General features: G+C 68.2%; 50 protein-coding genes (1 of these 50 only partly in view). 23 read left to right on the forward strand and 27 right to left on the reverse strand.

Annotated features, from left to right (window positions below; genetic code table 11):
• Positions 1-222: 222 nt before the first annotated feature.
• Together ACFWQC_RS10475 and ACFWQC_RS10480 are read right to left on the reverse strand one after the other, a co-directional pair.
• The gene (locus ACFWQC_RS10475) at positions 223-1113 is read right to left on the reverse strand and encodes an NAD(P)-dependent oxidoreductase (protein WP_378676845.1); all 891 of its coding nucleotides are present in this window, start codon (positions 1111-1113) and stop codon (positions 223-225) included.
• Positions 1114-1126: 13 nt separating this feature from the next.
• Positions 1127-1615 (reverse strand): ArsI/CadI family heavy metal resistance metalloenzyme, encoded by a 489-nt coding sequence (locus ACFWQC_RS10480; RefSeq protein WP_378676848.1) that lies wholly within the window; start codon positions 1613-1615, stop codon positions 1127-1129.
• Between the two features lie 186 nt (positions 1616-1801).
• Between ACFWQC_RS10480 and ACFWQC_RS10485 the strand changes: the two genes are divergently transcribed.
• Together ACFWQC_RS10485 and ACFWQC_RS10490 are read left to right on the forward strand one after the other, a co-directional pair.
• Positions 1802-2170 (forward strand): pyridoxamine 5'-phosphate oxidase, encoded by a 369-nt coding sequence (locus ACFWQC_RS10485; protein ID WP_378676851.1) that lies wholly within the window; start codon positions 1802-1804, stop codon positions 2168-2170.
• 77 nt (positions 2171-2247) lie between these two features.
• On the forward strand, positions 2248-3156 hold the full coding sequence (locus tag ACFWQC_RS10490; RefSeq protein WP_378676854.1) for an NAD(P)H-binding protein: 909 nt from the start codon (positions 2248-2250) through the stop codon (positions 3154-3156).
• A 15-nt stretch (positions 3157-3171) separates the two neighbouring features.
• Here ACFWQC_RS10490 and ACFWQC_RS10495 read toward each other — a convergent pair whose 3' ends face one another.
• Positions 3172-3882 carry a CPBP family intramembrane glutamic endopeptidase gene (locus ACFWQC_RS10495; RefSeq protein WP_378676856.1) on the reverse strand — a complete coding sequence of 237 codons (711 nt, stop codon included), beginning with the start codon at positions 3880-3882 and terminating at the stop codon, positions 3172-3174.
• 95 nt (positions 3883-3977) lie between these two features.
• Positions 3978-4955, reverse strand: a complete 978-nt coding sequence (locus tag ACFWQC_RS10500) for a cyclase family protein (RefSeq protein WP_378676858.1) — start codon at positions 4953-4955, stop codon at positions 3978-3980.
• A gap of 95 nt (positions 4956-5050) precedes the next feature.
• On the opposite strand from ACFWQC_RS10500, the gene ACFWQC_RS10505 reads away from it, so the two are divergent.
• Positions 5051-5698 carry a class I SAM-dependent methyltransferase gene (locus ACFWQC_RS10505; RefSeq protein WP_378676861.1) on the forward strand — a complete coding sequence of 216 codons (648 nt, stop codon included), beginning with the start codon at positions 5051-5053 and terminating at the stop codon, positions 5696-5698.
• Positions 5699-5774: 76 nt separating this feature from the next.
• Positions 5775-6215 (forward strand): iron chaperone, encoded by a 441-nt coding sequence (locus tag ACFWQC_RS10510; protein ID WP_378676864.1) that lies wholly within the window; start codon positions 5775-5777, stop codon positions 6213-6215.
• Here the strand turns inward: ACFWQC_RS10510 and ACFWQC_RS10515 are convergent.
• Together ACFWQC_RS10515 and ACFWQC_RS10520 are read right to left on the reverse strand one after the other, a co-directional pair.
• Complete coding sequence (locus tag ACFWQC_RS10515; RefSeq protein WP_378676866.1) at positions 6212-6559, reverse strand: hypothetical protein; 348 nt, start codon at positions 6557-6559, stop codon at positions 6212-6214. The genes ACFWQC_RS10510 and ACFWQC_RS10515 overlap by 4 nt on opposite strands.
• A gap of 39 nt (positions 6560-6598) precedes the next feature.
• A complete protein-coding gene (locus tag ACFWQC_RS10520) occupies positions 6599-7087 on the reverse strand; it encodes a DUF1992 domain-containing protein (protein WP_378677255.1) in 489 nt (162 codons plus the stop codon).
• An 87-nt stretch (positions 7088-7174) separates the two neighbouring features.
• Here ACFWQC_RS10520 and ACFWQC_RS10525 point away from each other — a divergent pair, with 87 nt between their 5' ends.
• The 3 genes from ACFWQC_RS10525 (at position 7175) to ACFWQC_RS10535 (ending at position 9786) form a co-directional block, all read left to right on the forward strand.
• Entirely contained in the window at positions 7175-7777 is a 603-nt protein-coding gene (locus tag ACFWQC_RS10525) for a TetR/AcrR family transcriptional regulator (RefSeq protein ID WP_378676869.1), read from the forward strand.
• Positions 7778-8134: 357 nt separating this feature from the next.
• A complete protein-coding gene (locus ACFWQC_RS10530) occupies positions 8135-9313 on the forward strand; it encodes a GNAT family N-acetyltransferase (RefSeq protein ID WP_378676871.1) in 1179 nt (392 codons plus the stop codon).
• A complete protein-coding gene (locus ACFWQC_RS10535; protein ID WP_378676873.1) occupies positions 9286-9786 on the forward strand; it encodes an ASCH domain-containing protein in 501 nt (166 codons plus the stop codon). Before ACFWQC_RS10530 ends, ACFWQC_RS10535 begins: the two co-directional genes overlap by 28 nt.
• 271 nt (positions 9787-10057) lie before the next feature.
• Here the strand turns inward: ACFWQC_RS10535 and dnaB are convergent, their stop codons facing one another.
• Positions 10058-12622, reverse strand: coding sequence for a replicative DNA helicase (gene dnaB, locus ACFWQC_RS10540; RefSeq protein WP_378676876.1), 2565 nt, complete (start codon positions 12620-12622; stop codon positions 10058-10060).
• Positions 12623-13092: 470 nt separating this feature from the next.
• Here dnaB and ACFWQC_RS10545 point away from each other — a divergent pair, with 470 nt between their 5' ends.
• Both ACFWQC_RS10545 and ACFWQC_RS10550 read left to right on the forward strand, forming a co-directional pair.
• The gene (locus ACFWQC_RS10545) at positions 13093-14448 is read left to right on the forward strand and encodes an MATE family efflux transporter (protein WP_378676878.1); all 1356 of its coding nucleotides are present in this window, start codon (positions 13093-13095) and stop codon (positions 14446-14448) included.
• A gap of 69 nt (positions 14449-14517) precedes the next feature.
• A complete protein-coding gene (locus ACFWQC_RS10550) occupies positions 14518-15093 on the forward strand; it encodes a DinB family protein (protein WP_378676881.1) in 576 nt (191 codons plus the stop codon).
• Positions 15094-15144: 51 nt separating this feature from the next.
• Here ACFWQC_RS10550 and rplI read toward each other — a convergent pair whose 3' ends face one another.
• From rplI to ACFWQC_RS10585, 7 genes are all read right to left on the reverse strand, one after another.
• Positions 15145-15597 (reverse strand): 50S ribosomal protein L9, encoded by a 453-nt coding sequence (gene rplI, locus ACFWQC_RS10555; RefSeq protein WP_378676884.1) that lies wholly within the window; start codon positions 15595-15597, stop codon positions 15145-15147.
• A gap of 11 nt (positions 15598-15608) precedes the next feature.
• Positions 15609-15845: a 30S ribosomal protein S18 gene (gene rpsR, locus ACFWQC_RS10560; protein ID WP_008355445.1), complete on the reverse strand. Its 237-nt coding sequence runs from the start codon at positions 15843-15845 to the stop codon at positions 15609-15611.
• A 97-nt stretch (positions 15846-15942) separates the two neighbouring features.
• Complete coding sequence (locus ACFWQC_RS10565) at positions 15943-16542, reverse strand: single-stranded DNA-binding protein (RefSeq protein WP_378676889.1); 600 nt, start codon at positions 16540-16542, stop codon at positions 15943-15945.
• 125 nt (positions 16543-16667) lie between these two features.
• The gene (rpsF, locus tag ACFWQC_RS10570) at positions 16668-16955 is read right to left on the reverse strand and encodes a 30S ribosomal protein S6 (RefSeq protein WP_179660396.1); all 288 of its coding nucleotides are present in this window, start codon (positions 16953-16955) and stop codon (positions 16668-16670) included.
• Between the two features lie 103 nt (positions 16956-17058).
• On the reverse strand, positions 17059-20232 hold the full coding sequence (locus ACFWQC_RS10575) for a heavy metal translocating P-type ATPase (RefSeq protein WP_378676893.1): 3174 nt from the start codon (positions 20230-20232) through the stop codon (positions 17059-17061).
• A 5-nt stretch (positions 20233-20237) separates the two neighbouring features.
• Positions 20238-20441, reverse strand: a complete 204-nt coding sequence (locus ACFWQC_RS10580) for a heavy-metal-associated domain-containing protein (protein WP_378676896.1) — start codon at positions 20439-20441, stop codon at positions 20238-20240.
• Between the two features lie 33 nt (positions 20442-20474).
• Positions 20475-20795, reverse strand: coding sequence for a metal-sensitive transcriptional regulator (locus ACFWQC_RS10585; RefSeq protein WP_045550265.1), 321 nt, complete (start codon positions 20793-20795; stop codon positions 20475-20477).
• A gap of 71 nt (positions 20796-20866) precedes the next feature.
• On the opposite strand from ACFWQC_RS10585, the gene ACFWQC_RS10590 reads away from it, so the two are divergent.
• The 3 genes from ACFWQC_RS10590 (at position 20867) to ACFWQC_RS10600 (ending at position 25063) form a co-directional block, all read left to right on the forward strand.
• Entirely contained in the window at positions 20867-21661 is a 795-nt protein-coding gene (locus tag ACFWQC_RS10590; protein ID WP_378676899.1) for a deoxyribonuclease IV, read from the forward strand.
• Positions 21662-21864: 203 nt separating this feature from the next.
• Complete coding sequence (locus tag ACFWQC_RS10595) at positions 21865-23922, forward strand: acyltransferase family protein (RefSeq protein WP_378676902.1); 2058 nt, start codon at positions 21865-21867, stop codon at positions 23920-23922.
• 520 nt (positions 23923-24442) lie between these two features.
• A complete protein-coding gene (locus ACFWQC_RS10600) occupies positions 24443-25063 on the forward strand; it encodes a DUF5317 family protein (protein WP_378676905.1) in 621 nt (206 codons plus the stop codon).
• 217 nt (positions 25064-25280) lie between these two features.
• Here ACFWQC_RS10600 and ACFWQC_RS10605 read toward each other — a convergent pair whose 3' ends face one another.
• From ACFWQC_RS10605 to ACFWQC_RS10620, 4 genes are read right to left on the reverse strand one after another with little or no spacing between them, the layout of a single operon-like run.
• Complete coding sequence (locus ACFWQC_RS10605; RefSeq protein ID WP_378676907.1) at positions 25281-27713, reverse strand: CHAT domain-containing protein; 2433 nt, start codon at positions 27711-27713, stop codon at positions 25281-25283.
• The gene (locus tag ACFWQC_RS10610; protein WP_378676910.1) at positions 27710-29206 is read right to left on the reverse strand and encodes a S8 family serine peptidase; all 1497 of its coding nucleotides are present in this window, start codon (positions 29204-29206) and stop codon (positions 27710-27712) included. The genes ACFWQC_RS10605 and ACFWQC_RS10610 overlap by 4 nt, the downstream gene beginning before the upstream one ends.
• Before the next feature lie 13 nt (positions 29207-29219).
• Positions 29220-29729, reverse strand: coding sequence for a hypothetical protein (locus ACFWQC_RS10615; RefSeq protein ID WP_378676912.1), 510 nt, complete (start codon positions 29727-29729; stop codon positions 29220-29222).
• Entirely contained in the window at positions 29729-30328 is a 600-nt protein-coding gene (locus tag ACFWQC_RS10620; RefSeq protein WP_378676914.1) for an RNA polymerase sigma factor, read from the reverse strand. Before ACFWQC_RS10620 ends, ACFWQC_RS10615 begins: the two co-directional genes overlap by 1 nt.
• A gap of 256 nt (positions 30329-30584) precedes the next feature.
• Here ACFWQC_RS10620 and ACFWQC_RS10625 point away from each other — a divergent pair, with 256 nt between their 5' ends.
• Together ACFWQC_RS10625 and ACFWQC_RS10630 are read left to right on the forward strand one after the other, a co-directional pair.
• Entirely contained in the window at positions 30585-31748 is a 1164-nt protein-coding gene (locus ACFWQC_RS10625; RefSeq protein ID WP_378676916.1) for a lipid II:glycine glycyltransferase FemX, read from the forward strand.
• Complete coding sequence (locus ACFWQC_RS10630; RefSeq protein ID WP_378676919.1) at positions 31748-32800, forward strand: alanine racemase; 1053 nt, start codon at positions 31748-31750, stop codon at positions 32798-32800. The genes ACFWQC_RS10625 and ACFWQC_RS10630 overlap by 1 nt, the downstream gene beginning before the upstream one ends.
• Here the strand turns inward: ACFWQC_RS10630 and ACFWQC_RS10635 are convergent.
• Both ACFWQC_RS10635 and ACFWQC_RS10640 read right to left on the reverse strand, forming a co-directional pair.
• Positions 32758-34194 (reverse strand): glycosyltransferase family 87 protein, encoded by a 1437-nt coding sequence (locus ACFWQC_RS10635; RefSeq protein WP_378676922.1) that lies wholly within the window; start codon positions 34192-34194, stop codon positions 32758-32760. The two genes, ACFWQC_RS10630 and ACFWQC_RS10635, sit on opposite strands and share 43 nt — an antisense overlap.
• Complete coding sequence (locus ACFWQC_RS10640) at positions 34191-36698, reverse strand: transglycosylase domain-containing protein (RefSeq protein ID WP_378676924.1); 2508 nt, start codon at positions 36696-36698, stop codon at positions 34191-34193. The genes ACFWQC_RS10635 and ACFWQC_RS10640 overlap by 4 nt, the downstream gene beginning before the upstream one ends.
• A 638-nt stretch (positions 36699-37336) precedes the next feature.
• Between ACFWQC_RS10640 and ACFWQC_RS10645 the strand changes: the two genes are divergently transcribed.
• Positions 37337-37987 carry a PadR family transcriptional regulator gene (locus tag ACFWQC_RS10645; RefSeq protein WP_350665392.1) on the forward strand — a complete coding sequence of 217 codons (651 nt, stop codon included), beginning with the start codon at positions 37337-37339 and terminating at the stop codon, positions 37985-37987.
• Between the two features lie 46 nt (positions 37988-38033).
• The gene (locus ACFWQC_RS10650; protein WP_355020398.1) at positions 38034-39116 is read left to right on the forward strand and encodes an inositol-3-phosphate synthase; all 1083 of its coding nucleotides are present in this window, start codon (positions 38034-38036) and stop codon (positions 39114-39116) included.
• 51 nt (positions 39117-39167) lie between these two features.
• Here the strand turns inward: ACFWQC_RS10650 and ACFWQC_RS10655 are convergent, their stop codons facing one another.
• From ACFWQC_RS10655 to ACFWQC_RS10665, 3 genes are read right to left on the reverse strand one after another with little or no spacing between them, the layout of a single operon-like run.
• Complete coding sequence (locus tag ACFWQC_RS10655) at positions 39168-40391, reverse strand: ABC transporter permease (protein ID WP_378676927.1); 1224 nt, start codon at positions 40389-40391, stop codon at positions 39168-39170.
• A complete protein-coding gene (locus ACFWQC_RS10660; protein WP_378676930.1) occupies positions 40388-41095 on the reverse strand; it encodes an ABC transporter ATP-binding protein in 708 nt (235 codons plus the stop codon). Before ACFWQC_RS10660 ends, ACFWQC_RS10655 begins: the two co-directional genes overlap by 4 nt.
• Positions 41092-42201 carry an efflux RND transporter periplasmic adaptor subunit gene (locus tag ACFWQC_RS10665; protein WP_378676933.1) on the reverse strand — a complete coding sequence of 370 codons (1110 nt, stop codon included), beginning with the start codon at positions 42199-42201 and terminating at the stop codon, positions 41092-41094. Before ACFWQC_RS10665 ends, ACFWQC_RS10660 begins: the two co-directional genes overlap by 4 nt.
• Positions 42202-42353: 152 nt before the next feature.
• Between ACFWQC_RS10665 and ACFWQC_RS10670 the strand changes: the two genes are divergently transcribed.
• The gene (locus ACFWQC_RS10670) at positions 42354-43628 is read left to right on the forward strand and encodes a hypothetical protein (protein WP_378676935.1); all 1275 of its coding nucleotides are present in this window, start codon (positions 42354-42356) and stop codon (positions 43626-43628) included.
• A gap of 103 nt (positions 43629-43731) precedes the next feature.
• Here ACFWQC_RS10670 and ACFWQC_RS10675 read toward each other — a convergent pair whose 3' ends face one another.
• The 3 genes from ACFWQC_RS10675 to ACFWQC_RS10685 all read right to left on the reverse strand — a co-directional run bounded on the left by ACFWQC_RS10675 (position 43732) and on the right by ACFWQC_RS10685 (position 48901).
• Positions 43732-44187, reverse strand: coding sequence for an SRPBCC family protein (locus ACFWQC_RS10675; RefSeq protein ID WP_378676938.1), 456 nt, complete (start codon positions 44185-44187; stop codon positions 43732-43734).
• A gap of 62 nt (positions 44188-44249) precedes the next feature.
• Positions 44250-47318 carry a calcium-binding protein gene (locus ACFWQC_RS10680; RefSeq protein WP_378676941.1) on the reverse strand — a complete coding sequence of 1023 codons (3069 nt, stop codon included), beginning with the start codon at positions 47316-47318 and terminating at the stop codon, positions 44250-44252.
• Positions 47319-47434: 116 nt separating this feature from the next.
• Entirely contained in the window at positions 47435-48901 is a 1467-nt protein-coding gene (locus ACFWQC_RS10685; RefSeq protein ID WP_378676943.1) for a CCA tRNA nucleotidyltransferase, read from the reverse strand.
• A gap of 50 nt (positions 48902-48951) precedes the next feature.
• Between ACFWQC_RS10685 and ACFWQC_RS10690 the strand changes: the two genes are divergently transcribed.
• The 5 genes from ACFWQC_RS10690 (at position 48952) to trxA (ending at position 56247) form a co-directional block, all read left to right on the forward strand.
• Positions 48952-51144 carry a DUF6049 family protein gene (locus ACFWQC_RS10690; protein ID WP_378676946.1) on the forward strand — a complete coding sequence of 731 codons (2193 nt, stop codon included), beginning with the start codon at positions 48952-48954 and terminating at the stop codon, positions 51142-51144.
• The gene (gene murJ, locus ACFWQC_RS10695; protein ID WP_378676949.1) at positions 51141-52778 is read left to right on the forward strand and encodes a murein biosynthesis integral membrane protein MurJ; all 1638 of its coding nucleotides are present in this window, start codon (positions 51141-51143) and stop codon (positions 52776-52778) included. Before ACFWQC_RS10690 ends, murJ begins: the two co-directional genes overlap by 4 nt.
• 56 nt (positions 52779-52834) lie before the next feature.
• Entirely contained in the window at positions 52835-54580 is a 1746-nt protein-coding gene (locus ACFWQC_RS10700) for a hypothetical protein (RefSeq protein WP_378676951.1), read from the forward strand.
• A gap of 185 nt (positions 54581-54765) precedes the next feature.
• The gene (trxB, locus tag ACFWQC_RS10705) at positions 54766-55743 is read left to right on the forward strand and encodes a thioredoxin-disulfide reductase (RefSeq protein WP_378676954.1); all 978 of its coding nucleotides are present in this window, start codon (positions 54766-54768) and stop codon (positions 55741-55743) included.
• Positions 55744-55917: 174 nt separating this feature from the next.
• Positions 55918-56247, forward strand: a complete 330-nt coding sequence (gene trxA, locus ACFWQC_RS10710; protein WP_091044069.1) for a thioredoxin — start codon at positions 55918-55920, stop codon at positions 56245-56247.
• A 142-nt stretch (positions 56248-56389) separates the two neighbouring features.
• Here trxA and ACFWQC_RS10715 read toward each other — a convergent pair whose 3' ends face one another.
• A complete protein-coding gene (locus ACFWQC_RS10715; protein WP_378676957.1) occupies positions 56390-57046 on the reverse strand; it encodes a GNAT family N-acetyltransferase in 657 nt (218 codons plus the stop codon).
• Positions 57047-57113: 67 nt separating this feature from the next.
• On the opposite strand from ACFWQC_RS10715, the gene ACFWQC_RS10720 reads away from it, so the two are divergent.
• Positions 57114-57355: the beginning of a PLP-dependent aminotransferase family protein gene (locus ACFWQC_RS10720; RefSeq protein ID WP_378676960.1), read on the forward strand. Its footprint extends 1075 nt past the window's final position; only the first 242 of its 1317 coding nucleotides appear in the window; it begins with the start codon at positions 57114-57116; its stop codon lies off the right edge, out of view.

Below are 57355 nucleotides of genomic sequence, written 5' to 3' on the forward strand. Positions count from 1 at the left end.
CCGTAGACCTCCTCCATCTTGCGCAGGCCCTTGGCGCGCTGCTCGGGAGGGGCGGCGCGCGGGCCGGGGCCCGCCCGCCGCGGCGCGGGCGGGGCCGCGCCCGCGCGGCGCCCGCCCCCGGGCGGCCCGCCGCCCCCCCCCCCCCCCCGGTGCGGGGGGGGGGCGCCACCCCGTACCCGCTGGGGGGGCCCGGGCCACCCGGGCCGGGGGCCCGACGAGCGGTCATCCCTGATCAGCCAGGAGCAGGTCGACCAGCGCGGTATAGCCCTGGTCGGCCAGCCCGGCCGCGATCGCCCGATCGCCGAGCGCCTTGAACCCCGCAGGTACGGAGGTGTCGACGCCGGCGCCGACGGTCTCCTCGAGAAGGTGCTCCATCGCAGCGACGTGGGTCGCCATCGTCGAGTCGTCACCGGGATGCTTGCCGGCGTCGATCTGTGCGGCGTACGCATCGAGCCAGCCGGCCGTGGTCGCGATCCCGCCTCGCGCGATCGGCAGGAAGTCCTCGGCCCGTACGCCGGCACGCTTCAGCACCGCGGCACCGTGCAGGAACCCGTTGAGGACCGACCACATGATCGCGAGGTTCGCGACGTCGTGGATGGCAGCGAGCCCCGGGTCGACGCCGAGGTGGCCGGCGCGACCGGCCAAGGTCCCCAGCTCCGGCCGACGGGCCTCGTACGCCTCCCGCGAGCCGCTGAACAAGATCGCCGTGTCCGTTCCGCCGATCTCGGCCGGTGCGGCAAGGATCGCTCCGTCGAGGTAGCGAGCACCCTGCTTCTCGACCCAGGCCGACAGGCTCCGGGCGTCCGCCGATGACCCGGAGGTGAGGTTGACGACGTCCTGGCCGGCGAGCAGGTCCTCGATCGGCGCCAGCACGCCGCGTACGGCCTCGTAGTCGGAGACGCAGATCAGGATCAGGTCTGCCGAGGAGACGGCGTCGGCCGCCTCCGCTGCGGACCAGGCGCCGGCCTCGACCAGGTCGTCGGCACGGCCCGGGGTCCGGTTCCAGATCGCTACGCGCCTGCCTGCGGCCAGCAGCGACCGCGCCAGCGCGGTGCCCATCGCGCCGAGCCCGAGCACGGTGACGTCGGCCTGAGTTCCATGGTGATGGTTCATCACAGCTCCTGGATCAGCAGCAGCCCGCGGCCACCGGCGCAGGTGCGGCATCTGATGCGGGCCCGACCTCGGCGGCGGTGCCGCAGCAGGTCGCCTCGCCGGACTTCTCGCCGGCTTCGGCCGCGTTGAAGGTCTCGCTGTCGGCCAGCACCGTGTAGACCTCCCAGCGCTCACCGTTCGGGGCGTTCTCGACCCAGAACTTGTCCTGCTTGGCGTAGCAACAGGTGGTGGCACGCTCGTCGACCGAGGCGAACCCGGCAGCTTGGAGCCGGACCTGCTCCGCGTCGACCGCGGTGGTGTCCTCGACCTCGACGCCGAGGTGGTTGATGGTGCCGCCCTGGCCGGCGTTCTCGACGAGGACCAGCTTGAGCGGCGGCTCGGCGACCGCGAAGTTCGCGTAGCCGGGCTTGGTCTTGGCCGGTTCGACACCGAACAGGGTCGAGTAGAACGCGATCGACTCCTCCAGATCGTCGACGTTGAGCGCGAGCTGAATGCGTGACATGGCTCCTCCTGGGGCTATATATCGACGACTATCGATGTATGACTCTCCACCTCATATCGATAGATGTCAATATCTAATTGGGTGGCAACGACTGCAGGGCGAACCGGCCCGGGCGAGGAACGCGAAGAGGCCGGGCACCGGCGAGGACCTCGACCTCCCGCCACGCCCCGGCCTAGGGTGACCGGCATGAGCATCCCGGTCGCCCTGCCCGATCTCGCCGTGACCCTCGAGCGGTTCGGCAGCGGGTTCCTGCTGACCACCGCGGGCGAGCGGATCAAGGTCGTGGTCGTGGACCCGGTCGTCGACGGCTCGACCCTGCGGATCTCCGATCCCGGCGGCGGCACCCGGGCCAACCTCGCCACCAACCCGGTGCTCACGCTGACGTACGCGCCGCTCACACCGCGCGACCATGCGCTGATCGTCGACGGCACCGGCCGCGTGGAGGGGTCCGATGTCGTCGTGACGCCTACCGGCGCGGTGCTGCACCGACCGGCATCGCACGCGTCCGGGCCGGTCTCCGAGGACGGCTGCGGGCAGGACTGCCGTCCGGTCTGAGGCAGGTGAGGGACGCGGCGAAGGGCGCCGTCCGCGCGTCGCGCCGCGAGGCATGACGGCGTCCGTAGGCTCGACCCATGGAGACCTCGACCACCGTGCTCGTCACCGGCGCGACCGGGTTCATCGGTCGGCGCCTGGTCGCGGAGCTGACCGCACGCGACCTCACCGTACGCGCGATGACCCGGCGCCCGGGCGATTACGACGGTCCCGGCGAACCGGTGGGTGCAGACGTCGACGATCCCACCACATTGCCGGCCGCGCTCGACGGGGTCGATGTGGCGGTCTATCTGGTGCACTCCCTCGACCACGACGACTTCGAGGAGCGCGACGCCCGGGCCGCCAAGTCCTTCGGGGCCGCCGCCGCCCGGGCCGGGGTGCGCCAGATCGTCTATCTCGGCGGGCTCGGCGACGACGGCGACCTGTCGCCCCACCTGCGCTCCCGACGCGAGGTCGAGGCCCTGCTCGGCGAGGCCGGCGTCCCGGTCACGGTGCTGCGAGCCGCGATCGTCGTCGGCCGCGGCGGCGTCTCCTGGGAGCTGACCCGGCAGCTGGTCAAGAACCTCCCCGCCATGGTGGTGCCGAGGTGGACGGCCACCCGGACGCAGCCCGTCGCCGTCGACGACGTGATCCGTTATCTCGCCGGCGTCATCGACAACCAGGACGCGATCGGCGAGATCTTCGAGATCGGCGGCCCCGAGGCGATGACGTACGTCGACATGCTGACCGTCGCCTCCGAGGTGGCCAACGGCCGAACGATCCCGGTCGTCCCGGTGCCGGTGCTGACGCCCAGGTTGTCGTCGTACTGGCTGGCGCTGGTGACCAACGTCGACGTGACCACCGGGCGCAACCTGATCGACTCGATGACCACGGAGGTGGTCGTGCGCGACCGGCGCATCCTCGATGTCGTGCCCGGCGAACCGCTCCCCTATCGAGAGGCCGTACGTCGCGCCCTGGCCGAGCGGCTGGCCGACGAGAACGCGCTCTGAGCCACCGCCGGCGGCTCAGCCGAAGAGCAGAGGCAGCGCGAGCAGCATCGACAGCGACCACGCGCAGTGGGTGAGGATCGGCGCGAGGACGCCGCCCGACGCGCGCCGCTCGAGCCCGACCACGACCCCGAGCAGGATCGCCGCGAAGGCCAGCATCACGTTGCCGGTCGCGAGCGTCGCGATCACGTAGGCCACCGACGTCCATGCGACCGGATGACGAGGTAGGGCGGCGTAGACCGCGCCGCGGAAGAACAGCTCCTCCGCCACCCCGTTGACGGCCGTCACCACGACCAGGATCGGGAGCGAGCCTTGGTCGGCGAAATCGAGCACCGAGCGCACCTGCCGGTCCAGCCACGGGATCTCGCGCACGACGAGACCGCCGATCACGAAGACCCCGGCCAGACCGAGGCCGAGCAGGATCGGCGGCAGCACCGGGCGTACGAGCCGCCGTCGGCCCTCCTCGTCCTGGCGGCGCCAGGCACCGATCCGTCCCAGATGCAGCGGCCCGGACGCGAAGGCGCCGACGGCCCAGACTCCGGCCAGGGCGAAGGTCGCCGGATAGAACCAGACGCTGCCCGGCTCGATGCGGAGCGATACGCCGAGCACCAACGCACCGAGCACCACGAATCCGACCGTGACCGCCTGGCGGCGCCGCAAGCCGGCGTCGCTCTGACGGTGATCGCGCGGCACGACGTCCCACAAGGACCTGCGCATCCAGCTGCGCACGGCACTCCCCTCGCTCCGGTGCTGCGTTCGCGTCCAACGTACGTGGCCGGCAAGCCAACCACACCGGACCGGGTCGGCCCGCGACCGAAGTGTCGTCAGATGATCGCGACGGCGTTCGCCGGTGAACCGGTCGCACCGGTGACGTTGAGCGGTTTGATATTGAGGAAGGCGTCCCACCGCTGCAGCTCGTCCATCCGACGTGCCAGAGGCCCGAGCCGCCAGAGTTCGCCGAGCGGCATACCGAGCTTGGCCAGGAACTCCTGGTGCATCATGCCGCGGTCGTTCGGCGCCGACTGGACGAAGGGCGAGCCGGGCACGGGCGGCAGGCACTCGACCGCGAACGTGTCCGCCGCGAGCAGGGCGAGACCGGAGTCCCAGGCCCAGTCGAGGACCTCCTCGCTCTGCTCGATGCCGGTGGCGCGGCCGAGGGCCTGCTGAGCCAGCTTCTGCTCGGCGGTGAGCTCGAGGAACCACTCGCACCACCCGGTGTGGAGCATCACGATGTCACCGGCACGCAGCTCGATCGCCTGCGCGGTGAGAGCCTGGTCGATGTAGTCGTACGGGATCGGCTGGCCGGCCTCGTGGTCGAGAGTCTCGTCGCGCCGGGCGAGGAGGCCTGCGATGTCCACCAGGACTCCCCTGCTGACGATGGGGCGGTCGGCCCAGACCTGGATGCCGATCTCCTCGGTCCCCGGGATGATCAGCTCGTCGGCGGTCTCGCCGTAGAAACCGACGTCGTCGGCCCGCCTGTGACGCAGCCCGTCGACCTGGGTCGAGGACTGGAGGTAGTAGCCGTCGAGATAGTCGGCGCGGTGAGCCGGGCCGTTGCCGTAGATGACGTGCTCGGCCGGCTTCTCGGTCCTGGACATCCCGGGCATGAACGCGTTGATCGGGTAGTCCAGCCCGAAGGTCTCGCCCAGCTGGACGAGACCGGCCGCGGCCACGACGCTCTGCTCGTCCGCGAACGACGGCGTACCGCGCCACGGGTCCGCGAAGAGCTCCCAGGAAGTGCCCCGCAGCGATCCGGGCCGGTCGTGGAGCTCGGCCCTGCTCGGGCGGTCATGCGTGGTCATGGTCGTGTCCGTTCGTCTCAGACCGGCTGGCTGCCGTGCCCCCACGCGGCTCGCCTCAGTATCTCGCGCTTCGCCGTGTCCTAGAGTCACTTTCGATGCCCGACAACTGGCTGAACGAGACCCGCGAGTCGTACGACACCGATGCCGCCGGCTATGCCGAGAAGGTACGCGGCCTGCTGGACGGTCGTCCTTACCTGCGCGCGGGTCTGGCGGTGTTCGCCGAGGCCGTGCGCGAGGGCGGGGGCGGGCCCGTCGCCGATGTCGGCTGCGGCCCGGGCTATGTCACCCGGCATCTGCACGACCTCGGCGTCGACGCGTTCGGGATCGACCTCTCCCCCGAGATGATCGCCATCGCCCGGCAGGACCATCCCGGTCTCGGGTTCGAGGTCGGGTCGATGACCGATCTGCCGCTGGCGGACCGGTCTCTCGGCGGCGTACTCGCCTTCTGGTCGGTCATCCACATCCCCGACGCGGCGGTGCCCGGAGTGTTCGAGGAGTTCCAGCGGGTGCTGCGGCCCGGCGGTTCGGTGCTGGTCGGGTTCCACGTCGGCGACGAGACTCAGCGTTCGACCACCGGCTACACCGGGCGCGCGATCAGCGTCGACAGCCACCGGCGTACGCCCGAGCAGATCTCCCAGTGGCTGCGCGAGGCCGGGTTCAGCATCGAGGCCGAGCTCCTCATGCGGCCCGACGACGATGTCCCGGGCGCGATCGTCTTCGCCCGGAAACCTCGCCCCGACTGATCAGGAACGAAGAAGCGTACGGAGCCTCGGCCTCCTTAGGCTCGTCTCAACGGACCCGATAGGAAGGAAAAGACCGATGGCGAAGAGCACCACGTTCACCGAGGAAGAGAAGGCCGCCATGAAGGAGGCCGCCGCCGAGCGTCGGACGGCCGCCAAGCGTGGGACCGGCAGCAAGAAGGCCGCGGCCGACCTCGCAGACTGCCTCGAGAAGATCGAGGCCATGGACGACAACGACCGCGCGATCGGCGAGACGCTCCACCGGATCGTCACCACGCACGCGGCTGACCTCGCCCCGAAGACCTGGTACGGCATGCCCGCCTATGCCAACTCCGACGGCAAGGTCGTGGTCTTCTACAAGTGCGCCGGGAAGTTCAAGATGCGCTACGCCGAGGTCGGCTTCCAGGAGTGGGCGAACCTCGACGACGGCGACATCTGGCCGACCGTCTTCGCCGTGACCTCGATGACGCCGGCCGTCGAGGAGAAGCTCACCGAGCTGGTGAAGCGGGCGGTCCGCTAGCCGGCGTGATGCTCGCGGTAGCGCTGGTAGAGCCGCTCCAGGAACCCGTCGAGCTCGGCGGCCATCTCCTCGTCCAACGTGGGAAAGGAGAAGGTCGCCTTGCCCGTACGCCGCTTGCGGAACGCCTCCGATGAGCCCTCGAGCGCTTCCGGCCAGGTGTCGACGGCGATCGCGTAGAGGCTCACCTTCTGCGCGCTCCGCTTGACCGCGGCGAAGTAGTCATGGGCACCCGAACCCGGCCAGCGCAGCGACGGCATCCCGTAGATCGTCGCGTCCTCGAGCTCGTTGCGATAACGGGCGAGGAGCGCCCAGATCCGGTCTTCGACGGCATCGAGGTCGGCCATTGAGCGAGCGTACCGAACGCGTGATGCTCCCCGAGGCGCTCAGCGGCGACGGAAGAGCCGGAACCGACGGCTTCGCCGATCATCCCTGGCTGCCGGTTCGCGAGGTCTCCTCTCTCGCGCCGCGCGGCGGGCGGCCCATTCGGCCACCGTGGTGTCGGGGTCGCGTGGCATCGTGATCAGCGGCGGCCCCGCCGGGGGTTCATATCGGGCGCGGATCACTTGTGCGTTGAAGTCGTCGATCTCGCGACGTACGGCCTTCTCGTCTGCCACCTGATCCAGGCGCCCGTCCAGTGCGGCGTCATCCTTGCGGAGCTGGATCGACGGCGGCAGCAGCGCAACGTGCTGTCGCTCGATGAGGCTCCTGATCCACCACTCCGGATCGTGCTGGTCCGGTAGGTCGATCGGCTCACCACTGCCGGGCAGGTCGTCGAAGTCGCCGCGCGCGATCGCCTTGCGGACCTGGAAGTCGGCGAGCAGAGCGACCGCGACGGCGTCGTCGATCGCGAAGGCGTACGGGTCGTGGTGCATCACCTTTGGTCACCTCCACTCCATCGACTGCGGATATAAGTCACCTGTATTATGTCACGCGTATTGAAACGACGAAGGGGACAAGCGATGCCGAAGCAGGTCGACCACCGCGAGCGACGAGAGGCGATCGCGCATGCGCTGTGGCGGGTGGTCGAACAACAGGGCTGGCCCCGAGCGACCATGCGCGAGGTCGCCCGCGAAGCGGATGTCTCTCTCGGGCAGCTTCAGCACTACTTCTCGTCCCGGACCGCGATGCTGACCTTCGCGATGGAGTTCGCCGCCGAACAGACCTCAGACCGGGTCGCGCGCGGCCTGACCGGTCTCGACCAGCCGCCACACCCCCAGGACGTGCTCCGGGTGGTGCTCACCGAGATGCTGCCGCTGCACCCCGATAGGCGCGCCACCAGCCGGATGAACGCCGCGTACGTCCTCGAAGCACTGCACGACCCCGAACTGCGCGAGGTGGCCGGCGTCGGCCTGCGCGAGGGTCGCGACATGGTCGAGCGTCTCGTCCGAGAGGCGATGGCTGACGGACACATCTCCGCCGACCGCAACCTTGCGATCGAGACGGACCTCATCCTCTCGCTGACCGGATTCGCGCCGCTGCTGGAGCTCGGCGTGGTCACACCCCAGGCCGCAATCGCGGCCATCGACCAGCACCTGGACAGGCTCTTCTCGCCCGCATCATGATGACCGGCCGGGGATCCACAGCCGATGCCGTTGAGGCAGGGAAGATCGACCTCGCACCTGCAGAGCAGTTTGACGAGATCGGTCAATCACTGACTCCTCGTCAGGTCGGTCAGCGTCGAGCGGATCACGCAGGCGCCCACCCACCCAAGACCCGACGCTGCCGCTGGCGGTCGAGACAGAAGCCCTCCGATGAGCCCTCGAAGTAACAGGCGAGGAGCGCCCAGATCCGCTCTTCAACGACATCGAGTTTTGGTATCGACGCAATGTAGGGTCGCACCGCCCAGTATCAAGGCTGAGCAGGCAGCGCGGATTGGCCCAACCACACCTGGGTCGAACGATGAAGTCGATCAACTTCTCTTGGCTTCCGTTCTCGGAGATGCCATTGAGTACCTAGTCACCGAAGACGCCGGGATACATAGACGCGCCGGCTTATTGGGAGTATCGGACCGAGTTCTGACCCTGGCCGACGCAACCGCCATGCTCGCGAACCTCCATGCAGCGGCGCCGACTCCTCCGCCATCAGTTAAAACAGTCAAGACCCACGAACTAAGCCTTGACGACCCGATTTTCGACGGACTCAAGGATGATTACGCAGGATTCGAATCCTGGTTCAAGAGAGCCGCAAGAACGCAGCGGGACGCACTGCTTATCGACGGGGGTGGACGGCACGCAGCGATCGCGATCATCAAGAAGGAGCCAGGAGGTGAGTTTGGCCTTCCGGGACCGCAGTTGAAGATATGCACCTTTAAAGTCGCTGCGGAGTACAGTGGACAGAAGTATGGCGAGCTCCTACTGAAGGCATTGTTTGATCGGTCGCGAAGTGAAAGATCAGTTGGCCTGTACGTAACGGTCTTGGATAAGCAATCGCAATTGATTGCTCTACTCAGGGACTTCGGCTTCGAGCCGCTCAACGAAGTGAGGACTGAGATCGGCGAGATGGTCTTTGCAAAGCCGCACAACGTGCCCCCGGTCCCAGGCTTGTCTGCTCTCGCATCACACATTCGCTACGGTACGCCGTGTGTCACGTTGGACGGAACTCAACCATTTGTTGTACCCATCGAGCCCCGTTGGCATCGGGTGCTGTTCCCAGACGCCGAGCCTCCAGACGACGGCCTTTTCCCCGCCACCCTCGGCTTGTCGACCAAGCCATTCGGGAACGCACTGCGGAAGGCCTATCTATGCAACGCGCCGACGCGCCTCCTGCGGCCAGGGGACCCTTTGCTGTTCTATCGGAGCAGAGACGAGAAGGCGGTGTACGTGGTAGGAGTCTGCGAGGACACGCTCGTCAGCAGGAACCCGGACGAGGTGGTAGCGGCAGTCGGCCGGCGGACTGTCTACTCCCTTGACGAGATCCGAGCGCTGACGCGTCTGGGCGAGGTACTGGTTGTGATGTTCCGCCAGGACAGGGTCTTTCGCGACGACCCGCTGACTATCGGCGAGTTGCAGGCTGGCAGAGTCCTCAGATCATGGCCTCAGTCAATCACCCGAACCCGGAAGGAGGGGGCCTCATGGCTGGCGCAGCGATTGGCCGTGTAGCGCTCTTCTCGATCCATCCTACGTACGCCGAGGCGATCCTCGACGGCAGCAAGCAGGTCGAGTTCCGTCGGCAGGCACTGCGTAGCGACGTCAGTCACGTCATCATCTACGCCACGTCACCCCGGAAGCGGATTGTTGGCGTCTTTGAGGTCGACGGTGTCGACGCGGTTTCACCACGCCAGGCTTGGGCGCAATACCGAACAGTTGGCGGCATCGACAAGGCGTCGTTCGACCGCTACTACGAAGGGGCGGCGCGGGCGTACGTCATCCGAGTCCGTACAGCGCACGCAACCGCCCGTCCCTTCGCCCTCGCGGAGATCGATGACGAACTGCGCCCGCCGCAGTCCTACCAATATCTACGCGGCGCCCAATTAGAGCAGGCTCATCGATTGCTAACGGCTGATCAATCGCGCCCAGGAATGCAGTGGCGTCTTGCCGCTGCTGGTCAGCAGGTGCTCGCAGGCACCCAATAATGGGCCACGCGGGGCGTCAGAAGTTCCTCCCGCCCCAAGTCAGGTGCCCTTGGCTGGACCGTGGATCGGCTCCGTCGAGACGGTAACTGGAACGGACGTCGGCGCAGCCCCTGAGTTGTGGCGATCGTCGATTGCAGCCTTGGTTGCGAGTTGGCTAAGGATCCAACGACAAGATGAATAAGGAGCTCGTCGAGCGAGCGCAGGTCCCGCGGCATCCTTCGGAGTCTTTGGCAATCAGATCACCGCATACTTGCAGCAACGACCGTGAACGTCAGTGGGCCATGTCGACGAAGCGGCTGTAGTGGCCCTGGAAGGCGACGACGAGGTCGCGGGTGGGGCCGTTACGGTGCTTGGCGATGATCACGTCGGCCTCGCCGGGGCGGGTCGACTCCTTCTCGTAGACGTCGTCGCGGTGGAGGAGGACGACCATGTCGGCGTCCTGCTCCAGCGAGCCTGACTCACGGAGGTCGGAGACGGCCGGGCGCTTGTCGGCGCGCTGCTCGGAACCACGGTTGAGCTGGGACAGCGCGATGATCGGGACCTCGAGCTCCTTGGCCAGCAGCTTGATCTGGCGGGAGAACTCGGAGACCTCGAGCTGACGGGACTCGACCTTCTTGCCGGAGCTCATCAGCTGGAGGTAGTCGATGACGATGAGCCGGAGATCGTGGCGTTGCTTGAGCCTTCTGGCCTTGCTCCGGATCTCCATCATCGTCATGTTCGGGCTGTCGTCGATGAACATCGGCGCGCTGGAGACCTCGCCCATCTTGCGGGCCAGCTTGTTCCAGTCGTCGTCGGACATGTTGCCGTTGCGGATGTGGTTGAGCGGCACCTTGGCCTCTGCCGAGAGGAGACGCATGGTGATCTCGGAGCGGCTCATCTCCAGGCTGAAGAAGACGCTGGTCAGGTTGTTGTGGATCGAGGCTGCCCGACAGAAGTCGAGAGCCAACGTCGAATTGTGGGTCGGGATCATCGAGCGACCGGCCAGGTAGAGGTGCTCGTCGTTGTCGACCTGCACGCAACGTACGGGGACGCTTTCGATCTTGCGCACCGACTTGATGTAGCGACGCCCGATCCGCGAAGTCGTCTCGGGGCGCTCCTCCTTGTGAAGGATCTGCTTGCGGGGCAGACGGAAGACGTCATCGACGGTCGAGAAGTTGAGGATGTAGCACGTCGAAGAAGCCTCGGAACGCCCCTTGACCTGCTTGGTCGTACGCCCGCACTTGTAGCCGAGACTGACGACGAGCTCGTAGACGTCATCCGCCAACCGCTTGCTGGTGACCGCGAACTGACAGGACCCAACGCCCTTGACGACGGTGCCGTCCGTATCCATCAGGCCGGCCAGAAGCTCGCGCCGCTGGGACTCGGAAGCACGGAGATAATCGACCGGGATGTGCTTGTTGTTGAGCACATCGATCTTGCGGAGAAGCGCCGTGAAAGTGCCATGATCGTCGTGGCACGCGACGCATCTCGAACGATGAGGGGTGGCAGGTGCGCCGCACGACAGACACGCACCGCCGTGGTGACTGGGATCATCGGGCGTCTTGATGCTGTAGAGCATCGCGCCGCGGTGCTCGACGTGCATGCCGCAGCCCTCGATGAACATCGGGATCTCGTCCGTCTCGCACGTGATACGCGCACCCGCGCTGTGACCATCACCGAGCCATGCGCCGAGGACGTAGGGCGGGATCGCGAGGTCAGCGACACCCGCGTTGAGCGATGACGCGTTGAGGACGGCGTGGTTGGCCCGTTCGTCGGCACCGACCGTCAACGTACGCTCGATCTGCTCGGTGGTGACGACCTCGGCGAAGATCCGCTGGTTGCGTGCTCGGTTGTAGTGGTTGTCGGCGGCCCACTTGGACTTGCGCGCTGCCCGGGTCTCGGTCAGCCACTGGTGCTCCGCGTCAGCAACAATGGACGACCCATCGGAAAAGGTGACCTCGTAGCACGGCCGCCCCTCCATGACCTCGGTCGCCGCGACAACTCGCGTTGGGTGGCCGTCGGCTGCGTACAAGAAGTCTCCAACCTGCACCTCGCCCATCGTCGTCCACCCGTAAGGCGTCGCAAGCGGGGTGTCGAGCGCGAGTGCCTTGCCCATAGCCGGACGAGCCGCGACGATGATCATCTGCCCGCCGTGGAAGCCGTTGGTGAGCTCGTCGAAGTCGGCGAATCCGGTGGGGACGCCGTAGAGGCCGGCCTCGCGGTTGGAGATCGCCTCGATCTCGTCGAGGACGCCGTCCATGATGTCGGCGAGCGGGGAGTAGTCCTCACCGGAGCGCTTGTCGGTGAGCTTGAAGACCTCGGCCTGGGCCTCGTCGACGATGTTGTCGACCTCGCCCTCGCCGGCGTAGCCGATCTGCACGATCTTGGTGCCGGCCTCGACCAGGCGGCGCAGGACCGACTTCTCGCGGACGATCTCGCCGTAGTAACCGGCGTTGGCGGCGATCGGGACGTTGGAGGCGAGCGTGTGCAGGTAAGGGGCGCCACCGATGCGCTCCAGCTCAGCCTTGCGGCGCAGCTCGTCGGCGACGGTGACCATGTCGGCGGGCTCGCCGCGACCGTAGAGGTCGATGATCGCGTCGTAGATGGTCTCGTGCGTGGGGCGGTAGAAATCGGTGCCGCGCAGCGTCTCGGAGACGTCGGCGATGGCGTCCTTCGAGATCAGCATCGAACCGAGGACGGCCTGCTCGGCGGCCATGTCCTGCGGTGGCGTGCGGTCGTTGACCGCGCGCGGGGCGTTGCCCGGTTCGTACGCCGCGGGGCCGTCGCCCCACTCCTCGAACGGCGGCTCCGGGAAGTCGCCCGGACCGCCCATCGAGCCGGTCTCAGTGACGCTCATTCCCTTGCCCCTCCGTGGTCTGCGGTTCGTCGCGGCGTGATCTCGGTCGATTCGGTCCCACGCTAGAGGTGGGCACCGACAGTTCTGCTTGCGCAGTCCTGGGCCGACCCTCGACGACACCTCAAGTCTCTGCGACCTTACGTCGCATCCCACATCGGCGACAGCAGGTTATCCACAGGCCCTGGGGATAACCGGGGGATAGCGGTGGACGACACCCTGGTCAATGTGAACAGCCTGGGGAACTGCCTGTGCATAACTAGGGTCACCCGATTGGTAAAGCACCTCTGACCTGGGACTTTGTTGTCCATAGGTTGTGGACGAAAGAAAGTCGGCAGCCCATCGGGATTCATCGCCGAGATCGTCGTACCCCCTTGGGCGTTTTGTCGACATAGCGCCGCAACGACGTTTTCCACAGGTTTTCCACCTGCCCTGAACAACGCCCCGCGCCGACGGTGTTTAACCTTGAGACCGTGACGAGCCGGGCGGATGCGAAGAGCTACTCGAAGACCGACCGCCGAGGTCTCGACAAGGAGATCTGGCGGCTCGCGATCCCCGCCTTTCTGGCCCTCGTCGCCGAGCCGCTCTTCCTGCTGGCGGACTCCGCGATCGTCGGCCACCTCGGCACCCGCGAGCTCGCCGGCCTCGGTGTCGCGGGCGTCGTGCTCCAGACGATCGTCGGGCTCTGCGTCTTCCTCGCGTACGGCACCACAGCATCGGTCGCCCGCCGCATCGGCGCCGGCGACACCGCCGGTGCGCTCCGGCAGGGCATCGACGGGATCTGGCTCGCAGTCATCATCGGGGTCGTCGTCACGATCCCGGTGATGGTCCTGGCCGAGCCGCTCAGCCGGGCGGTCGGAGCGGGCGACGAGGTGGTCGGCCCGGCGACCACCTACCTCCGGATCGCCGTCCTCGGCGTGACACCGCTGTTGATGATGCTCGCGGCCACCGGCGTGCTCCGTGGGCTGCAGGACACCAAGACCCCGCTGGTCGCGGCGGTCGTGGCCAACGTACTCAACATCGTGCTCAACCTCGCCCTCGTCTACGGCGCCGGGCTCGGCATCGCCGGTTCGGCGATCGGCTCGGTGATCGCGCAGGTCCTGGCGGCCGGGATGCTGACGTACGTCGTGGTGCGGGCCGCCCGCGGCCAAGGCGTGCCGCTGCGCCCGGATGCGCCCGGGATCCGGGCCTCCGCGCGGGCCGGGGTGGCCCTCGTGGTCCGAACGCTGACGCTGCGCATGGCGCTGCTGGTCACGACGTACGCCGTCACCCACCTCGCCGTCGGCGACCAGGCCGTCGCCCTGGCGACCCACCAGATCGCCTTCACGCTGTGGACGTTCCTGGCGTTCGTGCTCGATGCGATCGCGATCGCCGCACAGGCGCTGACCGGGCGGTCGCTGGGGGCCGGCGACACCCGGGAGACCCGGGCCATCACGGCCCGGATGGTGTGGTGGGGCGTTGTGATCGGGGTCGCGGCCGGCGTACTCCTGGCTGCTCTCTCCCCGTTCCTCGGCGCCCTCTTCACCCAAGACCAGGCGGTGCGGGAACTGTTGGTGCCGGTGGTGATCGTGGCGGCGATCGCGCAGCCGATCGCGGGCGTCGTCTTCGTGCTCGACGGGGTGCTCATCGGTGCCGGCGACGGGCGGTATCTGGCCTGGGGTGGGGTCTGGACCCTCGTCGCCTATGTCCCGCTCGTCGCGCTGGCGGTCGCCCTCGGCGGTGGGCTGGCGTGGGTGTGGATCACCTTCGCGGTCGGCTTCATGGGCGCCCGCTTCGTGGTGCTGACGCTCCGTGCACGCAGCGACCGCTGGCTGGTCACCGGCGCCTGAGCCCGGTCTCCAGGCATCGGTCCCGCATACTCACTTGTGCCCAGCCCGGGCGCACGCCATGGTCATCCCATGGCGACCGACCCGAAGACCACCTTGAAGAAGTACATCGACGCCCGCCGCGAGGCGCTGATCTCCAAGGTCGAGGGCCTCTCGGAGCGGGAGGCGCGGCTGCCGCGTACACCGACGGGCACCAGTCTTCTCGGCATCATCAAGCATGTCACCGGGGTCGAGGCCGTCTATCTCGGGGCGACGTTCGGGCGTCCGTACCCGCATCCCGAGGAGCTGATCTCGGACGAGCAGTTCGACGTCGACCCGCAAGCGGACTGGTACGCCACCGAGGACGAGACGATCGAGGGCATCATCGACCTCTACCGCCGGGTCATCGCCCACGGTGACGAGACGATCGAGGCACTGTCTCTGGACGCCATCGGGCATGTGCCGCACTGGGGCAACGAGGAAGTCACCCTGCACCAGATGCTGGTGCACCTCTTCGCCGATCTCGCCGGTCACGGCGGACAGGCCGACATCCTTCGCGAAGAGGCCGACGGCGCCGTCGGCTGGCGCAAGTCGGGCGACAACATCCCGTCGGAGTACGACTGGCCGGCGTACGTCGCCAAGCTGACCGACATCGCGAACAAATTCTGAAACGAACAGGCCCGCCTCCCGGAGGAGGCGGGCCTGTGTGGAATCCCTAGATCAAGCGGGGACCACGTTGAGGGCCAGCTTGGCGGACACCTCGTCGTGGAGCTTGACGGAGACCTCGTGAGCACCGAGCGCCTTGATCGGGTTGCCCAGCGCGATGGTGCGCTTGTCGATCGACTCGCCGGTGGTCTCCGAGACCGCGGAGGCGATGTCGGCGGCGGTGACGGCGCCGTAGAGGCGGCCGTCCTTGCCGGAGCGGACCTTCACGTTGACCGTGTTGGCCTCGAGCTTGCCCTTGATCTCGGCGGCGTGAGCCTCGTCGCGCACGGAGCGAGCCGAGCGCGCAGCCTTGATCGAGTCGGCCTGCGACTCGGCGCCGCGGCTCCAACGGATGGCGTCGCCACGCGGGATCAGGTAGTTGCGGGCGTAGCCGTCCTTGACCTCGACGACGTCACCGGCGGAACCCAGCCCGGTGACCTCCTGCTGAAGGATGATCTTGGTAGCCATGTCGATCCTCCTCAGCGACCGGTGGAGGTGTAGGGCAGCAGAGCAACCTCGCGCGCGTTCTTGACGGCGATGGCCACGTCGCGCTGGTGCTGGACGCAGTTGCCGGTCACGCGACGGGCGCGGATCTTGCCGCGGTCGGAGATGAACTTACGGAGGAGGGTGGCGTCCTTGTAGTCGACACCGGTCGCCTTCTCCTTGCAGAACTGGCAAACCTTCTTCTTAGGCTTGCGAATCACTGCCTTGGCCATTGTGGTGCTTCCTTTCTAGAAGCCCGGCCCCAGCCGCGGAGCGGCATATGGGTTGAGTACCGGAATGGTTGAGGGATTCGGAATGTGGATCTGTTGATCAGAAGGGAGGCTCGTCGTTGCCCACGCCCGGGGCCGCCCACGGGTCGTTGGCCGGCGCGCCGCCGCCCGCGTTGGCGGGCTGCTGCGGAGCCGGCGAGGCCCACGGGTCGTTGCCACCGGCCGGAGCCTGCTGGCCACCGCCCTGGGGGCCGCCGTAGCCGCCACCCTGGTTGTAGCCACCGCCGCCGCCTTGGTTGTAACCGCCGCCGCCACCACCCTGGCCGCCGGACTGGCGGCTGGCCTTGGTGACCTTGGCGGTCGCGTAGCGGAGCGAGGGACCGATCTCGTCGCACTCGAGCTCGAAGACAGTGCGCTTCTCGCCCTCACGCGTCTCGTAGGACCTCGACTTCAGGCGACCCTGAGCGACGACACGCATGCCGCGCTGCAGGGACTCGGCGACGTTCTCAGCAGCCTGGCGCCAGATCGAGCAGCGCAGGAAGAGGGTCTCCCCGTCCTCCCACGCGTTGGTCTGGCGGTTGAAGCTGCTGGGCGTCGAAGCAATCGTGAAGTTGGCAACGGCTGCACCGGACGGCGTGAAGCGAAGCTCCGGGTCGTCGGTGAGGTTGCCGATCACGGTGATGACGGTGTCGCCTGCCATGAGATCTCCCTTGAGTCTGATCTGGGTGTCGGTATCGGTTCAGGAGTTCCAAATAAATTTCGAACTGGCCGTATGGGTCCAAACATAGGACCCGGCACCGACAATTACCGACGGTGACATCCGCGTCACTTGGACGGACGGATGACCTTCGTACGCAGGATCTGCTCGTTGAGGCCAAACTGGCGGTCGAGCTCCAGAACGGTCTTGGGCTCGGCGGTCAGGTTGACGACGGCGTAGATGCCCTCGGCGTTCTTGTTGACCTCATAGGCCAGACGACGGCGTCCCCAGACGTCAACGTTCTCGACGGTGCCACCATCAGTGGTGACGACCTTCAGGAACTTGTCAAGGGTCGGGGCGACGGTGCGCTCATCGAGGCTGGGCTCGAGGATCACCATTACTTCATAGGCGCGCATAGCGTTCTCCACCTCCTACGGACTCGGCGGCCATGGTCTCTCCATGGCAGGAGGGCTGATGCGATGTCCCATCTCCATCTGTGGAGAGGGACGAGTCAGGGTATCAACCAGCGGTTTCCGTGGCCGAATCCACGGCCTCGACCGTGAACGGCACCGTGATCACCTCGCCGTCACCGAGCCGGAACTGGGCCCAGAGGCGGTAGAGACCGGCCTTCGGTACGTCCAGGTGCAGCCCGAGCTCGGGCCCGAAAGTCGCACCGGGAACCGCCAGCTCGGCACCTTCGGCGTGACCGTGAACGAACGTCCCGCCGTCCGCGCTCATCACCACGACGTGACCGGCAGCGCCGAGATACGGTTGTAGATCGTCGACAATCTTTCCGGTGCTGTCCTCGAACCGGCTGTACTCGAACCTAAAGTGCAGGTCGCTCTCCTGGTCGGCGACCGGCGTGCCCTCAAGCGTGACGGTGAGATTGCCGACAGTCGACGATCTCGGGCTCGCCTCCAGCGGGACGGCCGGGGGCTGCGTACCTTCGACGGTGAGCTGCTGCCGGTCGAGCACGTCGGCCATGTCGGCCCGGCGGCGGAACTCGGTGTCGACGCGGTAGGTGCCGCCGGCGGGGAAGGTCACGTCGGTCTCGAGCTCGCCCGGACGACCGGTCGGCTCGGCGTGGAGGTGGCGGAACCAGGAGAGGTCCTGGCTGGTCACGATGACGTGCATCCAGGCCTGGTGGGTGCGGCCGAGATCGGTCACCGGGTCACCGGTCGCGGCGTCCGTGACAAGGAACCGGAGCCCGCCCTCCCGCCGCGTGATCGCCACGTCGATGCCCGACTCGGCGGAGGCGACGGGGGCGATGTCGACCTCGTGCATCTCAGTCATCGACGGCCGCATCGGGCTCATCCCCTGCGCCCACTCCAGGATGCCGTTCATCCCGCGCTGCGCCGGCTCCGTGCGCGACAGGTACGTCAGGCCGGCCCCGATCGAGATCGCGATCACAGCGGTGACCAGGAGATATCCGCCGTCGCGGGCCTTGGTGAGGAAGCCGCGACCGGCGTACGCCTCTGGCGTCTCCGGCCGGCGGAAGCCGCGCAGGCGCAGCGCGTTGGTGACGACGCTGACCGAGCTCATCGCCATCGCGGCACCAGCGAGGACCGGGTCGAGAAGGGCGAGCGCGGCGACGGGGATGAGGAGCACGTTGTAGGCGAACGCCCAGAACAGGCCCTGCTTGATCGTCGCGACGGTGCGGCGGGAGAGCGCCAGCGCGGTGACCACACCGCGGAGATCGCCGCCGACCAGGGTGATGTCAGAGGCGGCCAGGGCGACGTCGGTGCCCGTGCCGATCGCGATCCCGACGTCGGCCTGGGCCAGCGCCGGGGCGTCGTTGATGCCGTCGCCGACCATCGCGACGACCTTGCCCTCGTCCTGGAGCTGCTGGATCCGGGCGAGCTTCTGCTCGGGCAGCAGGCCGCCGGCGGCGTGGCGTACGCCGACCTCGTCGGCCACCCTCGCCACCGTCGCGTCCGCGTCGCCGCTGAGGATGTGCACCTCGACGCCCGAGTCCTCGAGCAGGCGCACCGTCTCCCTGGCCTCGTCGCGGATCTGGTCCGCGACCCGGATCGACCCGGCGTACGCACCGTCGACCGCGATCAGGACGGAGCCGTTGTCGGTGGCGTCGACGCCCTCCTCGGCCAGCATCGCCGCGTTGCCGACGACGACCCGGCGGCCGTCGACGTACGCACTGATCCCGCGGCCCGGGTGGGCCTCGAACGCCGAGACCTCCACGTCCACGGCGTCGGCTGACGCCTCGGCACGCGCTCGGAGCGCGGTGGCAAGAGGATGGTCGCTGCCGGTCTCGGCTGCGGCGGCGATCCGGACCAGCTCGTCACGAGTCCAGTCCGGAGCCGGGGTGATGTCGGAGACCTCGGGCTTGCCGTGGGTGATCGTGCCGGTCTTGTCGAAGACGATGGCGGTGACGGAGCGGGCACGCTCCAAGGTCTCGCCCGAGCCGACCAGTACGCCGAGCTCGGCCGCGCGGCCGGCGCCGACCATGACGGCGGCGGGCGTGGCCAGGCCCAGGGCGCACGGGCAGGCGATGATGAGGACCGCGATGGCCGCGGTGACGGCGCTGGTCAGGCGCTCGGCGTCGGGGCCGAGGACCAGCCAGCCGATGAAGGTCAGCGCTGCGACGACTAGGACGGCGGGCACGAACACCGCCGAGACCCGGTCGGCCAGGCGCTGCAGCTTGGTGCCGGAGCCCTGGGCCGACTCGACCATCGTGATGATCTGCGCCAGCGTGGTCTCGGAGCCGACCGCTGTCGCCTCGAACTCGAACGAGCCGGTCTGGTTGATCGTCGCGCCGATGACGATGTCGCCCTCGGCCTTCCGCACCGGGTCGCTCTCACCGGTGAGCATGGACTCGTCGACGTAGGACGCCCCGGCGACGATGCGGCCATCGACCGGGATCTTCTCCCCGGTGCGTACGCGGATCCGGTCGTTGACCTGCAGGTTCGCAACCGGGACCGTGGCGTCGCGACCGTTTCGCACGACCGTGGCCGTCTCGGGCATGAGGCCGACGAGGGCCTTGACCGCATCTGCCGTTCGCGACTTGGCTCGGGCCTCGAGCCAGCGCCCCATCAGCACCAGCGCGACGATGACCAGGGCGGTCTCGAAGTAGAGGTGAAGCGGCAGGCCCCACGCCTCGGCCTGCCCCATCCACAGGGTCACGAAGGCGCTGTAGGCGAAGGCGATGCCGGTGCCGAGCGTGACCAGGGTGTTCATGTCGACCGACCCGTGGCGTGCGCCTCGGACCGCCGCGACGTAGATGTCCCGGCCCGCCCACCACTGCGTGACCGCGGCGACCACGAGCACGATCGACATGACCGGCTCCATGGCGTCGACGGGAAGCGGGACGTACATCAACGCCATCAGGCCGAGCCCCACCGCCAGAGCCGTGACCCACCGCCGCTTGAGCTGGACGAGCTCTGTCTCGCGGCGTACGTCCCGATCGTCCTCTGCCTGAGGCGCCTGCGGATTGTCGACAGTCGACGATCGCAAGACGGCCTGGTAGCCCGCCTTCTCGATGGCGGCGCTGATCTCGGCGAGGTCGGTGCGGGTGGGATCGAAGTGCACGAGGGCGGACTCGGTGGCGAGGTTGACGTTGGCGTCCTCGACACCCTCGACGCGGCTGATGGCCTTGGTGACACGGCGCACGCAGCTCGCGCAGGTCATGCCCTCGATCTCGAGCTGCTGCTCGGTCGGGTTCGCGGCGGTGGGGGTCATCATGATCAGGCCAGCGAGTAGCCGGCCTCCTCGACGGCCGTCCGAATGGCGTCGTCCGAGATCGGCTCAGCGGCGGTGACGGTGACGTTGCCCGAGGCGAGATCGACGTCGACGTTGCTCACGCCGGCGATCTCGGTGACCTCTTCGGTGACGGAGGAGGCGCAGTGTCCGCAGGTCATACCGACGACAGTGAAGTTCTGGGTGCTCATGAGAATCTCTCTGGGTTGTTGGATTGTTGACAATCAGGACCGGACGAGGCGAGCGATGGCGGCAGAGGCCTCGGCGAGCTTCTCGTCGGCCTCGGCGCCACCGTTCTGGACCGCACCGGCGACGCAGTGACCGAGGTGCTCGTCGAGCAGTCCGAGAGCGACCGCCTGGAGCGCCTTGGTCGAGGCGGAGACCTGGGTGAGGATGTCGATGCAGTAGGCCTCGTCCTCGACCATCCGCTGCAACCCGCGCACCTGACCTTCGATGCGCTTGAGGCGCTTGAGATAGGCCTCCTTGTTCTTGTTGTGGAGGTATCCGTGATCCGCGTGGCCTTCGTGCCCGGTGTGCTCGTCCATGCGGCTACCATACCCCCGTATGGTATAAAGTCAAGCCGAAGGATGTCGGTGCAGCGTCCTAGACTGGGCCCATGGTTGTTGCGATCGGTGCCCACGTAGACCAGACCGACCCCGTCGCCGAGGCGACCGCGCGCGGCGCGAGCCTGGTGCAGTTCTTCCTGGGCGATCCCCAGTCCTACAAGGGCCCGGTGGTGACGTACGCCGACGGCGCGGCAGCGCTCAAGGCCCGCGCCGAGGAGCAGGGTGTCGATCTCTACGTCCACGCGCCCTACATCATCAATGTCGCCACAACGAACAACCGGATCCGGATCCCGAGCCGCAAGCTCCTCCAGCAGCACATGGACACCGCGGCAGAGGTCGGCGCCAAGGGCCTGATCGTCCACGGCGGTCACGTCAACAAGGACGACGACCCGGCGAAGGGCTTCGACAACTGGCGCAAGGCGATCGAGGCGACCGACATCAAGGTCCCGCTCCTGATCGAGAACACCGCCGGCGGAGACAACGCGATGGCGCGCTACCTCGACCGGATCGCCGGCGTCTGGGAAGCCATCTCCACCGCCGAAGGCGCAGAGAACGTCGGCTTCTGCCTCGACACCTGCCACGCCCACGCCGGCGGCAACCCGCTCGAGACAGTGGTCGAGGACGTCCGCAAGATCACCGGCCGCATCGACCTGGTCCACTGCAACGACTCCCGCGACGAGTTCGACTCCGGCGCCGACCGCCACGCCAACTTCGGCGCCGGCCGCATCGACCCCGACCTGCTCGCCGGCGTGGTCCGCGACGCCGGCGCGCCGGTGATCTGCGAGACCCCGGGCGGCGCCGCAGAGCACGCGAGCGACTTCGCCTGGCTCCGCGACCGTCTCTGACCGATTCTCACCGAATCTTCACTTCTGTCAGCCGAGTCTTGAGTTCTGGCGGACGAATCCGCACGTTGGCCCGCCAGAACCGAAGATTCGTTCGCCACAACTGCGGTTTCCCTCGTCAAAGGTGAAGATTCGGCTGAGAATTGGACCGCCCAGCGGGACCGTCGGCTATGACCCAACAGGGCCATTGACATATCGTCCTCCGAATGAGTTCGAACTGGCGCGCCGATGTTCAGGGTCTCCGTGCCGTCGCTGTCGGTCTGGTGATCGCAGGACACGCGGGGCTCTCAGGGTTCGAGGGAGGGTTCGTCGGAGTCGACGTCTTCTTCGTCCTGTCCGGGTTCCTGATCACCACTCTGCTGCTGCGTGAGACCGACCGCAGCGGCACGGTCAGTATCAGCCAGTTCTACGCCCGCCGCGCCCGCCGGATCCTGCCGGCGGCGACCGCGACGATGGTGGTCGTACTCACCTACAGCGCGATCGTCCTGCCTCAGACCCGCACTGACCAGATCGCGGGCGACGCCGGCTGGGCGGCGGTCTTCCTTGCCAACGTGCACTTCGCCAAGGAGGCCGTCGACTACTTCAACAACGCCGCGCCCTCCCCGTTCCAGCACTATTGGTCGCTCTCGGTCGAGGAGCAGTTCTACGTCGTCTGGCCGCTGCTGGTGCTCGCCGTCGCCCTCTGGATCCCGAAGCACCACCGCCGTCGCGCGATCACCGCGCTCGCCGCGCTCGTTGCCGTGGTCAGCCTCGCCTGGTCGCTGCACGCCACCGCCGCAGACCCGACGACGGCCTACTTCTCCACCCCCGCCCGGGCGTTCGAGCTCGCCGCGGGCGCGCTGCTCGCCTGCCTCGCGGGCCGTCTGCAGGTCGCGACGAGCTCGACGCGGAATGGTCGTCTCGCCGCGGCAGCCCTCGGCATCGCCGGCGTCGGCACCCTCGTCTACGCCACCGCCAACTTCAGCGAGGCGACCCACTTCCCGGGCTGGCACGCCCTGGTCCCGGTCCTCGCCACGGTCGCGCTCCTGGTCGCCGGGCCCGCCACCCCGACCGGCTGGCTGCTCTCGAAGCAGCCGCTGCGCTACCTGGGTGACATCTCGTTCAGCCTCTACCTGTGGCACTGGCCGATCCTGATCCTCGCCCCCGAGGCGATCCCCGGCGGCGGCGTACGCCAGCTGCTGATCATGCTGGCGCTGATCCTGGCCGCCTCCGCGGCGAGCTACCACTGGATCGAGATGCCCTTCCAGCGCCACAAGGTCCCTCATCTCACCAAGGGCCGCCGCGCGCTCGCCCTCTGGCCAGCCGCCGCTGCCCTCGCCCTCGTCGCGGGCACGAGCTCGCAGGCGTACGCCGGCTATCAGGTCGACGTCGCCAAGGCCAACGCCGAGGAGTGGTTCCAGGAGAACCCCGACGTCCTCGAGACCGACGACAAGCCGGTGACCGGCGTACTGAAGACCACCGTCGAGGCCGCCGAGGAGGGTGCTCCGCTGCCGCCCGAGGTCGAGTTCGACGCCACCGACTCGTGGGCCGAGCGCGGCGGCTACTGCTACGCGGGCTACGGCGAGACCAAGCTCGACGGCGACTGCGTCTACGGCGACGGCAAGGCCGACCGCACCGTGGCCGTCGTCGGCGACTCCCACATCGGGATGTGGCTGCCGGCCCTCGACACCCTCGCCGAGCGCCAGCACGTGAAGCTGATCCCGTTCGTGAAGCTCGGTTGCGCCGCGTACGGCGTGAAGCAGAAGTCCTCGAAGATGACCGTCGAGGAGTGCGAGGACTTCCGGGAGTGGACCAACGAGCAGATCACCGAGCTCAATCCGGACACGATCGTCGTCGGCGCCCGCGGCATGCTCGACATGGAGGAGCGCGACGGCGTCTCGACCGAGGAGCAGTGGCGTGAGGGCGTACGCGACGGTGTCGACGACTTCGAGAAGATCACTCCCGACGTACGCGTCTTCGCCGATGTCCCCTCCGTCGACAACGACCCCGGCGAGTGCCTCTCCGACGCCCGCAACCTCCTGGAGGACTGCGTCGTGAAGGCCGACGGCACCGAGGTCGACTCCAACGAGGTGACCCAGGAAGCGCTCGCGGACACCGAGGCGGCGTACGTCGACATCGTCGACCTCGTCTGCACCGAGCGCTGCCCGCTCGTCGTCGGCGACGTCGTCACCTACTACGACGACTCCCACATCACCGCGACCTGGGTCGACCGGGTCACCCCAGCCCTCGGGAAGCGCCTCGGTCGTCTCGACCGTTCCGCCTAGAACCGGCCACCGGTGGTCGAGCCTGTCGAGACCCGCTCCCCAACCATCCCGTTCCGCCTAGAACCAGCCACCCGGTGGTCGAGCCTGTCGAGACCCGCCGCTCAACCAAGCTGTTCCGCCTAGAACACATTCCAGTTCTGCACCCGCTCAACCATTGCCGTGGCGGTGCCGGAGCGGGAGAATCGAAGGTCGCCGGGCGGGGCAGTCAATCCCCTCACCGCCCCGCCCGGCCCACGTCCCAGCCGCCCGGCGCCGGTTGGGCATCCCCCTAGTGCCCAACCCGCGCTGCGGCCCCGAAACCGCCTGCCTCCCCCAAGGCGGCGGCGCCAGCGTCCGAACCGAATTCCCCCGAATCTCGGTCCGGACAGTCCCAAGGAGTACGCAGCAGACCTGCTGATACAAGGTCTTCGAGAATTTCTTCCCGCCGTGCTCAGGCCGCCCGTCAGCACCACCGGGCAGCCCAACGCGAGTTGCCTCGTTCCCCTCCCGGGTGCTGCGCGACGCCACTAGCCTGCTACGCATGCCCGGCCCAGGAATGCTCACGCTGATGGTGCTGCCAGCAGTCATCGGCCTCATCATCGTCGCCCGCCCGAACGTCGCGACCTCTCTGACGAGCCTGCGCGGGAAGTGGCTGATCGTTCTTGTCGCTGCGCTGGAGTTCATGCACGTGGAGGGGTTGTGGCCAGGTTGGGTCGAAGCGAACGCCGAACGGCGGGCATATTCGGTCCTCGTCGTGGTCATAGCAATCGCGTTCTGCTGGCTGAATCGCTCGCTCTGGTCTCATCGCTCTGGCCGGTGGGCCTTGTCTCTCATTCCGCTCGGGACCGTGTCGAACTCAGTGCCGATCGCTGTCCTGGGAGCGATGCCGTACAGCGTCTCGGGTGCACGCGCGGCCGGTTACTCTAGCGCTGAGTTGGCGACCGACGCGTCGGGCTACATCCGACTCGACGACGTTTCGCAACTCTGGATCCCACTCGCCGACCTCATCCCTGTCCCCGTGCTGATGAAGGTCCTCAGCATCGGCGACCTGCTCCTCTTTCCCGGTCTAGCGCTCCTGATTGTCGCCTGCTTCCAGCCGAGCGCGTCGGACCGTTCTGTCAGCGATGCCCGGACGAACGGCTCCGCCCAGCCGTCGGCGTGATTGCGCCGACTTCGCCTCTACCCCACGAGAGGAGGAGCAGATGAGCACGAATGAGCTCAAGGCACGCGCCTACCTGGCGGCGACCACCACCGTCACCACGGCGCTGGCGATCTACGCTTTCGCCGCGCCACACAACAAGCCCAATTAGGGCATCGGAGCGGGTGGGCGGGAGTTCAATAGGTCCTCGCCCACCCGACACCGAGGCTCGTAGGCTGACCTACGAAAAGCAGACGAAGGGGGCCGGCGGAGCGTCCGTGGTCGCGGCGGGGAGGGACTCGGCGAGGGCCTCGGCGGGGGCCAAGCCCTTCGCGAGGGCACCGTGGAGACTGCTGAACACCTCATACGCGGCATCGTCGGCCACCACCGCGGGTGAGGCGATTACGGCGCGGGCGCCGGCGTGGAGCCAGGCTCCAACGAGACCGATCAACTCCTCGCCCCAGCGGATGGTGGATCGTCCGACCTCGCAGGCAGAGAGGAGCACGACGTCGGGGACGGCGGAGAGGCCGTCGATGTCGTAGCCGTACCAGGTCCCGTCGGCGAGCTCGAGCCCGGAGAAGAGCGGGTTGTCGGCGGAGTGGTGGCCGTGCGCGGCGAGATGGAGTACGTCGACCTCTGCCGCCAACGCGGAAACGGCGGTCGCGGTGGCTTCGCTACCGGTGAGCGTGCGCACGTCGGACCAGGCGGTGGCGCTCTTGGCCACTTCGTCGGCAGCCCGCATGACGCGCGGCCCGGCGACGAACCCGGCGGACACCGTACGCAGCGGGGTGTCGGCGCGGCTCAGCCAGGCGGTAGCGCTCTGGGCGACCGTCACCGGTCGGCCGCTGAAGCCGGACAGCAGGGTCCAAGGCACCGCAGCCAGGACGGCCGAGGGAGTCAGGACGACCGGCCGGTCGCCGATCCGCTCGAGGATCGGAGTGACGAGCAGGTCGGAGAGCTGCTGGAGCCGGGCGGCCAGGTCGCCACGTACGGCAACGCCGAGCGGGCCCGGAAGATCGGTCGCGGCGACGTCGAGATCCGGCAGCAGACCACCCAGGAGTGTTCCGAGCGCGGCCTGGTCACCGAGGTCGACCCGAGTGGCGACGTCGTCGGTCGCGACGACGGCGACAAGGCGGCCGGCAGCGACGACATAGGCGACGAGCGCATGCCCACCGATGCGTTCATGCAGGTCAGGGAGGGATATTGGGTCCGAGACCTGGCCGGACCCCTTGACCCGCCAGGCACGCTGTCGGATCTGCTCACGCAGCTCGGCCTCACGCTCCGGGGTCACGTCGCCGCGGAGCTCCGCCAGGTCGGCGGCGAGTTGGGGATCGGACGGTGGCCGCACCGGCTGAACCCGCGAGGCCAGCATCCGGGAACGCTCCGACCACTCGAAGAGCACATCGGCCTCGCCTGACTCGACGGCCAGTTCCAGGCCACGCCTGGCCAGTGTGCGGCCGTGTCCGGAGACATTGGTCTGCAGGTCCAGGCTGCCGAAGGAACTCTGCCACAGGTGGAAGTCGTCGAGTCCCGACCTGAGCTCGCGAAGGCCAGCGCCGGCTCGGCCGGCGGCCACCGCCAACTCGGCTCGAAGCTCACGCTCCAGCAGGCGGATGTCGATGGGCGCTTCGGGCGGAACTGGACCGATGACCCTGCCGCTCGCTGGCCTCGTCGGCAGACCGGCGTTCTCCGCCGACCGGATGCGCGCCAACCGAGCCTGCATGCGCACCCGAAGAGCCGGCCAGCTCAGGCCCTGCTCCTCGAGCGGACCTGCCAGCGCCTCGCCCTCCTCGCTCGGATCTTGGCCTGCCGTGACGGCCGCCTCGAACGCCACCGCCCGAGCCCGCAGCGCCAGCCCTGTCGCCCGCGCCTCCTCGAACCAGCCCAGCGCCGAGCGCGCCACCCGCTCCGCCTCCGCCGGATCAGTTGCAAGCAGATGCGACGCCAGCGCCAGTTCTGCCTCCCCCTGCCGTTGGCGCTGCTTCTTGGAACCGTATGCCTCGGCAGCCTGCCGTAGCATCTCCCCGCCCTGCCGCGTCAGGCCAGCCGCCATCAGCACCTCGGCCCGATCGGCGTCGCACACCGCCTTGATCAACGGGCCAGCGAATGCCTGAACCTCGTATGACGATTCCATCAGGGCAAGAGCCCCGACCAAGTCGCCAGACAGAAACAACGCATACGCCCGGTTGTGGTCGGCTTGCGCGGCCGCAACGGGCTCGCCCGAAGATCGGTACTGCGCTGCTGCAGCCTCGAAGTCTTGGGCCGCATTCACGGTGTCGTGACGATCGAGGTGAACCGTACCTCGATTGAGGTAAGCCTTGGCCAGGTCGAGGGGGAGACCGTCCAGCGATGAAATGGCTGCGCCGAACGTCTCCAACGCCTCGGCGGCGCGACCGGCGCGGCGCAGGAGCAGCGCACGTTGCGCGAGAAGCACGCCTCGGGTGGAGCCCTCTACGCCGAACTCCAGAGCTCGATCGTTCTTGTCCAGCGCTACGTTCAAGTTGGAGTCGTCGGCTTCGAGATATGCCAACGATGACTCGATCCGGGCGAGGACCGCAGGGGCAGTCGCGAGGCTCAGGGCTCGCCCCAACAGCGCCCTCGCGCTGTCGAGATCGCCTGACCTGAGCGCCGCGACTCCCTGCTTGTGCAGTTCGTCCGGACCGTCGTTAGTCATTGCTTGAGCGTAGTGAGCACTTCGATGGCAGCCCAGGCGCGATCGACGTCCTGCGAGACATCCCCGGGATCGCCGTTGTCGAAGAGGTGCTGGGCAATTCGTCCAGCGAGCAACGGTGCCGCAAACGATGTCCCGCTCCAAGTGCCGAATCCGCCACCGAAGTCGTCAGGATCCAACGTCTCCCGCTTTCGGCCAGCGAATTCAGAGGCGACTCTAGCTTGGTAACCCCCGTCGAAACCGGTGGGGAACGTGCTCACGACGCCAGCGCCGATCTCATACGCACGGACCCAAGGCCCGGCGTTGCTGAAGATCGCGTCCGTTCCATTTGGGTTCAGGGCTCCTACGGAGACGATCGGCAACGCCTTATCCGACGCCGAACAAGGGCCCTCGCCCTCGCTCCAGGGCGCAAACGCTGCCGGAAAATTCGGCCGTGCTGTCGAGTCGTTGCCAGCCGAGCAAACGACAAGCGTCCCGTTCGCCGCGAGATCGGCAAGAATCTCGTGAAGCATCGGATCGAAGAGCGCGTCCTCCGGGGTCTCGTGGTAGTAACCGATCGACAGGCTGAGCACGTCGATCCGTCGCCCGCGCGGATCCCCTTGGCGATAGAGATGCACCAGATCGGCAATCTGAGCGAGGGCCGTCACCCAGTCGTATTCAGCAACGGGGCCGTCTGGCGGAACGATCCGCCACGAATAGATGTCGGCGTTGGGACATGCCTGATGGACCAGTCCTGCGATGAAGGTGCCATGACCCGCCATGGGATCGATCAGGCCGTCCAGTGCACCCACCTGGTCGCCGTCGATCTCAGAGTCCGGAACACTTGACGGCCATCCGATCCGATGGTCGCCGAGGCGTACGTCCCGATCGACGAAGTCGAGCCACGGATGCTGCCCGCATCCCGTGTCGAGGACTGCCACCACCGGGCGTGTTCGGTCTTCGATGTCACCGTCCTCCTGCCGGGCAGGGGCCGACCCGACGTACGCCACCGGTTGACGTCCTCCCGTACCCAACGGGTCGTACCCGGAGTTCGGGTGGGGGTCATTGTGCGGGTGCGGGTCGTTATGAGGATGCGGGTCGTTATGAGGATGCGGGTCGTTGTGAGGCACCGGCACAAGAACGTGCTCCAGGCTCACGCCTCGTGCACCGTCGGCACCCTCTGCGCGAAGAAACTGGAGAAGCGTCCAGGCGTCCGGAGCCGCCACCGCCTTGCCCGGCATCACACCTAGGCTGACCCGCCGGACACCGAATCGGAGGTCAACGGCGTGTGCAGGCTCGGGCTCGGCTTCGACACGCCAATGCAAAGACCGGGCAATGCTCTTGATCCGTCGGAACGTGTCATCGAAGTCCACCGACTTGGAGATCAGGAGTGTCGTCGAGGAGTAGATCGTGGTGCCTGCCGTGACACCGTCCACGGCTACGGCATTGGTCGGGTCGAGTATTCGGGCGTCGGATCCGAACGACACCGACAGTCGGGGCTCACTCTTGGGGTGCACTGTTACTCCTGGATCAGATCTCGAACGTGGGGGTCAGGAAGGCGGCGGAGCCGTCGGCGGGCTCGAAGCGGAGCCTGATGAGGCCGGCGGGCAACGAGGTGAGCTCGAAGCGACCCGAGGCTCCGAGGGTGACGGCGACGATCGGCGTACGGACTTCGTCGGCGCGGATGGCGCGGACGGTCATGGGTGAGCCGGGGACGACCCAGCCGTCGAGGCGGGCGGTGGTGTCGGTGTCGGAGGCGACGCGTACGAGCACGTCGACGCCGGACTGCGCGAAGCGCAGGGTGTAGGCAGAGCGGGCGGAGGCAGGGGCGGCGGAGCGTACTCCGGCCGTCTCGGCACCCGAGGACTCCACCAGGAGCATCAGCTCCAGGTCGAGCCCGAGCCCGGACTCCTCGGCGGCGCCGGCGGCGGCCGCCTGCATCCGGGAGATCAGGCCACCAGGGACCGGATCACCGGCAACATAAGCCTGTCGAACCAGACCCAACAGCTCTTCGCGAGTGGGCTCCTCCGAGCGACCCATCACGACACCCCCTCGTTCTTGAGTGCATCCCGCAGCTTCCCGAGACAGCGGCCGCGGGTGGGGCCGATGCTGCCGATGGGCATCTGGAGCTCTTCGGCCAGGCCGGCGTAGTCGGGCCGGTCGGAGAAGGCGACCACGCGCAGCAGCCGCCGGCACCGCTCCGGCAACGACTCCACGGCCGCCCAGATGAGGGAGTTGCGGTCGCCCTCGACGACCAGCGACTCCGCGGAGCGCTGCGTCGGGACGCGAGACTCGAGCGCCTCGTCCTCCACGGGTACGTCACGCCCGGACCGCTTCGCGACCCGCCAGGCCTCGCGGCGCGTGGTCAGAGTGAGCCAGGCACCGACGGCCGCGGTGTCGAGGATCGAGGAGTGCTTGCGTACGAAGGTGAGCCAGGTGTTCTGGACGACGTCCTCGGCCTGCTCCTGAGTGAGCCGATAGGAGCGCGCGACCTGCCACAGGACCGGGGTCATCGTCGCGACCAGCTCGTCGAGGGCGGCGGAGTCGCCGCTGAGCCAACGGTCGAAGTCGGCCGTGGCCCGGGACCATACGGTCACGGGTGCGTCGGCATGACCGATCCCCCGTGGTACCCGTGTCACAGTCCCCTCCTCGACCGGCGGCCTCCGGATCGGCGGCGCGCCGTTGGGGGGCCAGACGACGCGCGGGCGCGCCATCGTGGTGGTCATAGTTGCTGTCACGACTATAAGGAGGCCCAGGCCCCAGCCGTGATACATCTGGTCGCAGACAATAGCGGCTCAGCGGCCCTGACTCACTAGGGAGCGGCGCGATTGCCCCCGATTGTCCCCACATTGGGGCGGATTCGACCCTACCGCCGGAACGGGTAGCCTTCTGCGGGTGAGTCTCACCGTGCGCCCCATCACCGCTGCGGAGCATCTCGCCTTCATCGAGAAGCAACCCAGCGTGAGCTTCCTCCAGACCCCCTCGTGGGCCCAGGTCAAGACCGAGTGGCGCTCGGAGTCGATCGGATGGTTCGACAGCCTGCAGGGCGGCGCCCTGGTCGGTGCCGCGCTGGTGCTGCACCGGCCGGTCCCGAAGCTGGAGCGGTTCACCCTCGCCTATCTGCCGGAAGGCCCGAGCATCGACTGGTCGGGCGATCTCGCTCCGTGGCTCGAGCCGCTGGCGACGTACCTGAAGAAGAACCACGCCTTCGGCATCCGGATCGGCCCGCCGGTCACGACGGCGACCTGGAGCGCGGCGCAGGTCAAGGACGGCATCGCCGACGACACCGTCCAGCGGCTCAACCAGCTCACCCCGACCCACCGCGACGCTACCGGCGCCCGCGTGGTCAGCCAGCTGCGCGCCGCCGGCTGGAAGCTGCAGAGCCCCGAGGACGGTTTCGGCGCGGGGCAGCCGCAATACAACTTCGTCATCCCGCTGGCCCACGAGGACGGCACCCCGAAGACCGAGGACGAGGTCCTCAAGGGGATGAACCAGCTCTGGCGCCGCAACATCAAGAAGGCTGCCAAGATGGGCGTCGAGGTGACCGTCGCCACCCCCGTCAGCCCGGCGGACGGCGACTTCGAGGGTGACCTGAGCGCCTTCCACGATCTCTATGTCCACACCGCGGCCCGCGACCACTTCACGCCCCGGCAGCGCAGCTACTTCAGCACCATGTTCTGGGCGATGTCGAACGAGGACCCGGAGCGGATCAAGCTCTTCCTGGCGCGGCACGAGGGCGATCTGGTCGCGGCCACGATCATGGTCCGCGTCGGGCAGTACGCCTGGTACTCCTACGGCGCCTCCTCGACCGAGAAGCGAGACGTACGTGGCTCCAACGCCCTCCAGTGGGCGATGATCCAGGACGCCATGGCCGCCGGCGCGACCACCTACGACCTGCGCGGCATCACTCCGACGCTCTCCACCGACGACTCCCACGTGGGGCTGATCCAGTTCAAGGTCGGCACCGGTGGCCAGGCGGTGGAGTACGCCGGCGAGTGGGACCTGCCGCTGAACAAGCCGATCTACACGGCCTTCGATGTCTACATGAAGAGGCGCTAATGCCGCTGAAACTGACCGTTGACGCCGATCGCTGGCGCAAGCACGTCCAGACCTTCGCCGAGGCGACGCCCGGCCTGGTCCCGGTGGCGAAGGGCAACGGCTACGGCCTCACCCTGCGCAAGCTCGCCCACCAGACCGAGTGGCTCACCGGCCTCGGCACCGGCGTCGACACGCTCGCGGTCGGCACCTACAACGAGGTGTGGGAGGTCGCGACCCGGTTCAGCGGATCGATCTACGTGCTGACCCCGTGGCGGCCCTACTCGCCCGAGATCAACCCGGAGATCGCCGACCGGGTCATCCACACGATCAGCCGCCCCGAGGACCTGCCGCTGCTGCTGGAGCGCCAGCCCGGCGCGCGGGTCATCCTCGAGCTGGTCACCTCGATGCGGCGCCACGGGATGACGCCGAGCGACCTGTGGCCGACCGCCGCAGGCGCCCGCGAGCACGCCCGCTTCGAGGGCATCACCATGCACTTCGGCCTCGACGGCGGCTCGCTGGCCGAGGTACGCGCCCAGATGGACGCCGTCGTCGGCGCCGAGGCGAAGACGGTGTGGGTCTCCCACCTGAGCGCCAACGAGCTCGCCCAACTGCGCGCGGCCTACGGCGACATCACCTTCCGGCCCCGCGTCGGCACCGCGCTGTGGCTCGGTGACCGCGGCGCGCTCACCGTGACCGCGACCGTCGAGGACGTGCACCCGCTCGAGCGGGGATACTCCTACGGCTACCGCGGCCGCACCGCGCTGCGCGCCGGTCACCTGGTCGTCGCCTCCGGCGGCACCGCCCACGGGATCGGCCTCGAGGCGCCGCTGGGCGACACCCACCTGCGTTCCCGGGCCCTCGCGGTCGCCCGCGGTGGGCTCGACGCCATGGGGCAGTCGCGCTCGCCGTACACGCTCGACGGCAAGGCGCTCTGGTTCGCCGAGCCGCCGCACATGCAGGAGTCGATGCTCATGCTTCCCTCGGGCGCGCGTGTGCCCGAGGTCGGCGAGGAGCTCGAGGTGCGGGTGCGCTACACCGCGACCTCGTTCGACGAGATCGTCCTGGACTCCTGAGTCTCTGCGCGGGCCTCGGTCCACCGGACCGGGTCGCGCCACGGCTCGTAGATCTCCCGGACCACGACCGCGATCAGATAGACCTCGGCGGCGACCCGGGCGATGATCGCGAACCAGTAGACCGGCTGGTCACCGCCGCTGCTGGCCAGCAGGTCGGCGAGATACCACCAGACCGCGACGAAGTAGAAGAGCTCACCGGCCTGCCAGATGAGCTGGTCACGCCAGCGCGGCACGGCGAGGACGGCCAGCGGCAGCAGCCACAGGACGTACTGCGGTGAATACACCTTGTTGACCAGGAGAAACCCGGCGACGATCAGGAAGCCGAGCTGCGCCAGCCGCGGTGTCTCATGGGCGGTCAGGCCGATGATGAGTACGCCGCTGCACCAGGCGATGAAGAAGCCCCAGGAGACGAGGTTGACCGTCTGTGCCGAGATCGTCGCGTCGGTGGCCTGCTGGACCACGAGCCACAGCGAGCCGAGGTCGGGGCCGCGCTCGGAGTTGAAGCTCCAGAAGACCTTCCACTCCTCGAGGCCGGTGGCCATCGCGGGGAGATTGGCGAGCACCCAGGCGAGGACCGTCGCCAGCGAGGCGACCGCCAGGTCGTAGTAGCGCCGGTGCCGGATGCAGATCACCACGAGCCCGCCGAGCAGGAAGAGTGGGTAGAGCTTGGTCGCGCAGCCGAGCCCGATCAGGATGCCGGTCAGCAGCGGCCGATCGCGAGACCACGCCCACAGCGCGCCGGCGACGAAGACGACAGCCAGCATGTCCCAGTTGATGATCCCGGTCGCCGCCAGCACCGGGGCGAGCGCGAAGGCGGCCGCGTCCCAGGGCCGTCGGCGGTGCGTACGCGCCAGGAACCAGGCGGAGAGCAGCGCCGCGACCGCGAAGCCGATCACGTTGACGATGATGAAGACCCGGATCTCGTGGTGCATGCCGGGCAGACCCCAGAAGCTCGAGGTCTCCACGAGATGGCGCTCGTCCTCGTCCGGGGTGTCGGTCAGCCAGTCGGTGACGTGGGACGTAGCCCAGGCGTAGTAGGAGATGCCGACCGGATACTCCATCACCTGCTGGTAGCGCGCCCGGACCTCGGGATCGGAGGAGTAGGGCCACTCGTGTTCGGCCAGACCCCGGTCGACGTAGAGATAGGGCAGGTCGGAGTAGCAGAAGTGGGTGTAGCGGGTGTCGCCGTTGGTCCAGGTGGCGTTGTAGCAGGTCTGCTTGGAGACCATCCCGATCGCGAAGGTGAGCGCGGTCAGGAGCAGCACCAGGCCGACCGCGCTGAACCAGCGCCGTCGGCCGTGCGCGAGCCCGCCGAGAGGACCGCCCACCGCGGTGGAGGCGGTCCTGACGACCGGATCCTCCGCCGCCGGGGCGGTCACTGGACCATCACTCACTGAGTAGCGCCCTCCGCGGTGCCTGTGTCGTTGTTGCCTCCGCCATTATTGCCATCGGCAGGCGGCGAGGACGACTCACAGTCGCCGAACCAGTCGCAAGCGGTCTCGGTGACCTCCGGATCGGTCGACTCCGACTCGTCGGGGGTCGTGCCCTCGCCCGGATCACCGTCGGTGGCGCCGTCCGAGGGACTCTGAGTCTCCTCCGGCTCCTCGATCGGGATGCAGAGACCCTTGCGCTCGTCCTTCTTGGAGCAGTCCTCAGAAGGCGTCGGAGTCGGCGTCGGGGTGACGATAAGTGACGGGTCGTGACCGTCTTCCGGGGCCTCGCCGTCCATCCAGGCGGGCTCGGGGAACTCCTCGAGATCCATGTCATCGGTCAGTTCGCCCATGATGGCTGCCCAAGTCTCGGCCGGGTAGCTCGCGCCGTAGTAGGAGTCGAGCCAACCGTCCAACCGGCCGTTGCCGGTGCCTCGGACGTACATCACAGCGGTGGCGAGCTGTGGCGTGTAGCCGGCGAACCATGCCGAGGAGACGTACGACTCGTCGCCAGACCCCATGGTCGCAGTGCCGGTCTTACCGGCAGCCGGCTGGGCGATGACACCCGCCGACCTGCCGGTGCCGTCCTTGACCACCTGCTGGAGAGCGTAGGACGTGTCGTCGGCGGCATCCTCTGACATCGCCCGCTCCTCGCCGTCACGCTGGTTCCACTCGTACTTTACGTTGCCCTCCGCGTCGACGACCTTCGAGACGATGTGCACCGTGTTGCGCACGCCTCCGTTGGCGATGGTCGCGAAAGAGTTGGCCATGTTGATCGGGCTGACCTGCGCCTTACCGAGAGTGACGAGGTAGTCGGTCGGATCCATGTCGGGTGAGTACGCCGGCATCGAGCGGTAATCGGCAGGTGCGTCCTTCGCCGATTGCTCCATCGGCGGGATGCCCGCCTTGACGGCCTGCTCCCACACATCGCGGTGGTTGTTGGGCAGGGCCTGCGACATCTCGACAAAGGAGGTGTTGATCGACTCCTCCATGGCCTTGATCCCGGTCACGTGCTTACCGTAGGAGTGACCGGTCGGGTCGGCGTCGGACTGACCAGAGTTTCGGACGACCAGGTCGGTCCCGGGAATCTCCATCCCGCCCTCGCCGGTCCAGGTGTCCTTCAACGAGTAGCCCGCGTCGAGCGCGGCCGCCATGGTGAACGGCTTCATCGTCGAGCCCGCCATGCCACCGTTCGCCGCCCAGTTGATCTGGGACTGAAGGTAGTCCTGGCCACCGTAGAAGCCCTTCAAGGCTCCGGTCTTCACATCAACGGTTGCAGCTCCGACGTGAAGGGCGTTCTTCTCGTTCTTCTCGTTGTACGCCTTCTTGTCCTCCGGACGTACGTCGGTGACAGCATCCTCCGCCGTCTTCATCGCTTTCGCGCTGAGCGTGGTGGTGACCTTCAGCCCCTTGCTGTCGATCTCCTCCTCGGTGAAGAGGGGCTCGCCGTTCTCGTTCTTGAGGGACTTCAGCTCGTTCTTCACCAGGGTGAGCGCGTGACCCTTCTGGCCACCCAGGCGGCTGTCGGCCTTCGGCTTGGGGAACTTGGGCAGTGCCGCCTTCGACTTCTCGAGGGTGGCTTCGTCGTAGTCGCTGAGCGCCTTGCCCTGGCTCTTGAGCTCGCCCATGCCCTTGAGGACGTACTGGTAGCGGCCGAGCAGCTCGGTGCCACCGGCGTCCGCGCCGGCCTTCTCGGGGTCGAACCCGTTCGGGTTGTTGAGGATCGCGGTGAGGGCCGCGGCCTCCTTGATGTCGAGGTCCTGGGCGGACTTGCGGAAGTAGGTCTTCGCCGCGGCCTGGACGCCGTAGGCGCCGCGGCCGAAGTAGACGGTGTTGAGGTAGCCGGTGAGGATCTCGTCCTTCGACTTCTGCCGGCTGATCTTCAGCGAGATGACCGCTTCCTTCACCTTGCGGGAGTAGGTGCGCTCCTGGCTGAGGTAGAGGTTCTTCACGTACTGCTGGGTGATCGTCGAGGCGCCGCCCTGGCTGCCGGTGGTGGCGTTGGAGAAGAGCGTGCGCGCGATGCCCTTGAGGTCGATGCCGTTGTTCTCGTAGAAGCTGCGGTCCTCGGCTGCCACGGCCGCGTCCTTCACGAGCGCCGGCATCTCGTCCACGCTCAGCGCGTCACGGTTCTGGTCGCCCGCCTGGAAGCGGCCGACCTCCTTCTTGCCACCGGCGTAGTAGACGAAGCTCGACTCGGCCTGGAACGCCGCGTTGGCGCTGGGGATCGAGATCATGTTGTAGGAGATGATCACCGCGGCGCTCCCGATCAGCGCCAGGACCAGGGCGCAGATGCCCGCGATCTTGCCGATCCGGACCGCCAGCGCCTTCTTGTCCAGCTCGCCGTCGCCATGATCACCCACGCCGAAGGCGGACTTGGGGTCACGCCCCATGCCACCACCGGAGCCACCGCTGATGCCACCACCGCGGCGTTCGGGACGCGCGGGCCGTTGGCCGAGACGGTCCACCGGCGGGTCACCGGGACGGCGGGGCCCCGGGTAGGGCGGCCGCTGACCGGGACGGGGACCACCGGGAGGCATCGGGCGCTGGGCGCCACGGGGCTGAGGGCGACCGCCTGACGGCTGGCCCTGCGGAGAACCCTGGGGGCGGCGCGGTGCCGGCGGACGACCGCCCGAACCACCCTGCGGAGGGCGCGGTCCGCCCTGGGGTCGTCCTTGCTGCCCGCCGGGGTTGGACCTGCGGGGACTGGCGCTACGAGGGCTGGGCCTTTGCGAACTGTGTTCGTTCGGATAGGCACCGGATGGGTCGCTCACGGGTGTTGCACTGCTCCTGTGACTGCCCGGCACGTGACCGGACGGGCTGACACTGACAATCCCCCGACGTCGCTAGATCCCCCCGAGGGAATCCCATCAACCTGACGCGCGACGCTTGCCGAACCTTGCCCGGGTGGATCCTCAGGTAGGTGAACGGCAGCCATCAGCGTACGCAATCGACGCTAGCGCTCCCGCATCCACGCCCAGCGCGCCTCAAGTCACCCGACGTCAACAGTTCGGTGACGGTTGCATCGAAGTGGTCTCTTCGGACGTGATCAGACAAGACTTTGGTCTCTATTTGCCATCGCGGATATATCGGTACGATAGGTCGCATGGCACGTCGCGCAGAGACGATCGAGTTGGCAGTCCTTGGGCTGCTGCACGAGTCGCCGATGCATGGCTACGAGCTGCGCAAGCGGCTCAACCTGATGCTGGGCTGGGGGCGAGTGCTGTCGTACGGCTCGCTCTACCCGGCTCTGAAGAAGATGCTGCGCAAGCACCTCATCGAAGAGGAGGCGCAGTCCGTCACGCCGGTGACCCGGCGGCCGCGGATCGTCTACCAGCTGACGCCTGCCGGAGAGCGTGAGTTCACCCAGCTCATGTCCGAGGTCGGTCCGATGGCTTGGGAGGACGACAACTTCGACATCAGGTTCGCGTTCTTCGGTCGCACCGACATGGAGATCAGGCTTCGCGTCCTCGAAGGACGTCGCAGCCGGCTCCAGGAGCGGCTCGACCGGGTGCAACGTGAACTTGCCATGACCCAGAAAGAGGTCGACTCCTACGCCCGCGAGCTTCAGCGTCACGGCGTCGAGTCGGTCGAGCGGGAGGTCCGATGGCTCTCCTCGCTGATCGACGCCGAACGCAACCCCAGGCCTGCGAACGACGAGCAGGCAGCGGGTCGGGGGGATCTGGGGGATGACGACGGCGTACGCGACGAAGCGGACGTCTCGCGCACAGCGCAGAGCAGCCAAGAGAACGAGTGATGACCTCCGGGCCGGTGTCGGCCTGGAGTATTGGAAGGAGCCCCGAATGGGTTCGGTTCGTGTAGCAATCGCGGGAGTCGGCAACTGCGCCAGCTCCCTGGTCCAGGGTGTGGAGTACTACAGGGACGCCGACCCCGCGGCCAGCGTCCCGGGCCTCATGCACGTCAAGTTCGGCGACTACCACGTCTCTGACGTCGAGTTCGTCGCCGCCTTCGACGTCGACGACAAGAAGGTCGGCAAGGACCTCTCCGAGGCGATCGACGCCTCCGAGAACAACACCATCAAGATCGCCGACGTCCCGTTCAAGGGCGTCGAGGTCCAGCGTGGTCCCACGCTCGACGGTCTGGGTAAGTACTACCGGCAGACCATCTCCGAGTCGGGGCTCGACCCCGTGGACGTGGTCTCGGTCCTTCGCGAGAAGGAGGTGGACGTTCTCGTCTCCTACCTTCCGGTCGGCTCGGAGGAGGCGGACAAGTTCTACGCGCAGTGCGCGATCGACGCGGGCGTCGCCTTCGTCAACGCGCTGCCGGTCTTCATCGCCTCCGACCCCGAGTGGGCCGCGAAGTTCGAGGCCGCCGGCGTCCCGATCGTCGGTGACGACATCAAGTCGCAGGTCGGTGCCACCATCACCCACCGAGTCATGGCCAAGCTGTTCGAGGACCGCGGCGTCGCGCTGGACCGTACGTACCAGCTCAACGTCGGCGGCAACATGGACTTCAAGAACATGCTCGAGCGCGAGCGCCTGGAGTCCAAGAAGGTCTCCAAGACCCAGGCCGTGACGTCGAACCTGACCGGCGAGCTGGCCGACAAGATCGACAGCCGGAACGTGCACATCGGCCCGTCCGACTACGTGCAGTGGCTCGACGACCGCAAGTGGGCGTACGTCCGGCTCGAGGGCCGCGCGTTCGGTGATGTCCCGCTGAACCTCGAGTACAAGCTCGAGGTCTGGGACTCCCCCAACTCCGCCGGCATCATCATCGACGCCGTCCGTGCGGCGAAGATCGCCAAGGACCGCGGCATCGGCGGCCCGATCATCCCGGCCTCGGCCTACCTCATGAAGAGCCCGCCGGTTCAGATCGAGGACACCGAGGGTCGCGTTCAGCTGGAGGCGTTCATCCGCGGCGAGTGATCCTCTGCTGTTGAGCTGCCCCGGGTGCCTGGCACCCGGGGCAGTCGCATTTCAGAAGCGGATCGCGTCGATGATCTTGACCCGCGCGGCGATCATCGCCGGGAGGATGCCCGCGATCGCGCCGACCGCGAGGGCGACGGCGAGGCCGAGGAACGCCGCCGAGAGCGGGAAGGGCGGGACGTCGTCGATGCCCTGGAGGACGTACTTCTGCACCAGCGGGTTCTTGACGGCGGCCACGGCCAGGAGCACGCCGACCACGCCCGCGACGACGGTGGCCACGACGCTCTCCATCAGCACCGAGAAGAACACCCGCCCCGTCGTCGCCCCGAAGCTGCGCCGGATCCCGATCTCCCGGATCCGCTGCTGGATGGTGACCAGCGCGATGTTGAGCAGGCTCAGGGCGCCGAGCAGCAGGATGATCCCGGCGATCCCGATGATCACCCACTTGATCGGACCGATCGGGTCCTCACCGCCCCACGCCATGTAGTCGTCGCGCTGGGCGTCGACCTGGAGTCCGGGGAGCTCGGCGCGCATCGCCATTCCGATCTCGCCGGCGAGCTCGTCGGCGCCGTCGATCGGCACCCACATCTCGTAGCTGGCGTCCGTGGGGGCTCCGGCCTGCCAGTGCTCCAGCGAGTCGGCCAGCATGAACGCGCGTGGCGTGCCGTAGCCCCGCAGGCTCGTGACGCCGACGATCGTGGCGGTCACCGACATCCCCTGGCCCTTCAGGTCCACCGAGGCCGGCAGCTGTGTGCCCCGCAGACCGAGCTTCTTCAGGAACGTCTCGTCGACCACCAGCGTCGGGGAGAGGCGCTCCTCGTCCGAGGCCTGGAGCCAGCGGCCCTGCGGCACCACGACCCGGTGGATGGCAGCGTACGCAGGGTCGACCCCCATCAGCTCGACCCGCTTGCTGGTGCTCGCGGTGGTCGCCTTGATGTCGTAGGCGGAGATCCTCGCCGAGGCGTACTTCACGTCGAACCGCTCCGCGACCGTCTGGAACGCGGGCCGGACCCGCTCGACGGAGAGGGGCATGCCGCTCTGCGGGTCGTAGGCCATGACCGAGATGTGCGCCGGCCGCCCCTCCACCTCGTAGGACTCGGTGAACATCTGCTTCGCGATCTGACCGGCAGCGACGGTCGCAGTGATCGAGGCGACCGCCACCGCCACCCCGACCAGCGACAACAGCACCCGGAGCCGGTGGATGCGCAGCTCCTGCCACGCCTCGACGGTCGAGGCGGCCAGACCCGTGACGATGCGCGCCAGGGCGGTCCTCACGCCACCGCCCCCTCGGTCAGCGGGTGCAGCCGTCCCTCGGCGAGGCGGAACCGCCGCCGGGCCAGGGCCGCGACGTTCTGGTCGTGGGTGATCGTGATCAGCGCCGCGCCGGAGTCGTACGTCGCCTGGTCGAGCAGCTTCATCACCATCGCGCCGGTCTCGACGTCGAGCGCCCCGGTCGGCTCGTCGGCGAGCACCACCGACGGCGTCCGGACCAAGGCGCGGGCGATGGCGATGCGCTGCTGCTCACCGCCGGAGAGGAACTGCGGCATCGCGTCGAGCCGGTCGCCGAGACCGACCTTGTCGAGCATCGTCGCCGCGATCCGCCGCCGCTGCCAGAACTCCTTGCCCGAGGCGTACAGGAGCGGAGCCATGACGTTCTCCAGGGCCGTACGCCCTGGCAGCAGGTTGAACTGCTGGAAGACGAACCCGACATCACGGCCGCGGATCCGGGCGGCCTGGCGGCTGTTGATGTCGGTGACGTTGCGACCTGCCCATTCCAGGGTGCCGCCGCTGGGGCGGTCCAGCAGGCCGAGCAGGTTCAGCAGCGTCGACTTGCCGGTACCGGAGCGGCCGACGATGCCGACGTGGTCGCCGCGGCTCACCTCGAGGTCGACGCCGGTCAGGATGTGCAGGTCCTCGCCGTCGGGGAGCTCGACCGTGCGGGCCACCCCGGTGAGCCTCAGCAGCTCCTCCGCGCTCACATCTCCCCCGCCGGCATCTCCTCGGTCATCCCGCCGGCCGGCTCCTTCGAGCCCGGGACGTACCGCAGGACCGAGTCGCCTGCCTTCAGCCCGCTGGTGACCTCGACGAGCTTGCCGTCGGTGACACCGAGCTCGACCGGCTGCTCGGCCGGGGTGCCGTCCTCACCGACGACCCAGACGGTGCCGTCGCCGACCAGCCCGGTGACCGCGGTGACGGGGATGGTGACGACGTCTCCGTCGCTCTTGCCCGCGTCGATGGCCATGGTCATCGTCAGACCGTCGAAGACCGTGACCTTCTCCGGCACCAGACAGCTGATCCGGGCGCCTGCCCCCGAGTCGCCCTCAGCCCCCGGCTCGCCTTCCATCATCTCGCCCTCGGGCTCGTCGCTGGTGATCGTCTCGGTCGCCGCGTCCCCGATCCTCAGATCGGTGCAGGTGAACGGCTTCGGGCCGCTCTCGATGGTCACCGTGGCCCGGTCCGGGTTGCTGGCCAGCCGGTAGCGGTCCAGCGGCGAGATCGCCCCGACCGCGTGGAAGGTCGTGGGACGGATCGAGACGACCATCCCGTCCTCGGTCACCTCGCCCATCAGCTCGGCGGCGTAGTTGCCCACGATGCCGGTGGCGGGCGCGACGACCGTGTACCAGTGGTAGACGGGCTTCGGCGTCGGCGGCTCGACCGGTGCGTCGTCGCGATCGCCGTCACCGGCGGCATCGTCGACGTTCCCGGGCTCCTCCTCGACAGGCTCCTCGACGGGTCCGGCCTCGGCGGGCTCCTCCTGCGCGCGCACCTGGAAGAGCTTGTCGCCCTTCTTCACCTTGGCGCCGGTCTCGGCGAACCGGTGCGCCAGCACCCCGGTGACCGAGCTGGTGGCGGAGACCGGCTTGTCGATCACGATCGTTCCGTCGACCGTGAGCGCGTTGGAGATGGTGCCCTTCTCGGCGATGACCTCCTCCGGCGGGATCTTCCCGGTCGGCGTCAGCGGCGCCCCGTCGGCATCCTGCGTCGAACTGGTGAAGGCCAGCTTGAAGAGGCTGATCGCGATGACCAGGCCGATCACGGCCCAGAACGACTTGAAAAGTACGCGGCGCACCGCCGTCTTCGACATGAGCGGACTGTAGCCCCGCCCTATGGATCACGGCGGCCCAATTTCCACCGGGTTTGTCAACACTCCATCCACGTACGTCTCGAACACGTGTTTGATCCCCTAGACTCCGGGACCCGAACGATCGATCGCCTCAGGCACGGGAGACCCCCACGATGCGTCCCGACAACGACACGACCCGCGAACGGACGACCCCGACCGGCAGGAGTTCGACAGGAGGGGGCCGCGGCCTCATCCTCTTCGGCGCGGTCTCGGTCGCGCTGATCTCGACGGCTGCCGCGTACGTCGCCATGGTCGGTTTCGGGCGGGACGTGCTCGCCATGGGCGCGATCAACGCCTACGCCTTCGCGGGCGTCTTCGAGCTCTCGCTGGTCACCGTCGCTCTGATGGCCCGCGAGGCGGCGCAGCAGGACCGGCCGGCCCAGACGCTGCTGACCCTGACCTGGCTGCTGTCCGCCGCGTCCGGGTTCTTCGCCGGCTGGCACGAGATCCATCTCGGCCACGCCGTCACCGCCGCGGCGTTCCGGTTCATCGTGCCGCTCCTGGCCGCGCTGATGTGGCACCTCGCGCTCGTCGGTGACCGCCATCTCGCCATGGAACGCTCCTGGTCCGACCTGCGGATGGGATCCCGGATGCACGCCCTCCTCGCCACCCGCGTCGAGTGGCGCCGGGCTCGCGACACGGCGGTGCGGAAGCGTACGGCCTCCTCCCGCCGCAAGCTGGAGCGCGCACAGAAGCGCTACTGGCGCGCCGAGGCCGTGGCCCTGCGGTCGGTCGCGCCGGGCGCGATGCGCGACCAGATCACCCAGTGGGTCGACGCCTTCGCCGCCGTCGCCGAGGGCACCCGCCAGGCCGACCGGCTGCCGATCACCCTGCCCGACGTGCACGAGGCGCTCAGCGTGCCGGTGGTCGAGCGGGTCTCCGTCGAGCAGATCACCGAGCCGCCCGAGCAGCACGACGCGCCTAATGACGAGCCGGTGCCGAACGATCTCGCCGACATGCCCCGTGAGGTGCAGCCGCCGCGCGAGATCCGGACCCGTGAGATGGCCTCCGCCCTCGCCACCACGGACACTCGCCCCCGGGTCTCGAGCCGGGTCACCGAGGCCGCCCGCACCGCCGCCGAGATCGCCCCGGGCGCCGGGATGGCACCGGAGTTCAGCAACGGCCGCACCGCCACCAAGCCTGCCGAGGCCGACGGCACGCTGCTCGACCGGATCCCGTTCCCGGAGAACATCCCCGACCCCGAGCCGGCGATGGACTACCCCGACATCATTCCCGACGAGATCGCGGAGCTGCTGGCGAATCTCCCCGACGACAAGGCCGAGGCCTCTCGAGTCCTTGTCGGTGCCGGCGCCCGGGTCCCCGACGTGGCCGCGCAGCTCGGCGTCTCGACCAGCAGCGTCTACCGCTGGACCAGGGCAAAGGCCTGACGCCGAGGCGTCACGTACGTCGGCCGAGATGTCACCGCGCTGCCACCTCGGCCGACCGGCCTGACGCTTCGGCCGACCGGAGCGACGCCTCGGCATGGGAGGGTCAGCTCTCGAGATCGGCCTTGAGCTTGGCGAGCGTCGTGGCCATGCCCGTACGCAGCTCCTCGGTGAACTTCTCCTGACCGCCGAGCACGGCATTCGTCAGCGAGCGGGAGAGTGCGGAGATGCCGTCCGGGGTCTCGCGGCGGTGGGTGACCAGGGACCCTTCCGCGGTCTCCTCGATCTGGAAGGACCAGATCGTCGTGTTCTCGGCGACGCGGAACGCGAAGTCGGAGTGGGGCGTGAAGCGTACGACCTTCGCGTTGGTAGGCCAGTGCTTCCAGCCCTGGCGGTTGATGTTGAAGAAGCGGGTGCCTTCCTTGACCTGGCCGAACACCATGGTCTTCACCACCTGCGGGCTCCACGAAGCCATCCGCGGCAGGTCCGTGATCGCGGCCCACACCTGAGCCGGGGTCGCGTTGATGGCGGTCGTTGCCTCGAGATCTGTGATCGTCGTCATACGTGGAACCGTACCGTCAGTATGGCTCGATGGACAGTAGGCGACCAGATGTCAACAGGCCTTCAGCCGAGGCTGACCTTGACCTCGATCGATGTCGAGGTGTCGGCTCCCGTGCCGCCGTTGCCGTAGTCACGGCCCGATCCGCCGTTGAGCCTGTCGGGTCCGCTCCCGCCGTAGAGACGGTCATCGGCGCCGTAGCCATAGAGGAGGTCGCGACCGGCGCCACCCTGGAGAACGTTCCGGGCGCCATTTCCCTCGAGCTTGTCGTCGTAGCGGCTGCCCGTCAGGTTTTCGAAGCCGCTCGAGGTGTCGCTGCCGGCGCCGCCGCTCGCACGGGTCAGGGAGGCCGTGACGCGACCACCGGCCGAGGCGTACGTCACGGTGTCCGTGCCCGAACCCCCGATCAGTCGGTCGGCGCCCGCGCCCCCGCTGATGGTGTCGTTCCCGTACGACCCGTTGATGACATTCGTGCGGGACGAACCCGTGAGCACGTCCGTCGCGGACGAGCCCGTCAGGTTCTCGACATAGCTGATCCGGTCGTAGCCGGATCCGCCGGTGTTCTGTGCCGATGTCGTGGCGAGCGTGACGCGGACCCCCGTCCGGGACGCACTGGCATACGACACGGTGTCCGTGCCACCGGAACCGATGACGGTGTCATTTCCGGCGCCGGGGTCGATCGTGTCGTTCCCGTCACCACCCGTGAGTACGTCGGTGCCGCCCAGCCCCTCGATGTGGTCGTTGCCTGCGCCACCGGAGATCGTGTTCGCCGAGCTGCCACCGCGGAGGTCGTCGGCGTACCGGCTTCCGATGACGGTCTCGACCTCGGTGAGGTGGTCGACGGTCTGGAGGTAGTAGTCGGCCGGCATCCAGGCCCGCGCGCCGGCTTTCGCCGCTGCGTAGGTGACGGTGTCCCTGCCGCTGCCGCCGTAGACCTCGTCGCCGTACTCTCCTCGGGCAACCGGCACGCCCACGATCGTGTCGTTGCCGTCGCCGGCCTGCACCCGGTCGACACCCGCGCCGACGTCGAGGCGGTCGTCACCGGCTTCACCGTGGATGTCGTCGTTCCCGGCCCCGGCCGTGACGTAGTCGTTTCCGTCGCCCGCGTAGACGATGTCGTTGCCCGCGCCCAGGTCGACGGTGTCGTTGCCCGCACCTGACCTCACCGTGTCGTTCCCGTCGCCACCGGAGACGGAGTCCTTCGCCGCGTTGCCCTCCAGGAGGTCGTTGCCGAGCCCGCCGATCAGGGTGTTGTCGCCGATGCCGCCGCGCACGGTGTCCGCGTCGGCGCCACCGTCGACACGGTCGTTGCCGTCGCCCCCGTCAAGCTGGTCGAACCCGGCCGATCCGCTGATCGAGTCGTCTCCAACCTGTCCGTCGACGGTGTCGTCGCCTGCGCCACCCTCGATCACATCGTTGCCGGCACCGCCGAAGATCTGATCGACCCCCGCCCCTCCATCGAGCCGGTTCGCACGCATGTCTCCGGTGATGCGGTCGTTACCGGCTGAACCGACGACGCCCTCCACGCCGGCCGGGACCGTGTAGTCGACCCACCCCGAGACCTTCGCGAACGAAGCCATGTCCATGCCAGAACCACCGTCGAACCTCGCGGACCAGTAGCTCACCCGGGAGTCGTCGACCTGGAACTCCAGGAGGTCGTCGCCTTCTCCTCCGGAGATGGAGTACTCGTCGCAGTAGAGGCGCTCTGCGGGGATGAACCGATCGTCGCCGTCTCCGCCGGTCACATCACAGAAGAATCCGGCCTCGACGACGTCGTCGTACGCCGACCCGACCAGGCTCCATTCGTGACCGGCGGTGGACCCCACGCCGAACGTGTCAGTTCCCTGCCCGACGACGGTCATCTGGTTCTGCGCGAAGGAGCTCGGCGTCATCGTGATCGAGCCTCGTGCAGCCGCATACGAGATCGACGCCTCGATGTCGTCGAAGGTGTCATCGCCTGGTCCGCCGATGAACTGGTCCTTCCCGTCGCCACCGGCAAGGGTCGACCCACCGACGCCTGCAGCGAGAGTGTCCGCGAAGCGGGAACCGGTCACGGTCTCCGTGCCCGAGATCATGTCGCCTCCCAGACCGGTGTCCTGAGCGGTCGTCGCCGCCAACGAGACCGTCACAGCCACCGGCGAGAACGCGTAGGTGATCTCGTCCCGGCCGCCGCCGAGATCGATGACGTCATCGCCCATGCCCACGTAGGCCGTGTCGTCGCCCGCTCCGCCGAAGAGCTGGTCGTCGGCCGCATCCCGGTCGAACGCATACCCATCACCCAGGCCGTTCTCGTTGAGTACGTCGCCGCCGGCATCACCGTGGAGACGATCGGCCCCGGCGTCGCCGCTGAGGAAGTCCCGGCCGGCCCCGCCGTGGATGGTGTCCGCACCAGGACCACCGTGGAGCTCCTCGACCGCCGTCCACGAGCCCGGCGCTTCGGTCAGGTCGGTCCCGGTGATCGTGTCGTCGCCCTGGCTGCCGACCACGAAACGTACGCGGGGCGCGGCACCGTCGCGCGCGGCCCGGATGATGTCGGTGCCGGCTCCGCCGGTCACCTTGACGACCATGCGGCCGTCGACCTCGACCGGGTTCAGGTCGACCTCCACCGGGCCGGCGACATCCGCGTACGACAGATAGTTGGTGTCAGAGCCGATCTGGTCACCGGCATACGGCCAGGTCACAAGGTCATTTCCGGCACCGGGCTGGATGATCTGCGTGTGCTGGCTCAGACTCGCGCAGTTCACGTAGAGGGAGTCGTCCCCATCACCGCCCAGGTAGACGTTCTCGTCCTCGTCACAGGCCTCGATCACGCCGTCGCCGATGCTGTCGTTCCCGGCACCACCGACGAGCGTGTCGTCGCCGTCTTCGCCAAACAGTCGGTCGTCACCCTCACCACCGCAGATGGTGTCGTTCCCACCAAGGCCGTTGATCGTGTCGTCGCCGGGCGTACCGAGGATGACGTCCGCCCCCTCGGTGGCAGCCGCGTCCGCTGCCGTGTTGAGGTCGATCGTGACCGGAAGACCGTTGCAGACGGTGGCCTCCGCGTCAGCCGAGCCGGCGGAGGCGAGCCCGACGGTCATCACGCCGGACAGGAGGAGACCGCCGACGACGTACGCCGGGGAGAGAAGACGCATGTGAGACTTTCGAGCTCGGTGGGGGCGAGCCGCAGGCTCACGCGGCGCCGGACGGCCTCACGGCGCGCGGGTTTACGTTAGGACCGAACAGGGCCGAGCGACATAGCCCGAACGGGCTATGCGGAGCGCTCGGACCACCAGTCGAGGAGCCGCTTGGCGGCCTCGTCCTCGGAGAGGAGACCCTCGTCGAGGCGCAGGTCCATCAAGAACTTGTACGCCGCCCCGACATCCCGCCCGGGAGGGATGTCCAGGAGCGACATGATCTGGTTGCCGTCGAGCGCGGGGCGGAGGGCAGCGAGCTCCTCCTCCTCGGAGATCCGCTCGATGCGGGCCTCGAGGGCGTCGTAGGTGCGGGCGAGGCGGTCGGCCTTGCGGCGGTTGCGGGTGGTGCAGTCGGCGCGGGTGAGCACGTGGAGCCGCTGGAGCTGGTCTCCGGCATCCCTCACATAGCGGCGGACCGCGGAGTCGGTCCACTCACCGTCGCCGTAGCCGTGGAAGCGCAGGTGCAGCTCGACGAGCGAGGAGACCGCCTCGATCTCGTCGTTGGAGAAGCGCAGCGCCTTCATCCGCTTGCGGGTCATCTTGGCGCCGACGACGTCGTGGTGGTGGAACGAGACGGTGCCGTCGTCGTGGAACTTCCGGGTGCGCGGCTTGCCGACATCGTGCATCAGCGCCGCGAACCGGGACACGAAGTCGGGGCCGCCACCGAGACGCGCCTCCAGGTCGATCGACTGCTCGAGCACGGTCAGCGTGTGCTCGTAGACGTCCTTGTGCCGGTTGTGCTCGTCGCGCTCCATCCGCAGCGCGGTCAGCTCGGGCAGCACCAGATCGGCCAGCCCGGTCTCGACCAGCAGCGCGAGGCCACGTCGCGGGTAGGGCGCGCAGATCAGCTTCACCAGCTCGTCGCGGACCCGCTCGGCGGAGATGATCGAGATCCTCGACGCCATGTCCTTCATCGCGGCGACGACCTCGGGGGCCACCGTGAAACCGAGCTGGGCGGCGAACCGTGCCGCCCGCATCATCCGCAGCGGGTCGTCGGAGAACGACGCCTCCGGCGTCCCCGGCGTACGCAGCACCCGGGTCGCCAGGTCGACGACGCCGCCGTAGAGGTCGACGACGCTGCGTTCTCTTCCTTGGGGCCCGGCGAGCTGCACGGCCATCGCGTTGACGGTGAAGTCGCGGCGTACGAGATCCTCGGCCAGCGATGTCCCGTAGGCCACCGCGGGCTTGCGGGAGTCGGCCTCGTAGGCCTCGGAGCGGTAGGTCGTGACCTCGACCTGCCACGGGCCCTTGCGGGTGCCGATGGTGCCGAAGTCGCGGCCCATGTCCCACAGCGCCTCGCCCCACGTACGCAAGATCTTCTCGGTCTCTTCGGGGCGGGCCGACGTGGCGAAGTCCAGGTCGTTGTGCGGCCGGCCGAGCATCGCGTCGCGGACGGGGCCGCCGACGAGCGCCAGCTCGAAGCCCGAGCGAGCGAAGGCCTCACCTAGGGAGTCGATGACCGGTGCGATACGGTCCAGTTCAGCAGTCACCGATCGCTGAACATCGGCGACGCTGATCGGGGGAAGCTGGCTGTCGGACACAACGCCGCAGTCTACGAGGACCGCACCCCCTGAAAGATATTCTCGAAGTCATGCCAGTCCGCCAGCATCAGGCGAGGCCGCAACGGCCACGTGGGCGAGTCACCTCTGCACTCGTCCTGGTGCTGCTGGCACCCCTCCTGCTGATGCTGTCGGCGACCACGCTGGCCGCTCCGGCCCGGGCCGCGGACGAGACCGCGGAGCCCGACCCGCTGGCGATGAGCATCGACGAGCTCGACACGGTCAGCCTCGACGGCCGCACCAAGGGCCGGATCACCATGCGCGGCAAGGTCGTCAACACCACCGACGAGGAGTGGGCCGGGGTCAAGGTCTACCCGTTCGTCGGCGACACGCCGATGACCACCTCCGAGGAGCTGGCCGAGGCCGCCAAGCTGCCCACGGACGCCCTGGTCGGCGAGCGGATCGTGACCGAGGGGACGTACGCAGCGATCCCCGACCTCGCGCCCGGTGAGACCTACTCGTGGTCGCTCTCGGTGCCGCGCAGGCTGCTGCGGGTCGCCGAGCCCGGGGTCTACTGGTTCGGTGTCCACGCGCTCGGCTCCACCACGCCGAGCACCGCCGACGGTCGGGCACGTACCTTCCTTCCGCTGGTCAAGGAGCCCAACAAGAAGGCCAAGGCCGAGAAGGTCTCCCTGGTCATGCCGCTGCGGCGCAGCGTCGTCTACAACGGCGACGGCAGCGTGAACTACCTCCCGGGCTGGACCCGCGACCTCGGCGCCGGCGGACGCCTCTTCCGGATGCTCGAGACCGGCGCCGAGATGCCCGACCTGACCTGGGCCATCGATCCGGCGCTGATCGACGCAGTACGCAACCTCGCCGAGGGCAACCCCGCTCGCAACCTGGCGCCGACGGACGAGGGTGAGGAGGAGCCGGAGGAGAGCGGCAGCCAGAGTGCCTCGCCCTCCGCCTCCGCGCTGCTGCCGAGCCCTTCGCCCAGCACCGACACCGACGCCGAGAAGGCGCTCGACGAAGAGGCCGAGGCCGCACAGAAGGCCGCGACGGTCTGGCTGGGTCGCCTAGAGGACGCGCTCGCCGGCCACAACCTGCTCGCCCTCCCGTACGCCGACCCGGACCTGTCCGCGCTCGCCACCACCGACCCTGACCTGCTGGCGACGGCGCGTGAGCACACCGCCCAGACGCTCTCCGAGCTCGGCATCAAGGCGACCTCGGCCGTCGCGCCGCCGACCGGCTACCTCGACCGTGCCGCGGTCAACCTGCTCGAGCCGGGCGCGGTCAACCTGGTCAGCGACAGGATGTTCCGCGGCGCCACCCCGGTCATCGCCGATCTCGACGGTCACCAGATGATCGTGACCTCCTCCGGTGCCGCCGCCGGCGGGCCCGGACCCAACGACCCGATCGATGCGATCTCGGTGCGCCAGCGCCTCGTCGCCGAGGCCGCCCTGCTCCGCGGCTCCGGCAAGCCGCTCGTCGCGGTCATCCCCGACGGCTGGCACCCTCCGCAGAGCGCCGCCTCGTTCGTCGCCCCGTGGAACAAGGCCGCCTGGATCTCGTCCTCGACGCTGGACGAGGCCGTCACCGGGCACAAGCCGACGTCGATCACCGCCGACAAGCTCCGCTATCCCCGCCGCGAGATGAAGGCCGAGATCTCCGCCGACCGGATCGACACGGCCAACGAGCTCATCGGCGCCGGCGAGATGCTGCAGCGGATCCTGACCCACAACGACGAGGTCGCCTCCGACATCGTCAACGAGGCCCTGACCACGACCTCCTACTCCGCCCGCAAGGGCGACGCCGATCCGGCCGCCGACGCGCTGAGTCAGGTCAGCTCCGAGCTGAGCTCGGTCACCGTGGCCGTACCGCCGAAGGTGATCCTCTCCAGCATGAAGGGCGGCGAGTTCCAGGTCACCCTCAGCAACGAGCTCGACGAGCCCGTCACGGTGCGGCTGGACGCGATCACCGACGAGTCGCTGCGGGTCGCGACCTCCGAGCCCGTCCAGCTCGACGCCAACTCCAAGGCCAGCTTCAACCTCGCCGCGAGCATGCTCGACACCGGCACCCACACCGCCCTGATCGTCGTCACCGACACCAAGGGCAACCCGCTGGGCGCCCACGCCTCCGTCCCGATCCGTCCCTCGCAGGTGAGCGGAGTGATCTGGTGGTTCGTCGGGACCGGCTGCGCGCTACTGTTCGCGGCGATCGCCGTGCGACTCACCCGGCGCATCATGAAGGCCAAGAAAGTCCGTACGTCCACAGGAGCGATGTGACAGCCACCGAGCAGAAGTCCGGCGGAAGCTCGGTCCTGGCCAACAGCGCGGTGATGGCCGCGGGGACGACGTTCTCCCGACTCAGCGGCTTCCTCCGATCCGCCCTGTTGGTCGCAGCGTTGGGCTCCGGGCTGCACGCCGACGTCTTCAACATCGCCAACACCGTCCCCAACATGCTCTACATCCTGCTGGCGGGCGGCGTCTTCAACGCCGTGCTCGTGCCGCAGCTGGTGAAGGCGCAGAAGAACGACGCGGACGGCGGGGCTGCCTACACCGACCGGATCATCACCCTCGCCGGGCTCTTCCTCGGCGGGGTCACGATCCTCCTGGTGCTGGGTGCGCCGCTGCTGATGCGGCTCTACCTCGGCGCCGACTGGTACACCGCCGATCACGAGGCGCAACTCGAGTCGGCCATCGACTTCGCCCGCTGGTGCCTGCCGCAGGTCTTCTTCTACGGGATGTTCGTGCTCGTCGGGCAGGTGCTCAACGCCCGCGGCAGCTTCGGCCCGATGATGTGGGCCCCGATCGCCAACAACATCATCGCGATCTCGACCCTGGTGATCTACCTCGTCGTCTTCGGTCCCTCCGACGTCGGTGGCTTCACCACCGGCCAGGAGATCCTCCTGGGGCTGGGCTCGACCCTCGGCATCGTTCTCCAGTTCCTGCTGCTCCTGCCGGTGCTGCACAAGGTGGGCGTACGCTTCCGCCCCCGCTTCGACTTCCGCGGAGCCGGGCTCTCGCAGACCGCGAAGCTGGGCATGTGGACGGTGCTCTTCGTGGTCGTGAACCAGGTGGCGTACACGATCGTGACGCGCCTGGCCTCGACCGGTTCGGCCGCGGGCGGCACCGGTTACACCGTCTACTCCAACAGCTTCCTGGTCACCCAGGTGCCCCACTCGATCATCACCGTCTCCCTGGCGACGGCGATCCTGCCGCTCCTGTCGCGCTACGGCGCCGCCGGCGAGCTGCCCGAGCTGGGACGTACGCTGTCGCACCAGCTGCGCAACGCGCTCGCCATCGTCATCCCGATCGCCGCGCTCCTCCCGGTGCTCTCCGAGGACATCGCCCACATCCTGTTCGGCTACGGCGCCGGCGCCGACGCGTTCAAGGAGTACGCCCCGACGCTGTCGATCTTCGCCGCCGGGCTGGTCTTCTTCACGATCCACTACCTGCTGCTGCGCGGCTTCTACTCGCTGGAGAAGAACCGCACCGTCTTCTTCATCCAGTGCTCCGTCGCCACCACCAACATCGTCGCCGCGGTGCTGCTGACCAGGGCCGTCTCCGCGGAGTACACCGCGCCCGCGCTCGCCGGCGCCTACACGCTGTCCTACCTGGTCGGCTCCGTCGTCTCGTACGTCGTGCTCAAGCGCACGCTCGGAGACCTGGACGGTCGCGGGCTGATCGGGTTCCTCGCCCGCCTGGTCATGGTGACGGTGGTCGCCGCGGCCGCCGCGTGGCTGCTGCGCACAGCGCTGGGCATGATCAACGACGAGCCGACGATGGTGCTGGCCTTGATCGGGGCCGCTATCGTCGGGGCGCTGCATCTCGGCATGCTGCTCCTCGGGGCGCAGGCTGCCCAGGTCAAGGAGCTGACCACGATGGTGCAACAGGTCGCCCGACGGCTGCGTCGCTGACCATCATCGGACAGCCTCCGCACTGTCTGGCACGGTCTGAAAGAATTGGGTCCGATATGGAGTACACGCAATCAGGTGACGTCCTCGCCGGCAGATACCAACTGACGGATCTGCTGAGCGAGTCCCGCGAGGGACGCTTCTGGCGCGCCCAGGACGCGGTGCTCGGCCGCCCGGTTGCCGTGCATGTCCTCGACGCCCACGACGAGCGTGCGCCGCGTCTGATGGCCGCGGCCCGCAACTCCGCTGCCATCGGTGACCCCCGGATGCTGCGCGTCCTCGACGCCGCCCAGACCGACCAGGTGGCGTACGTCGTCAACGAGTGGGGCGAGGGCTCGTCGCTGGAGAACGCGCTGGCCGCCGGTGGACCGCTGCCGCCGCAGCAGGCCACCTGGATCGCCTCCGAGGTCGCCGACCTGCTGGTCCTGGCCCACGACCAGGGCCACGCCCACGGCCGGCTCAACCCCGAGGCCGTGCTGCTCGACGACCTCGGGGCGGTGCGCGTCATCGGCTTCGGCGTCGACGCCGCGCTGCACGGGATCGACCCCGACACGCGTGACTCCCAGCGACGCGACCGGGTCGACGCCGTCGGCGTCCTCTACGCCGCCCTGACCGGCAAGTGGGCCGGCGAGACCCTGTCCTCGATGCCTCCCGCGCCGCGTGATCATGGCCGTGTGCTCCGTCCCCGGCAGGTACGCGCCGGCGTGCCGCGTCCCCTCGACGACCTGTGCGACCGGGTGCTGGGCAGCAGCGCCGACATGCCGCCGCTGACCGCGGCCGAGCTGCACTCCGCGCTCGCCGGCTTCTCCGGGGAGCCGACCGCGCCGCTCAACCGGCCCTCGGCGATCGACGAGGAGACCCAGGCGATGGCTCCGCCGGCCCAGGCCGAGCCGGCCGAGGCACGGGCTGCGTCGAACGCCATCGGCGTGGCTCCCGATGCCGTACGCCCTCAGCGCCAGCGCCCGTCCTCCCCGCCGCCGATGCACGACCCGACCCCGTCGAAGCCGCTCTTTGCCGACGAGACCCCGGGATACGTGCCGCCGCAGCGCCCGCAGCAGGCTCCCCCCGCCGCCGCCCGGCGGCCAGTGGCCCCGGATGCCTCCTACAACGGCTGGCAGGGCCCGTGGACCGGCGCCAACGTACCGATCGCCGAGGAGCCGGACTACAACGACAAGCCCGGCGCCAGCTGGCTCCGCATCGCGATGGGCGTCGCCCTCGTGGTGCTCGTCCTCATCGCCGGCTCGATCGCCTGGAACATCATCGGCGACGACCCCGACACGACCGCCGAGAACCCCGGCACCGGCAACAACGGCGGCGACACCACAGCTGAGGCCAAGCCGACCCCCATCAAGGGCATCACCGCCAAGGACCTCGACCCCCACGGCGACCCGCCGAGCGAATACCCCGACCTGGTCGCGGGTGTGGTCGACGGGAAGGACGACCCCGTCACCAACTGGCGCACCTCCACCTACAACGACCAGATCGGTGATGGTCCGCGCTCGCTCAAGCCAGGTATTGGCGTCGTGCTCAATCTCAAGGGCGACTACGCAGTCGACTCCCTGAAGTTCCGGATGATCGGCGAGCCGACAGACATCAGCGTCTATGTCGGCGACTCACCGTGGACCGACGACCCCAGCGGCGCTCCGGCGGCCAAGGGCAGCGTCGGCGTCGAAGGCGAGATCAAGCTCGACGACGCCCCCGAGGGCAGCTACGTACTCGTCTGGCTGACCGGCCTCCCGACCGGCGACGGCGGCTACCGCGCCGAGGTCAAGGAGATCGAGGTCCTCGGCACCCCCGTCTCCTGACGAAGCGTCAGCTACGTCGGCCGAGAAGTCACTCCCGTCGGCCGAGATGTCACGCCGGTGCCGCTTCGCACGACGTACGTGACGCTTCGGCCGACGCGGGTGACGTCTCGGCGTTCAGGGCCGTGGAATGTACGTGGCCTACGATCTGTTGTGCAGTTCGCCAGCCACACCTGAGGAGCCTCAAGATGCCGACCCCGTCGTCCCCGACCGACCCCCGCAACGTGATCGTGGTGGGTTCCGGCCCGTCGGGCTACACCGCAGCGGTCTACAGCGCCCGCGCCGGACTGCAGCCACTCGTCTTCGAGGGCTCGGTGACCGCCGGCGGTGCCCTGATGAACACCACTGAGGTGGAGAACTTCCCCGGTTTCCGAGACGGCATCATGGGTCCGGAGCTGATGGACAACATGCGTGCCCAGGCGGAGCGTTTCGGTGCCGAGCTCGAGCCCGACGACGTGATCGAGATGGACCTGACCGGCGCGGTGAAGGTCATCAAGACCGCGACCGACACCCACTACGCGAAGTCAGTCATCCTCGCGACCGGATCGGGCTACAAGAAGCTCGGCCTGCCCCGCGAGGACGAGCTCTCCGGCAAGGGCGTCTCCTGGTGTGCCACCTGCGACGGCTTCTTCTTCCGCCAGAAGCCCATCGTGGTGGTCGGCGGCGGCGACTCCGCGCTGGAGGAAGCCCTCTTCCTGACCCGCTTCGGGTCCTCGGTCACCCTGCTCGTACGCCGCGACGAGCTGCGCGCCTCCAAGATCATGCAGGAGCGCGCCTTCGCCGACCCGAAGCTCGAGATCGCCTGGAACTCCGTGGTCGAGTCGATCAACGGCGAGCACTCCGTGGAGAGCATCACCGTCAAGGACACCAAGACCGGCGAGCTGCGCGACCTCGAGTGCGCCGGCCTGTTCATCGCCATCGGCCACATCCCGCGCTCCGAGCTGCTCACCGGCCAGGTCGACCTCGACGACGACGGCTACGTCCTCACCAAGGACGGCACCACCGCCACCAACATCGAGGGCGTCTTCGCCGCCGGTGACCTGGTCGACCACGTCTACCGTCAGGCGATCACCGCTGCCGGCACCGGTTGCCAGGCCGCGCTCGACGCCGAGAAGTTCCTCGCCCACCAAGCCCACGCCGCGGCGGCTGCGACCGTCTCCGCCTGATACTCGCCTACCCTGGTGGTCATCTCGACAAGCTCGATACACCGCATCTCGACAAGCTCGATACACCGCATCTCGACAAGCTCGATGACCGGGTGCCCGGGAATGCCGGGCACAAGCCGAGCGTTCTGACCACAGACCTCCCGAAACACGTCCCTACCCGAGAAGGAACCCATCGTGGCTGACAACATGACCGCCGTGACCGACGCCGAGTTCGACTCGACCGTTCTGAAGTCCGACAAGCCCGTACTGGTCGACTTCTGGGCCGAGTGGTGCGGCCCGTGCCGCCAGGTCTCCCCGATCCTCGAGGAGCTTGCCGGCGAGCACGGTGACAAGGTCACCTTCACCAAGATGAACGTCGACGAGAACCCCGTCACCCCCTCCACCTACCGCGTGACCGGCATCCCGACCATCAACGTCTACCAGGGCGGCGAGGTCGTGAAGTCCATCGTCGGCGCCAAGCCGAAGGCCGCGCTGCTCAAGGAGCTGCAGGAGTTCATCGGCTGACACCAGCTGACACACGCTGGCCCGCCACCTGTTGAGGTGGCGGGCCAGCGTCATTTCGTGGTGGTGGTGGTCTCGACAGGCTCGACCACCGGGGCTCAAGTGGTGGTCTCGACAGGCTCGACCACCGTTTCACGGGAAACATTCACTCGCTGTCGCGATGCAGCTCCGTGGAGGCAGGTGACGGGTGGCTGCGCGGACGTACGACATCACGCAACCGCTCCCAGGCGGACTCGAAGTCATCGATCCAGGTGACGGTCTGCTTCAGGTCCATGCGCATCCGCGGGACGGTGGGGTGGTCCCGGTGGGTCTTGAACCCGACCCGGCCGAGGAAGTCGGCCGGGGCAGCGCAGCGGCGACCGTGGATCCCGCTCAGCGGCCCCACGTCGCCGAAGGCCTCGATCGCACGGACCGAGCCCCGCTGGACCAGGTCGCGCGCCATCCCCTGGACGAGCATCCGCCCGATCCCGCCACCGACGAGTCGGGGATCGATCCACACCGTGGTCATCAGGACGGCATCGGCGGAGACCGGTCCGGACGGGAACGAGGCGACCCGCGGGACGAAGACCGGCGGTGCGTAGAGGACGAACCCCGCCGGCGTACCGTCCACCACGGCCACCCGCCCGCACGATCCCCATTCGCGGAGCACCTCGGAGATCCACGCCTCCTTGACCCCGATCGTCTCCGAGGAGTCGACGCGGCGATGGCCCACGGGGTCGCGCTCCCAGAACAGGCAGGCGCGGCACGGCGCCGGGACCTCGGCGAAGAGGTCCAGCGTCAGCGGCAGGATGCGGCGTGCCATGTCTCACCCTTGATACTCGGTTAAGGGTCTGTTACCAGCGTATGCGATCCTTCATGATGGTGACACCATGAATGATCTTCCCCAGCGCGCAACATCCTCCCGCCTCGATCCGTACGCGGACCGCTATGCCGCACGCACCGCAGGCATGACGGTCTCGGAGGTCCGAGCACTCTTCGCAGTCGCTGCGCGCCCGGAGGTCGTCTCGCTGGCAGGCGGCATGCCCAACATCTCCAGCCTCCCGCTGGACGTGGTCGGCGACTCGATCAAAGACCTCATCATGACCCAGGGCCCGACCGCGCTGCAGTACGG

It is taken from the genome of Nocardioides sp. NPDC058538 (assembly GCF_042719275.1).
In the GTDB taxonomy this organism is placed as follows: Bacteria; Actinomycetota; Actinomycetes; order Propionibacteriales; family Nocardioidaceae; genus Nocardioides.

What these genes read in the sequence shown, in the direction of transcription:
- ACFWQC_RS10475 (WP_378676845.1), bottom strand. Translation starts at nt 1,113, where the DNA reads ATGAACCATCACCATGGAACTCAGGCCGACGTCACCGTGCTCGGGCTC.
- ACFWQC_RS10480 (WP_378676848.1), bottom strand. Translation starts at nt 1,615, where the DNA reads ATGTCACGCATTCAGCTCGCGCTCAACGTCGACGATCTGGAGGAGTCG.
- ACFWQC_RS10485 (WP_378676851.1), top strand. Translation starts at nt 1,802, where the DNA reads ATGAGCATCCCGGTCGCCCTGCCCGATCTCGCCGTGACCCTCGAGCGG.
- ACFWQC_RS10490 (WP_378676854.1), top strand. Translation starts at nt 2,248, where the DNA reads ATGGAGACCTCGACCACCGTGCTCGTCACCGGCGCGACCGGGTTCATC.
- ACFWQC_RS10500 (WP_378676858.1), bottom strand. Translation starts at nt 4,955, where the DNA reads ATGACCACGCATGACCGCCCGAGCAGGGCCGAGCTCCACGACCGGCCC.
- ACFWQC_RS10505 (WP_378676861.1), top strand. Translation starts at nt 5,051, where the DNA reads ATGCCCGACAACTGGCTGAACGAGACCCGCGAGTCGTACGACACCGAT.
- ACFWQC_RS10510 (WP_378676864.1), top strand. Translation starts at nt 5,775, where the DNA reads ATGGCGAAGAGCACCACGTTCACCGAGGAAGAGAAGGCCGCCATGAAG.
- ACFWQC_RS10515 (WP_378676866.1), bottom strand. Translation starts at nt 6,559, where the DNA reads ATGGCCGACCTCGATGCCGTCGAAGACCGGATCTGGGCGCTCCTCGCC.
- ACFWQC_RS10520 (WP_378677255.1), bottom strand. Translation starts at nt 7,087, where the DNA reads ATGCACCACGACCCGTACGCCTTCGCGATCGACGACGCCGTCGCGGTC.
- ACFWQC_RS10525 (WP_378676869.1), top strand. Translation starts at nt 7,175, where the DNA reads ATGCCGAAGCAGGTCGACCACCGCGAGCGACGAGAGGCGATCGCGCAT.
- ACFWQC_RS10535 (WP_378676873.1), top strand. Translation starts at nt 9,286, where the DNA reads ATGGCTGGCGCAGCGATTGGCCGTGTAGCGCTCTTCTCGATCCATCCT.
- dnaB (WP_378676876.1), bottom strand. Translation starts at nt 12,622, where the DNA reads ATGAGCGTCACTGAGACCGGCTCGATGGGCGGTCCGGGCGACTTCCCG.
- ACFWQC_RS10550 (WP_378676881.1), top strand. Translation starts at nt 14,518, where the DNA reads ATGGCGACCGACCCGAAGACCACCTTGAAGAAGTACATCGACGCCCGC.
- rplI (WP_378676884.1), bottom strand. Translation starts at nt 15,597, where the DNA reads ATGGCTACCAAGATCATCCTTCAGCAGGAGGTCACCGGGCTGGGTTCC.
- rpsR (WP_008355445.1), bottom strand. Translation starts at nt 15,845, where the DNA reads ATGGCCAAGGCAGTGATTCGCAAGCCTAAGAAGAAGGTTTGCCAGTTC.
- ACFWQC_RS10565 (WP_378676889.1), bottom strand. Translation starts at nt 16,542, where the DNA reads ATGGCAGGCGACACCGTCATCACCGTGATCGGCAACCTCACCGACGAC.
- rpsF (WP_179660396.1), bottom strand. Translation starts at nt 16,955, where the DNA reads ATGCGCGCCTATGAAGTAATGGTGATCCTCGAGCCCAGCCTCGATGAG.
- ACFWQC_RS10575 (WP_378676893.1), bottom strand. Translation starts at nt 20,232, where the DNA reads ATGACCCCCACCGCCGCGAACCCGACCGAGCAGCAGCTCGAGATCGAG.
- ACFWQC_RS10580 (WP_378676896.1), bottom strand. Translation starts at nt 20,441, where the DNA reads ATGAGCACCCAGAACTTCACTGTCGTCGGTATGACCTGCGGACACTGC.
- ACFWQC_RS10585 (WP_045550265.1), bottom strand. Translation starts at nt 20,795, where the DNA reads ATGGACGAGCACACCGGGCACGAAGGCCACGCGGATCACGGATACCTC.
- ACFWQC_RS10590 (WP_378676899.1), top strand. Translation starts at nt 20,867, where the DNA reads ATGGTTGTTGCGATCGGTGCCCACGTAGACCAGACCGACCCCGTCGCC.
- ACFWQC_RS10595 (WP_378676902.1), top strand. Translation starts at nt 21,865, where the DNA reads ATGAGTTCGAACTGGCGCGCCGATGTTCAGGGTCTCCGTGCCGTCGCT.
- ACFWQC_RS10600 (WP_378676905.1), top strand. Translation starts at nt 24,443, where the DNA reads ATGCCCGGCCCAGGAATGCTCACGCTGATGGTGCTGCCAGCAGTCATC.
- ACFWQC_RS10605 (WP_378676907.1), bottom strand. Translation starts at nt 27,713, where the DNA reads ATGACTAACGACGGTCCGGACGAACTGCACAAGCAGGGAGTCGCGGCG.
- ACFWQC_RS10615 (WP_378676912.1), bottom strand. Translation starts at nt 29,729, where the DNA reads ATGGGTCGCTCGGAGGAGCCCACTCGCGAAGAGCTGTTGGGTCTGGTT.
- ACFWQC_RS10630 (WP_378676919.1), top strand. Translation starts at nt 31,748, where the DNA reads ATGCCGCTGAAACTGACCGTTGACGCCGATCGCTGGCGCAAGCACGTC.
- ACFWQC_RS10645 (WP_350665392.1), top strand. Translation starts at nt 37,337, where the DNA reads ATGGCACGTCGCGCAGAGACGATCGAGTTGGCAGTCCTTGGGCTGCTG.
- ACFWQC_RS10650 (WP_355020398.1), top strand. Translation starts at nt 38,034, where the DNA reads ATGGGTTCGGTTCGTGTAGCAATCGCGGGAGTCGGCAACTGCGCCAGC.
- ACFWQC_RS10665 (WP_378676933.1), bottom strand. Translation starts at nt 42,201, where the DNA reads ATGTCGAAGACGGCGGTGCGCCGCGTACTTTTCAAGTCGTTCTGGGCC.
- ACFWQC_RS10670 (WP_378676935.1), top strand. Translation starts at nt 42,354, where the DNA reads ATGCGTCCCGACAACGACACGACCCGCGAACGGACGACCCCGACCGGC.
- ACFWQC_RS10675 (WP_378676938.1), bottom strand. Translation starts at nt 44,187, where the DNA reads ATGACGACGATCACAGATCTCGAGGCAACGACCGCCATCAACGCGACC.
- ACFWQC_RS10680 (WP_378676941.1), bottom strand. Translation starts at nt 47,318, where the DNA reads ATGCGTCTTCTCTCCCCGGCGTACGTCGTCGGCGGTCTCCTCCTGTCC.
- ACFWQC_RS10690 (WP_378676946.1), top strand. Translation starts at nt 48,952, where the DNA reads ATGCCAGTCCGCCAGCATCAGGCGAGGCCGCAACGGCCACGTGGGCGA.
- ACFWQC_RS10700 (WP_378676951.1), top strand. Translation starts at nt 52,835, where the DNA reads ATGGAGTACACGCAATCAGGTGACGTCCTCGCCGGCAGATACCAACTG.
- trxB (WP_378676954.1), top strand. Translation starts at nt 54,766, where the DNA reads ATGCCGACCCCGTCGTCCCCGACCGACCCCCGCAACGTGATCGTGGTG.
- ACFWQC_RS10715 (WP_378676957.1), bottom strand. Translation starts at nt 57,046, where the DNA reads ATGGCACGCCGCATCCTGCCGCTGACGCTGGACCTCTTCGCCGAGGTC.